This is a genomic window from Tsuneonella sp. HG094 (assembly GCF_053819285.1).
This window is the reverse complement of sequence record NZ_JBSORA010000001.1, coordinates 2,464,721-2,521,056: the sequence shown is the minus strand read 5'-3', so window position 1 is coordinate 2,521,056 and position 56,336 is coordinate 2,464,721. Positions and strand designations below refer to the sequence as shown.

57 protein-coding genes (1 of these 57 cut by a window edge) are annotated in these 56,336 nt (G+C 64.8%); 21 read left to right on the top strand and 36 right to left on the bottom strand.

What is annotated here, in order from left to right:
- Positions 1-529, bottom strand: partial view of an aminodeoxychorismate synthase component I gene (gene pabB, locus ACWPMX_RS12525; protein ID WP_455700328.1) — the 5' end (the start) only. It extends 1,262 nt beyond the left edge of the window; 529 of the gene's 1,791 nt are visible here — the first part of the coding sequence; the start codon lies at positions 527-529; its stop codon lies beyond the left edge, outside the window.
- A 102-nt stretch (positions 530-631) separates the two neighbouring features.
- Here pabB and ACWPMX_RS12520 point away from each other — a divergent pair, with 102 nt between their 5' ends.
- The 6 genes from ACWPMX_RS12520 (at position 632) to ACWPMX_RS12495 (ending at position 8,533) form a co-directional block, all read left to right on the top strand.
- Positions 632-2,206 (top strand): helicase HerA-like domain-containing protein, encoded by a 1,575-nt coding sequence (locus ACWPMX_RS12520; protein ID WP_455700327.1) that lies wholly within the window; start codon positions 632-634, stop codon positions 2,204-2,206.
- A gap of 2 nt (positions 2,207-2,208) precedes the next feature.
- A complete protein-coding gene (locus ACWPMX_RS12515; protein ID WP_455700326.1) occupies positions 2,209-2,805 on the top strand; it encodes a pyridoxamine 5'-phosphate oxidase family protein in 597 nt (198 codons plus the stop codon).
- 19 nt (positions 2,806-2,824) lie between these two features.
- Positions 2,825-3,520 carry an endonuclease/exonuclease/phosphatase family protein gene (locus ACWPMX_RS12510; protein WP_455700325.1) on the top strand — a complete coding sequence of 232 codons (696 nt, stop codon included), beginning with the start codon at positions 2,825-2,827 and terminating at the stop codon, positions 3,518-3,520.
- Between the two features lie 167 nt (positions 3,521-3,687).
- Positions 3,688-4,026, top strand: a complete 339-nt coding sequence (locus ACWPMX_RS12505; protein WP_455700324.1) for a P-II family nitrogen regulator — start codon at positions 3,688-3,690, stop codon at positions 4,024-4,026.
- A 62-nt stretch (positions 4,027-4,088) separates the two neighbouring features.
- Positions 4,089-5,549 (top strand): ammonium transporter, encoded by a 1,461-nt coding sequence (locus ACWPMX_RS12500; RefSeq protein WP_455700785.1) that lies wholly within the window; start codon positions 4,089-4,091, stop codon positions 5,547-5,549.
- 239 nt (positions 5,550-5,788) lie between these two features.
- Entirely contained in the window at positions 5,789-8,533 is a 2,745-nt protein-coding gene (locus tag ACWPMX_RS12495) for a TonB-dependent receptor plug domain-containing protein (protein WP_455700323.1), read from the top strand.
- Between the two features lie 7 nt (positions 8,534-8,540).
- Here ACWPMX_RS12495 and ACWPMX_RS12490 read toward each other — a convergent pair whose 3' ends face one another.
- The 4 genes from ACWPMX_RS12490 to ACWPMX_RS12475 are packed head-to-tail and all read right to left on the bottom strand — an operon-like array spanning position 8,541 to position 11,849.
- Entirely contained in the window at positions 8,541-8,903 is a 363-nt protein-coding gene (locus ACWPMX_RS12490) for a YkvA family protein (RefSeq protein ID WP_455700322.1), read from the bottom strand.
- The gene (locus tag ACWPMX_RS12485; RefSeq protein WP_455700321.1) at positions 8,893-10,479 is read right to left on the bottom strand and encodes a GMC family oxidoreductase; all 1,587 of its coding nucleotides are present in this window, start codon (positions 10,477-10,479) and stop codon (positions 8,893-8,895) included. The genes ACWPMX_RS12490 and ACWPMX_RS12485 overlap by 11 nt, the downstream gene beginning before the upstream one ends.
- A 24-nt stretch (positions 10,480-10,503) precedes the next feature.
- The gene (locus ACWPMX_RS12480; RefSeq protein WP_455700320.1) at positions 10,504-11,442 is read right to left on the bottom strand and encodes a sterol desaturase family protein; all 939 of its coding nucleotides are present in this window, start codon (positions 11,440-11,442) and stop codon (positions 10,504-10,506) included.
- Between the two features lie 11 nt (positions 11,443-11,453).
- Positions 11,454-11,849, bottom strand: a complete 396-nt coding sequence (locus ACWPMX_RS12475) for a hypothetical protein (protein ID WP_455700319.1) — start codon at positions 11,847-11,849, stop codon at positions 11,454-11,456.
- Between the two features lie 66 nt (positions 11,850-11,915).
- Between ACWPMX_RS12475 and ACWPMX_RS12470 the strand changes: the two genes are divergently transcribed.
- Positions 11,916-13,337, top strand: coding sequence for an amidohydrolase (locus tag ACWPMX_RS12470; protein ID WP_455700318.1), 1,422 nt, complete (start codon positions 11,916-11,918; stop codon positions 13,335-13,337).
- Here ACWPMX_RS12470 and ACWPMX_RS12465 read toward each other — a convergent pair.
- Together ACWPMX_RS12465 and ACWPMX_RS12460 are read right to left on the bottom strand one after the other, a co-directional pair.
- On the bottom strand, positions 13,334-13,774 hold the full coding sequence (locus ACWPMX_RS12465; RefSeq protein ID WP_455700317.1) for a TIGR01244 family sulfur transferase: 441 nt from the start codon (positions 13,772-13,774) through the stop codon (positions 13,334-13,336). The genes ACWPMX_RS12470 and ACWPMX_RS12465 overlap by 4 nt on opposite strands.
- Complete coding sequence (locus ACWPMX_RS12460; RefSeq protein WP_455700316.1) at positions 13,771-14,577, bottom strand: TerC family protein; 807 nt, start codon at positions 14,575-14,577, stop codon at positions 13,771-13,773. The genes ACWPMX_RS12465 and ACWPMX_RS12460 overlap by 4 nt, the downstream gene beginning before the upstream one ends.
- 250 nt (positions 14,578-14,827) lie before the next feature.
- Here ACWPMX_RS12460 and ACWPMX_RS12455 point away from each other — a divergent pair, with 250 nt between their 5' ends.
- The 7 genes from ACWPMX_RS12455 to ACWPMX_RS12425 all read left to right on the top strand — a co-directional run bounded on the left by ACWPMX_RS12455 (position 14,828) and on the right by ACWPMX_RS12425 (position 21,627).
- Complete coding sequence (locus ACWPMX_RS12455) at positions 14,828-15,625, top strand: cold-shock protein (protein ID WP_455700315.1); 798 nt, start codon at positions 14,828-14,830, stop codon at positions 15,623-15,625.
- A 124-nt stretch (positions 15,626-15,749) separates the two neighbouring features.
- Entirely contained in the window at positions 15,750-16,940 is a 1,191-nt protein-coding gene (locus ACWPMX_RS12450; protein ID WP_455700314.1) for an acetylornithine transaminase, read from the top strand.
- Positions 16,940-17,869 (top strand): ornithine carbamoyltransferase, encoded by a 930-nt coding sequence (argF, locus tag ACWPMX_RS12445; RefSeq protein WP_455700313.1) that lies wholly within the window; start codon positions 16,940-16,942, stop codon positions 17,867-17,869. Before ACWPMX_RS12450 ends, argF begins: the two co-directional genes overlap by 1 nt.
- A gap of 47 nt (positions 17,870-17,916) precedes the next feature.
- Positions 17,917-18,813: an Hsp33 family molecular chaperone HslO gene (gene hslO, locus ACWPMX_RS12440; protein WP_455700312.1), complete on the top strand. Its 897-nt coding sequence runs from the start codon at positions 17,917-17,919 to the stop codon at positions 18,811-18,813.
- A 99-nt stretch (positions 18,814-18,912) separates the two neighbouring features.
- Complete coding sequence (locus ACWPMX_RS12435; protein ID WP_455700311.1) at positions 18,913-19,326, top strand: DUF3617 domain-containing protein; 414 nt, start codon at positions 18,913-18,915, stop codon at positions 19,324-19,326.
- A gap of 41 nt (positions 19,327-19,367) precedes the next feature.
- Positions 19,368-20,054 carry a 7-cyano-7-deazaguanine synthase QueC gene (gene queC / locus ACWPMX_RS12430; RefSeq protein ID WP_455700310.1) on the top strand — a complete coding sequence of 229 codons (687 nt, stop codon included), beginning with the start codon at positions 19,368-19,370 and terminating at the stop codon, positions 20,052-20,054.
- A 19-nt stretch (positions 20,055-20,073) separates the two neighbouring features.
- Entirely contained in the window at positions 20,074-21,627 is a 1,554-nt protein-coding gene (locus tag ACWPMX_RS12425; protein ID WP_455700309.1) for a spinster family MFS transporter, read from the top strand.
- A 22-nt stretch (positions 21,628-21,649) separates the two neighbouring features.
- On the opposite strand, the gene ACWPMX_RS12420 is transcribed toward ACWPMX_RS12425, so the two are convergent.
- From ACWPMX_RS12420 to ACWPMX_RS12400, 5 genes are all read right to left on the bottom strand, one after another.
- A complete protein-coding gene (locus ACWPMX_RS12420) occupies positions 21,650-22,189 on the bottom strand; it encodes a superoxide dismutase family protein (protein ID WP_455700308.1) in 540 nt (179 codons plus the stop codon).
- Positions 22,190-22,276: 87 nt separating this feature from the next.
- Positions 22,277-23,419 carry an OmpA family protein gene (locus tag ACWPMX_RS12415; protein ID WP_455700307.1) on the bottom strand — a complete coding sequence of 381 codons (1,143 nt, stop codon included), beginning with the start codon at positions 23,417-23,419 and terminating at the stop codon, positions 22,277-22,279.
- Positions 23,420-23,613: 194 nt separating this feature from the next.
- Complete coding sequence (locus tag ACWPMX_RS12410) at positions 23,614-23,928, bottom strand: DUF2793 domain-containing protein (protein ID WP_455700784.1); 315 nt, start codon at positions 23,926-23,928, stop codon at positions 23,614-23,616.
- The gene (locus tag ACWPMX_RS12405) at positions 23,903-24,502 is read right to left on the bottom strand and encodes a terminase large subunit domain-containing protein (RefSeq protein WP_455700306.1); all 600 of its coding nucleotides are present in this window, start codon (positions 24,500-24,502) and stop codon (positions 23,903-23,905) included. Before ACWPMX_RS12405 ends, ACWPMX_RS12410 begins: the two co-directional genes overlap by 26 nt.
- Complete coding sequence (locus tag ACWPMX_RS12400; RefSeq protein WP_455700305.1) at positions 24,495-25,163, bottom strand: hypothetical protein; 669 nt, start codon at positions 25,161-25,163, stop codon at positions 24,495-24,497. The genes ACWPMX_RS12405 and ACWPMX_RS12400 overlap by 8 nt, the downstream gene beginning before the upstream one ends.
- Positions 25,164-25,399: 236 nt before the next feature.
- Between ACWPMX_RS12400 and ACWPMX_RS12395 the strand changes: the two genes are divergently transcribed.
- Together ACWPMX_RS12395 and ACWPMX_RS12390 are read left to right on the top strand one after the other, a co-directional pair.
- The gene (locus ACWPMX_RS12395) at positions 25,400-26,038 is read left to right on the top strand and encodes a YqaA family protein (RefSeq protein WP_455700304.1); all 639 of its coding nucleotides are present in this window, start codon (positions 25,400-25,402) and stop codon (positions 26,036-26,038) included.
- 318 nt (positions 26,039-26,356) lie between these two features.
- Positions 26,357-26,836: a PilZ domain-containing protein gene (locus ACWPMX_RS12390; RefSeq protein WP_455700303.1), complete on the top strand. Its 480-nt coding sequence runs from the start codon at positions 26,357-26,359 to the stop codon at positions 26,834-26,836.
- Here the strand turns inward: ACWPMX_RS12390 and ACWPMX_RS12385 are convergent.
- From ACWPMX_RS12385 to ACWPMX_RS12325, 13 genes are all read right to left on the bottom strand, one after another.
- Positions 26,818-27,477, bottom strand: a complete 660-nt coding sequence (locus ACWPMX_RS12385) for a response regulator transcription factor (protein ID WP_455700302.1) — start codon at positions 27,475-27,477, stop codon at positions 26,818-26,820. The two genes, ACWPMX_RS12390 and ACWPMX_RS12385, sit on opposite strands and share 19 nt — an antisense overlap.
- 122 nt (positions 27,478-27,599) lie before the next feature.
- On the bottom strand, positions 27,600-27,899 hold the full coding sequence (locus ACWPMX_RS12380; protein WP_455700301.1) for a hypothetical protein: 300 nt from the start codon (positions 27,897-27,899) through the stop codon (positions 27,600-27,602).
- Positions 27,881-30,079 (bottom strand): hypothetical protein, encoded by a 2,199-nt coding sequence (locus ACWPMX_RS12375; protein ID WP_455700300.1) that lies wholly within the window; start codon positions 30,077-30,079, stop codon positions 27,881-27,883. The genes ACWPMX_RS12380 and ACWPMX_RS12375 overlap by 19 nt, the downstream gene beginning before the upstream one ends.
- Complete coding sequence (locus ACWPMX_RS12370; RefSeq protein WP_455700299.1) at positions 30,076-30,510, bottom strand: hypothetical protein; 435 nt, start codon at positions 30,508-30,510, stop codon at positions 30,076-30,078. Before ACWPMX_RS12370 ends, ACWPMX_RS12375 begins: the two co-directional genes overlap by 4 nt.
- Positions 30,511-30,588: 78 nt before the next feature.
- Positions 30,589-31,248, bottom strand: coding sequence for an HAD family hydrolase (locus tag ACWPMX_RS12365; RefSeq protein WP_455700298.1), 660 nt, complete (start codon positions 31,246-31,248; stop codon positions 30,589-30,591).
- Position 31,249: 1 nt separating this feature from the next.
- The gene (locus ACWPMX_RS12360) at positions 31,250-31,924 is read right to left on the bottom strand and encodes an acylneuraminate cytidylyltransferase family protein (RefSeq protein ID WP_455700297.1); all 675 of its coding nucleotides are present in this window, start codon (positions 31,922-31,924) and stop codon (positions 31,250-31,252) included.
- Entirely contained in the window at positions 31,921-32,664 is a 744-nt protein-coding gene (locus ACWPMX_RS12355; protein WP_455700296.1) for an HpcH/HpaI aldolase family protein, read from the bottom strand. The genes ACWPMX_RS12360 and ACWPMX_RS12355 overlap by 4 nt, the downstream gene beginning before the upstream one ends.
- A gap of 14 nt (positions 32,665-32,678) precedes the next feature.
- Entirely contained in the window at positions 32,679-34,292 is a 1,614-nt protein-coding gene (locus ACWPMX_RS12350; protein ID WP_455700295.1) for an aldolase catalytic domain-containing protein, read from the bottom strand.
- Between the two features lie 104 nt (positions 34,293-34,396).
- On the bottom strand, positions 34,397-34,960 hold the full coding sequence (locus tag ACWPMX_RS12345) for a VOC family protein (RefSeq protein WP_455700294.1): 564 nt from the start codon (positions 34,958-34,960) through the stop codon (positions 34,397-34,399).
- The gene (gene hppD / locus ACWPMX_RS12340) at positions 34,957-36,057 is read right to left on the bottom strand and encodes a 4-hydroxyphenylpyruvate dioxygenase (RefSeq protein WP_455700293.1); all 1,101 of its coding nucleotides are present in this window, start codon (positions 36,055-36,057) and stop codon (positions 34,957-34,959) included. The genes ACWPMX_RS12345 and hppD overlap by 4 nt, the downstream gene beginning before the upstream one ends.
- Before the next feature lie 85 nt (positions 36,058-36,142).
- Positions 36,143-36,814 (bottom strand): acyltransferase family protein, encoded by a 672-nt coding sequence (locus tag ACWPMX_RS12335; protein WP_455700292.1) that lies wholly within the window; start codon positions 36,812-36,814, stop codon positions 36,143-36,145.
- 25 nt (positions 36,815-36,839) lie between these two features.
- Entirely contained in the window at positions 36,840-37,049 is a 210-nt protein-coding gene (locus ACWPMX_RS12330) for an acyltransferase family protein (protein ID WP_455700291.1), read from the bottom strand.
- Between the two features lie 45 nt (positions 37,050-37,094).
- Positions 37,095-38,363 carry an acetyl-CoA C-acetyltransferase gene (locus tag ACWPMX_RS12325; protein ID WP_455700290.1) on the bottom strand — a complete coding sequence of 423 codons (1,269 nt, stop codon included), beginning with the start codon at positions 38,361-38,363 and terminating at the stop codon, positions 37,095-37,097.
- Between the two features lie 86 nt (positions 38,364-38,449).
- Between ACWPMX_RS12325 and ACWPMX_RS12320 the strand changes: the two genes are divergently transcribed.
- Positions 38,450-39,598 carry a CaiB/BaiF CoA transferase family protein gene (locus ACWPMX_RS12320; protein ID WP_455700289.1) on the top strand — a complete coding sequence of 383 codons (1,149 nt, stop codon included), beginning with the start codon at positions 38,450-38,452 and terminating at the stop codon, positions 39,596-39,598.
- Positions 39,599-39,610: 12 nt separating this feature from the next.
- Here ACWPMX_RS12320 and ACWPMX_RS12315 read toward each other — a convergent pair whose 3' ends face one another.
- Positions 39,611-40,543, bottom strand: a complete 933-nt coding sequence (locus ACWPMX_RS12315) for a homocysteine S-methyltransferase family protein (RefSeq protein ID WP_455700288.1) — start codon at positions 40,541-40,543, stop codon at positions 39,611-39,613.
- Positions 40,544-40,638: 95 nt separating this feature from the next.
- Positions 40,639-41,514, bottom strand: coding sequence for an alpha/beta fold hydrolase (locus ACWPMX_RS12310; RefSeq protein ID WP_455700287.1), 876 nt, complete (start codon positions 41,512-41,514; stop codon positions 40,639-40,641).
- 95 nt (positions 41,515-41,609) lie between these two features.
- On the opposite strand from ACWPMX_RS12310, the gene ACWPMX_RS12305 reads away from it, so the two are divergent.
- A complete protein-coding gene (locus ACWPMX_RS12305; RefSeq protein ID WP_455700286.1) occupies positions 41,610-42,773 on the top strand; it encodes an acyl-CoA dehydrogenase family protein in 1,164 nt (387 codons plus the stop codon).
- On the top strand, positions 42,773-43,561 hold the full coding sequence (locus tag ACWPMX_RS12300) for an SDR family oxidoreductase (protein ID WP_455700285.1): 789 nt from the start codon (positions 42,773-42,775) through the stop codon (positions 43,559-43,561). Before ACWPMX_RS12305 ends, ACWPMX_RS12300 begins: the two co-directional genes overlap by 1 nt.
- A gap of 199 nt (positions 43,562-43,760) precedes the next feature.
- On the opposite strand, the gene ACWPMX_RS12295 is transcribed toward ACWPMX_RS12300, so the two are convergent.
- Positions 43,761-44,336: a MarR family transcriptional regulator gene (locus ACWPMX_RS12295; RefSeq protein WP_455700284.1), complete on the bottom strand. Its 576-nt coding sequence runs from the start codon at positions 44,334-44,336 to the stop codon at positions 43,761-43,763.
- A gap of 135 nt (positions 44,337-44,471) precedes the next feature.
- Between ACWPMX_RS12295 and ACWPMX_RS12290 the strand changes: the two genes are divergently transcribed.
- On the top strand, positions 44,472-44,810 hold the full coding sequence (locus ACWPMX_RS12290; RefSeq protein WP_455700283.1) for a hypothetical protein: 339 nt from the start codon (positions 44,472-44,474) through the stop codon (positions 44,808-44,810).
- A gap of 277 nt (positions 44,811-45,087) precedes the next feature.
- On the opposite strand, the gene ACWPMX_RS12285 is transcribed toward ACWPMX_RS12290, so the two are convergent.
- Both ACWPMX_RS12285 and ACWPMX_RS12280 read right to left on the bottom strand, forming a co-directional pair.
- Entirely contained in the window at positions 45,088-45,750 is a 663-nt protein-coding gene (locus tag ACWPMX_RS12285; protein ID WP_455700282.1) for a DUF4145 domain-containing protein, read from the bottom strand.
- Entirely contained in the window at positions 45,747-46,811 is a 1,065-nt protein-coding gene (locus ACWPMX_RS12280) for a ribonucleotide-diphosphate reductase subunit beta (RefSeq protein WP_455700281.1), read from the bottom strand. The genes ACWPMX_RS12285 and ACWPMX_RS12280 overlap by 4 nt, the downstream gene beginning before the upstream one ends.
- A gap of 366 nt (positions 46,812-47,177) precedes the next feature.
- Here ACWPMX_RS12280 and ACWPMX_RS12275 point away from each other — a divergent pair, with 366 nt between their 5' ends.
- Positions 47,178-47,441, top strand: coding sequence for a DUF2171 domain-containing protein (locus ACWPMX_RS12275; RefSeq protein ID WP_455700280.1), 264 nt, complete (start codon positions 47,178-47,180; stop codon positions 47,439-47,441).
- 64 nt (positions 47,442-47,505) lie between these two features.
- On the opposite strand, the gene ACWPMX_RS12270 is transcribed toward ACWPMX_RS12275, so the two are convergent.
- The 6 genes from ACWPMX_RS12270 to nadB all read right to left on the bottom strand — a co-directional run bounded on the left by ACWPMX_RS12270 (position 47,506) and on the right by nadB (position 56,321).
- Entirely contained in the window at positions 47,506-49,527 is a 2,022-nt protein-coding gene (locus tag ACWPMX_RS12270) for a ribonucleoside-diphosphate reductase subunit alpha (RefSeq protein ID WP_455700279.1), read from the bottom strand.
- Between the two features lie 494 nt (positions 49,528-50,021).
- The gene (locus tag ACWPMX_RS12265) at positions 50,022-50,675 is read right to left on the bottom strand and encodes a hypothetical protein (protein ID WP_455700278.1); all 654 of its coding nucleotides are present in this window, start codon (positions 50,673-50,675) and stop codon (positions 50,022-50,024) included.
- A 135-nt stretch (positions 50,676-50,810) separates the two neighbouring features.
- Positions 50,811-51,305, bottom strand: a complete 495-nt coding sequence (locus ACWPMX_RS12260; protein ID WP_455700277.1) for a hypothetical protein — start codon at positions 51,303-51,305, stop codon at positions 50,811-50,813.
- 241 nt (positions 51,306-51,546) lie between these two features.
- Positions 51,547-52,938: a peptide MFS transporter gene (locus ACWPMX_RS12255; protein ID WP_455700276.1), complete on the bottom strand. Its 1,392-nt coding sequence runs from the start codon at positions 52,936-52,938 to the stop codon at positions 51,547-51,549.
- 73 nt (positions 52,939-53,011) lie between these two features.
- Positions 53,012-54,673, bottom strand: a complete 1,662-nt coding sequence (locus ACWPMX_RS12250) for a serine hydrolase domain-containing protein (protein ID WP_455700275.1) — start codon at positions 54,671-54,673, stop codon at positions 53,012-53,014.
- Between the two features lie 64 nt (positions 54,674-54,737).
- Positions 54,738-56,321, bottom strand: coding sequence for an L-aspartate oxidase (nadB, locus tag ACWPMX_RS12245; RefSeq protein ID WP_455700274.1), 1,584 nt, complete (start codon positions 56,319-56,321; stop codon positions 54,738-54,740).
- Between the last annotated feature and the right edge of the window lie 15 nt (positions 56,322-56,336).

Below are 56,336 nucleotides of genomic sequence, written 5' to 3'. Positions count from 1 at the left end.
AGCCGCTCGCCGCATCGCCGCGCAGCGCAGCGTAGAGTGCAAGCGGGTCGCCGCGGAAGCTGCCCGCGAGCGGAAAGGTGAGGTTGGCCTGGTAGATGTCGCCCGCGCGGATCGCTTCCTGCAGCGCGGCGAAGGCCTCGTCGTAGGCACCGGCCGAAACCTGCGGCGTCAGGGGGCCCAGGCTGGCGGAACCGCCTCCGCGCTCCGCGAGCCAGCCGGCGACCTCGTCCGGGGCGAGGACCGTTTCCTCATCGAACAGCCCGAGCCAGACGAGTGGGCCGCCCGCTCCGGTGCGGGCGGCGGCGAGCGGAGCCAGCTTCGGTTCTAGCGCCAGCCCGGCCTCGTAGGCGAGGTATCCGGCCAGCGTGCCGCCTTCGGCCCGCGCGGCATCGGCGGCGGCGAGCGTGGCGGCGACCTCTTCGGGCCGATGGGCGACGAAGATCGCCCGTGGCGCTTCGAACAGGTGCGCGGGCGCGGCGCCGTCGGTCCGGGCATCGTCGAGCAATACGAATGGGGTGCGCCCGGCCATCTCCGCTGCCTTAGCGCCTTCGCCTTTCCTGTCGAGGGCGCTTGACCGCATCGGCGTGCGTTGCGACACCGCCTGCCACAGGCAACGGGAGTATTGGGCGCAGTGGGCCAGATCTACATCGGCCTCGCCGACAACGGCGAGAAGCAATACCTCGAACTCGGCCGGGCCAACCGCCACGGCCTGATCGCCGGGGCGACCGGAACCGGCAAGACGGTGACGCTGCAGGGCCTCGCCGAAAGTTTCTCCGCCGAGGGCGTGCCGGTGTTCGTTGCCGACGTGAAGGGCGATCTGGCGGGCATTTCGATGCCCGGCTCGCCCGCTTTCAAGCACGCTGCCAGCCTCGAACAGCGGGCGAAGGACCTCGGGATCGAGGACTACGTCTATTCGGACAATCCGGCGGTATTCTGGGACCTCTACGGGGAAAAGGGGCACCCGATCCGCACGACGATCTCGGAAATGGGGCCGTTGCTGCTCGGCCGGTTGCTCGATCTCAACGACACCCAGCAGGGCGTGCTCGACATCGTCTTCCGCTTCGCCGACGAGCAGGGCCTGCTGCTGATCGACCTCGAAGACCTGCAGGCGATGCTCGCGCACACCAGCGAGAATGCGAGTTCGCTGTCTGCCCGCTACGGTAACGTCACCAAGCCATCGGTCGGTACGATCCAGCGGCAGGTGCTCAGCCTCGACAGCCAGGGCGGAGCGCAGTTCTTCGGCGAGCCGGCGCTCGAGATCGCCGATTTCATCCGCACCGATGAGAAGGGACGCGGAATCATCAACGTGCTGGCGGCGGACCAGTTGATGCGCAGCCCCAAGCTTTACGCGACATTCCTGCTCTGGCTGCTCGCCGAGCTGTTCGAGGTGCTGCCCGAGGTCGGCGATCCCGAGAAGCCGAAACTGGTGTTCTTCTTCGACGAAGCGCACCTGCTTTTCGACGATGCGCCGGGCGCACTGCAGGACAAGATCGAGCAGGTCGTGCGCCTGATCCGCTCCAAGGGCGTGGGCGTCTATTTCGTGACGCAGAACCCGATCGACATTCCCGAGGAGGTCGCCGGGCAGCTCGGCAACCGCGTCCAGCACGCACTGCGGGCATTCACTCCGCGCGACCAGAAGGCGATCAAGGCGGCAGCCGAGACCTTCCGCATCAATCCCAAGCTCGATGTCGAGGAGGCTATCACCGAGCTCAGGACCGGCGAGGCTCTGGTCTCGACGCTGATGGAGGACGGCGCGCCTTCGGTCGTGCAGCGCACCTTGATCAAGCCCCCGCGGAGCCGCCTCGGCCCGATCGACGCCAAGGAGCGCGCGATCATCCAGTCGATCAGCCCGTTCTCGGGCAAGTACGACGAGCGGATCGACCGCGAGAGCGCCGAGGAAGTGCTGGCCCAGAAGGCAGCCGACGCCGCCGCGACCGCGGTCGAGGTCGAGGACACCAGCGTCGAGGAAGTCGGCAAGCGCGAACGCAAGCACACCAGTATTTGGGGCAAGGCGGCGAAGCGGGCCGCCGGCGCGGCGCTGGGCTCGGGCGCGTCGATTGCGGCAGGGGCGATCCTCGGCAAGAAGTCGCGCGCCAGCCCGATCAAGACCGCGACCAGCTCGGCGGTGGGCTCGATCGCGACCGACTTGGCCGGGCCCTATGTCGGGCGGTTCGTGCGCAACCTCATCGGCGGACTGATGCGTTAGCGATGGCCGAATTCACCGACAGCCTGACCGACGACCATATCGCGATGATCGCGGCGCAGCCGGTCTATTTCGTCGCGACCGCGGCGGCGGACGGGCGGGTGAACCTGAGCCCGAAGGGCCTGGAGGATACGCTCAAGGTGCTTTCGCCCAGCCGGGTCGCCTACCTCGACCTCGGCGGATCGGGCAACGAGACGCACGCGCACCTCGTCGCCGAGCAGGCCGATCCGGGGCGGATCACGCTGATGCTGTGCAACTTCCGCCAGCCCGCGCTGATCCTGCGCATCTACGGTCGCGGGCGACCGGTTCTGCCGCAGGATGCCGGGTGGGACGAGCTCGCGACGCATTTCGCCTTGCTGCCCGGTACTCGCCAGATTTTCGACATCGCAGTCGAGAGCGTACAAACGAGCTGCGGCTGGGGCGTTCCGCTGATGGATTACGAAAAGGATCGCGCGACGCTGGTGAAATACCATGCACAGGCCGATCCGGCGGCGTGGGAAGAGAAGTTCGCCGGGCGCACCCGCAGCATCGACGGACTGCCGACCCGGCCGACCGACCGCTACATCGCGGGCGAGCCGGTCGCCGGGACCGTTCGCCACTGAGGCGCGTTCCGAACCCCGCGTGCAACTCACTTTCGCCAGCTACAACATCCACAAGGCCGTCGGCACCGACGGGCGGCGCGATCCCGACCGCGTGCTCACGGTGCTGCGCGAGATCGATGCCGACGTCATCGCGCTGCAGGAATGCGACCGGCGCTTCGGCACTCGCGATAGCGTGATCGACCGGGCGGCGCTCGACGACACGCCCTGGAAGGCACTGCCGGTGGCGCGCGGTGCGACGAGCCTCGGCTGGCACGGGAATGCCCTGCTCGTGCGGCGCAAGTTCGATCCACTCGAGGCCCACGCAGTGGCCCTTCCGCGGCTCGAGCCGCGCGGGGCGGTGCGGGGGGACTTTGCTGTCGAGGGAACGCGCGTGCGAGCGGTGGGGATGCATCTCGACCTTTCGGGCTTGCGTCGCCGCGACCAAATCCGCGCGATCCTGTCGCATGTCGGCGATTGCGAGCATCCTTGTCCGGCCGTGCTGATGGGCGACTTCAACCAGTGGGGGATGGTCACCGGCGCAATGCGCGAGTTCGGCGACGGCTGGCACGCGCTGGCGCCCGGCCGCACCTTTCCGAGCCGCCAGCCGGTGGCGCACCTCGACCGGATTGTTATCTCGCCCGAGTGGAAGGTGGTGGCCAGCGGGGTCCATCACAGCGCGACTGCCGTGGTCGCATCGGACCACTTGCCCGTCTGGGCGAAGCTTGAGCTGCCCTAGTTTCGACCACGTGATCAAGAATTAAGCACCCGCCATTGATCCCACTGCCGGGGAATGGGGCGCCCTCGATCGCAAATTACTGATTTTGTTTCCGCCATCGCGGCTGGCACGCCTCTTGCTGCATATGCGAAGCCGGGGATCGTCCGGCGGCTAACGAGGGGGCATCGATGAAATTCATCATCGCCGTGATCAAGCCATTCAAACTCGACGAGGTGCGCGAAGCACTCTCGGCCATCGGGATTGCCGGCATGACCGTGACCGAGGTCAAGGGGTTCGGCCGACAGAAGGGCCAGACCGAAATCTACCGCGGGGCGGAATACTCCACCAACATGCTGCCCAAGGTGAAGCTCGAAATTGCCGCGAGCGACGCCGTCGCGCCGCAGGTGGTCGAAACGATCCAGCAGGTCGCCCGCACCGAATCGATCGGCGACGGGAAGATCTTCGTCCTCGACCTCGCCTCCGCCACGCGCATCCGGACCGGTGAGTCCGGTGACACCGCGCTCTGAAACTGAGGGGTAATCAGATGATCCGCAAACTCGTTACCGGCGCGGTCGCCATCGGGGGCTCGATGCTCGCCGCGACCGCTGCCTTCGCCCAGGAGGCCGCCGCCACGGCGACCGCCGCCGCCACCGACGCCGCCGCCGTTGCGACCGAAGCTGCCGCGGCAGTAGTCGCGCCGGCTGCCGAGGCGGCTCCGGCCGCGTTCGTGCCGACCGCCGAAATGGTCAACAAGGGCGACGTCGCGTGGATGCTCGTCGCATCCGCGCTCGTCCTGCTCATGTCGATCCCGGCGCTGGCGCTCTTCTACGGCGGCCTCGTACGCGCCAAGAACATGCTGTCGGTCCTCATGCAGGTCCTCACCATCGTCTGCGTCGCGGCGCTGGTGTGGTTCAGCTGGGGCTACTCGATGGCCTTCACTTCGACCGGTACGCCGTGGCCGACCATCGTCGGCGGTCTCGACAAGGCGTTCCTTGCCGGGGTGAGCCCGTCTACCTTCGCGGCGACGTTCTCGAACGGGGTCTACCTGCCGGAATACGTCTTCGTGATCTTCCAGATGACCTTCGCGTGCATCACGCCCGCGCTCATCGTGGGTGCCTTCGCGGAACGCATCAAGTTCACGCCGTTGATCATCTTCACGGTGCTGTGGCTGACGCTCGCCTATTTCCCGATCGCGCACATGGTCTGGTACTGGGCCGGTCCTGACTTCCTCCACGCCGCGCCGACCGACATGGGTCTGCTGTGGGGCTGGGGCGCGCTCGACTTCGCGGGCGGCACGGTGGTCCACATCAACGCAGGCGTCGCCGGTCTCGTCGGCTGTCTCGTGATCGGACCGCGCATCGGCTACAAGAGCGAGCCCATGCCACCGCACAGCCTGGTGATGACGATGATCGGCGCATCGCTGCTGTGGATCGGTTGGTTCGGGTTCAACGCAGGTTCCGGCCTCGAAGCCAACGCTTTCGGCGCCCTCGCCTTCATCAACACCTTCACCGCCACCGCCGCGGCGGGTGCGACCTGGGCTATCATCGAGCAGATCATCCACAAGAAGCCGTCGCTCCTCGGCGCGGCTTCGGGCGTGGTTGCCGGTCTGGTCGCGATCACTCCGGCGGCGGGCTTTGCCCACCCCGGCACCGCGATCCTGCTCGGCGCGGTCGCCTCGATCGTTTGCTTCTTCTTCGTCACCACGGTGAAGAACAAGATGAAGTACGACGACAGCCTGGACGTCTTCGGCATCCACGCGGTCGGCGGTATCGTCGGCGCGATCGGCACCGGCTTCGTTGCCAACCCCGCTTGGGGCGGCCAGGGCTGGATCGACTACACCGCGCCGGTTGCCACTGCGGGCGAGTTCGACCTTGCCGGCCAGGTGATGACCCAGATCTGGGCCGTCGGCACCACGGTGCTGTGGACCGGCGTCGTTTCGGCGATCCTGTTCCTCGGCCTCAAGTATACCATCGGGCTGCGCCCCTCCGCCGACGTCGAAACCGAAGGTCTCGACATCCGCGAACACGGGGAGCGTGCCTACAACATGTAATCTCTTTCCGAGTTTGGCGGGATCGGGGCACTCCTCTCCTATTCCTCGGTCCCGCCATCCGATGTTCCTCCTGCGAACACCGCCTATCGAGGGCCGGAAGCCAGCCGCTTCCGGCCCCTTTTTCGTTGTTGCAGGACAGTCACACGGGCTCATCGAAAATTGCCAAACATCAACATGAGAATTGCGCGAGGAGGCCGACGGGAGGAACTTTCGATCCGGGTCAAAGGGAGGTTTCGGTCATGAATCGTTCGCTTGCGACTGCACGCAGTCTTCGCCTCATACTGCTTTCGAGCGTGGCCATCGCCGGGACTTGTGTTCCCGCGGCCGCGCAGGACGCCGCCACCGCTGACGAGGATGCACCGCCCATCATCGTGACCGGCACCCGCCAGGCCGACCGCTCGGCCGCGGACACGGTCGCCCCGGTCGATGTCGTCAGCGGCGCCGAGCTCACCAGCCAGGCGCCGAACGACATCGGCGACGCCATTCGCATCTCGGTTCCGTCGTACAACGTCAGCACCCAGCCGATCTCCGACGCGGCGACGCTCGTCCGCCCCGCCAACCTGCGCGGGCTCTCGCCCGACAACACGCTCGTCCTCGTCAACGGCAAGCGCATGCATCGCGCCGCGGTGATCGCATTCCTCGGCGGCGGTATCTCGGACGGTTCGCAAGGGCCCGACGTCTCGGTCATTCCCTCGATCGCGATCAAGCAGCTCGAAGTCCTGCGCGACGGTGCCTCTTCGCAATACGGCTCCGACGCGATCGCGGGAGTTCTCAACTTCATCCTCAAGGATAGCCCCGACGGAATCGAACTGACTGCGAAATACGGCCAGACCTACAAGGGCGACGGCGAGAACTACCAGCTAGGCGCGAACATCGGCCTTCCGCTGGGGGATCGCGGCTTCGTCAACCTGAGTGCCGAATACGGCGAATCGAACGCCACCGACCGCTCGATCCAGCGCGACGATGCAGCTGCACTGATCGCCGCAGGCAATACCGCCGTTGCCGATCCGGCGCAGGTCTGGGGCCAGCCGAACGTCAACGACGACCTGAAGCTCTACGCCAACGCGGGATTGGACCTGACCGACGACATCAAGCTCTATGCGTTCGGCAACTACGCCAGCCGAAACGTCGATGGCGGCTTCTTCTTTCGCAACCCGACCAACCGCGGCGGGGTCTACGCAGGCCCGCTCGTCGATCCGGTCACCGGCTTCGCATCGAGCGCGCCCAACGCCGTGCCATCGATCCTCGTGGGCGACCTGACGAACACCACCGCCGGCGATTGCCCGGCGGGCATCCCGCTGACGCAGGGTGGCGGCCTGCTGCCCAATCCGACGGTACTCGCTGCCGTCACGGCCAGCGCGAACTGCTTCTCGTTTTACGAGCAATTTCCCGGTGGCTTCACTCCTCGCTTCGGCGGCGACGTGACCGATTATTCGGGCGCTGTGGGCCTGCGCGGCAAGCTGTTCGAAGCGCTCGATTTCGACGTCAGCTTCCGCCACGGGCGCAACAAGGCGGATTTCCTGATCCGTAATACCGTCAACGCCTCGCTCGGGCCGAATTCGCCGACCGAGTTCTATCCCGGCGGCTATCGCCAGACCGAAAACGTCGCCAACCTCGGCCTCGGTTACGAGCTGCCGGTCGGTTCGGGCAGCGTCTACATCGCCGCCGGCGGCGAATATCGCGACGAGGAGTTCACCATCGTCGCGGGACAGGCCGAATCGTTCGCGCTGGGTCCGCTCGCGCAGCCGACCACCGCCTATCCGTTCGGTCAGGGTTTCTCGACCAGCTCGAACGGTTTCCCCGGCTTCGCTACCAACTCGGCCGGCTCATGGAAGGAAGACAACAAGGCGGCTTACCTCGATATCGAAGCCGACCTGATCGATGCGCTGACCCTGCAGGCCGCGGTCCGCTACGAAGATACCAAGAGCTTCGGCAACACGACCACCTGGAAGGTCGGCGGCCTCTACAAGCTGAGCGATGCGCTACGGGTGCGCAGCACCTACTCGACCGGCTTCCACGTGCCGACCGCCGGGCAGGCCAATGTCATCAACGTGACCACGCAGTTTTCGAACGGCGCGCTGCAGGATGAAGGCACGTTTCCGCTGTTCAGCCCGGCCGGCATCATCGCCGCAGACTACATCGCGGCGCCCGTGACGAGCGGCGGCCTCGGCGGGACCCGCCCGACCCTCGGGCCCGAGAAATCGAAAAGCTTCACCGCCGGTCTCGCGGGCGATTTGGGCAACTTCACGGTCACGATCGACTACTTCAATATCAAGCTCAAGGACCGCATCTCGCGGTCTTCGTCGATCAACTTCCCGCTGGCGCTGTGCTACCTTGCGCGGCGCGAGGGGGTGGCGAACAATTGCACGTCCACGTTCACCCCGCCGACCGCGCAGCTCCTGACCCAGCTCGCCAACGCGGGCGAGATCGACCGGGCAGACTTCACCGGCTTCGAAGACTTGACGGCATTCTCGTTCTTCAACAACGACTTCGACACCCGCACGCAGGGTGTCGACTTCGTGGCGAACACCAGGTTTGAGATGATCGACGGCGGTTCGACGCGAGCGACGCTGGCGGTCAACTACACCAAAACCAAGGTCACCGATGCGGGGGCGACGCTGGCCAGCACGCGTATCCGGCAGCTCGAGGAAGGCCTGCCACGTTGGAAGGGCTTCTTCACCCTGACCCATGAGCAGGGCCGGTTGCGCGGGCTGTTGCGCGCGAATTACTTCGGCAAGTACTTCGAGGCTCACCTCGAGGACGATACGTTGCCGATCTTCGCGAAGTCGAAGGTCACCGTGGATGCCGAACTTGGCTACGAAGTCATCGACGGTATCGAACTGGCGGTCGGCGCGCAGAACCTGTTTGACACTTACCCGACGGTCAATCCGTGGGGCGGGATCGTCGGCGCGCAGTACGGCGAACGCTCGCCCTTCGGCTTTAACGGCGGCAGCTGGTACGTCCGGGCCAACGCCAAGTTCTGACCTTTGGTCAGACGAACAACCACCATGCGCTCGCGGCTACGGCCGCGAGCCATAGGCCTGCGATGACCGCTGCCGCCGGTCGCGAAACCGGGCGTTCGGCGAGCGCGGCTCCGGTGGCACGGTATTCGGCGAGGAGCGGGGCGGGCATCAGCCGCAGGACCGCCCAGATCCCCAGCGGCACGATCACGAGGTCGTCGAGCAGGCCCAGTACCGGAATGAAATCGGGGATGAGGTCGACCGGGCTGAACGCATAGGCGGCGACGGCCCCCGCCAGCAGCTTTGCCACGAGCGGGGTACGGGGGTCGCGCGCGGCGACCCACAGGGTCAGCGCCTCGCGCTTGAGCGCCTTCGCGCGGTCCCTAAGCTGCAAGCGCGCTCTTCACGAATTCCGCGCACCGATCACCGATCATGATGCTGGGCGCGTTGGTATTGCCCGAGACGAGCCGCGGCATGATCGATGCATCGGCGACCCACAGCCCGTCGACACCGCGCACGCGAAGCTGCGTGTCGACCACGCTGTCATCGTCCCCGCCCATGCGGCAAGTGCCGACCGGGTGGTAGATGGTGTCGCTGACCTCGCGGATGCGCGCTTCTAGTGCGGCGTCGTCCTCGTAGTCGATCGGGTTGCGATCCTTCGCGCCGAGCTTGCGGAAACTCGGTGCATCGGCGATCCGCGCCATCAGCCGCGAGCCCTTCATCAGCAGCTCCATGTCGCGCCGGTCGGACAGGAAGTTGGGATTGATCGCGGGCGCGGCGGTGGGATCGGCGCTGTTCAGTCGTACCCAACCGCGACTGTGCGGGCGTAGCACGCAGGCGTGGAGCGAGAAGCCGTGCTCGCGCAGCCGGTCGCGGCCATGGTTCTGGATGATCGCGCGGATGAAGTGGTACTGGATGTCGGGACAAGGCGCATCGGGCTCGATCGTCACGAACCCGCCGCTCTCGGCGAAGTTCGTGGTGAGCATTCCGGTCCGGTGGCGGCGATGCTCGACGAACGCCTTCGCGAGCGCCCAGACTCCCTTGATCGAGCTGCCGAACAGGCTGGTATCGTCGAGGACGTAACTCGTCAGGAAGTCGCAATGGTCCTGCAGATCCGCGCCAACCGCCTGCCGGTCGAGCGTGACGGCAATGCCGTGGCGACCGAGCTCCTCGCCCGGTCCGATGCCCGAGAGCATCAGGATCTGCGGCGATCCGAATGCGCCCGCGCTCAGGATCACGCCGCCCCGCGCGCGGATCGTTTCGGTCGAGCGGCCCTTGCGTACGACGACTCCGCTCGCGCGCCCGTCGGCGACCTCGATCCGCTCGATTACGACACCGGTCCGCACGTCAAGATTGGGTTTGTCCGCAACTGGATCGATAAACGCGCGGGCGGACGACCAGCGCTCGCCATTCGACTGGGTCACCTGGTACAGGCCGAAGCCTTCCTGCCTATGCCCGTTGAAGTCGTCGTTGCGCGGAAGCTGCATCTCCGCCGCGGCATCGACGAAGGCTTGGGCGACATGGCTGGGGCTGATCTGCTCGTTGACATGAAGCGGGCCGCCTGCGCCGTGCCAGGCATCCGCGCCGCGAGCGTTGTCTTCCTGCCGCTTGAACACGGGCAGCACATCGTCCCACGTCCAGCCGGTGCAACCGAGTTCAGCCCAGTTGTCGTAATCCCACGGATTGCCGCGGATATAGACCATGCCGTTGACCGCGCTCGACCCGCCGAGGCCGCGCCCGCGCGGCTGGTAACCGATCCGCCCGCCGAGGCCCTCCATCGGCTCGGTATCGTAACGAAACATGCTGCGGTCGGGCATCATCGCGAGCAGGCCGGGCGTGCGGGTGAAGGCGTGTTCGTTGCGCCCGCCCGCCTCGAGCAGGCAGACGCTGCGGCCCGCCTCCGCTAGCCGCCCGGCGGCCGCGCTGCCTGCGCTGCCCGCGCCGATCACGATAACGTCGAATTCGTCCACTAGCCCTCTCCCGAAGCGGGAAGGTTAGGCAGCCTCGCGCGGTCCGGCAATCGGGTTTTCGGGCGCAACCTTTTGCCGCTCGCGCCAGCGCGCGCGGATCATGTCGCTCGTCTCGCGGCTGCCGTCGTGGGTCCAGCCGGGCTCGCGCAGCAGGTACGACAGCTTGTGCCGCCACGGCGCGCGCCACATGTCCTGCGCGATGCCGATCCATTCGTGGAATACGGAATAGAGCAGGTTGAACGTGCCGAGCTGCTTCACGATGCCATACCGGATGCGCTCTTCGTCGGGGCGCTCTTCCTCGAAGGTGCCGAACATCCGGTCCCAGACGATGAACACGCCTGCATAATTGCGGTCGAGGTAGCGCGGGTTGGTGGCGTGATGAACGCGGTGATGGCTCGGCGTGTTCATAACCGCCTCGAACCAGCGGGGCATCTTGCCGATCGACTCGGTGTGGATCCAGAACTGGTAGATCAGGTTGAACCCACCGCAGATCGCGATCATCACCGGGTGGAAGCCGAGCAGCACCAGCGGCAGCTTGAACGCGAAGCCCAGCGTCAAGAACCCAGTCCACGTCTGCCGCAGCGCGGTCGACAGGTTGTAATGCTGGCTTGAGTGGTGGTTGACGTGGCTCGCCCAGAACCACCGCGTCCGGTGCCCGAAGCGGTGGATCCAGTAGTACGCGAGGTCGTCGAGCACGAAGCACAGCGGCCACGCCCACCAAACCGTCCACCATTCCGGGCCGAAGTCGAACAAGCGGAATTGCCAGGTCCACAGGAACAGCGCGAGGAACAGCCCGCCGGTCAGCAGGCCCGCCACGGTGCTGCCTAGTCCGAAGGCCAGGCTGGTTAGCGTATCACGCGGCTCGTAGGCGTCCTTGCGCAGCCGCCACGCCCAGATCATCTCGATCAGGACGAGGAGGACGAAGCCGGGCACGGCATAATCGACGGGCGAGAAATCGGGCATCGCAGCGCCTCTTATAGTCGCCTGAGGCTCGCGGCCCAAGGGGCTGCGGTGTCGCCCAAGTCGAGGGTGACCTCGCCGAAACGCCGGTCGCTCGTGCCGACGACCAGGAAGTTGCGGTCCAGACGCACGTGGGCGTGACCATCGAGGATGCGCGAGGCGAAGTGCGCTCCGTGCCGGCGCAGCAGCATGATCCGGCCGTCCGCATCGCGCGCGATTGCGGCGAGACCTGCCCGGTCGATCGCCACTTCGACGGGGTCGAACCCGTGCAGCGCCTCGTCGGCAAGCTCGCGCAAGTGCGCTTCGTCGCGGATGCGCGGATCACCGCCGAGGCCCAACCGCAGCGCGATCCACGCCAGCGCGATGATCGCTGCGAGCGAGGCGGCCATCTGAATGAGCTTGCCCGTCATGGGCAGAGCGTTGCCACAGCCGCACGGAGCGCGCTAGGCTGTGCGGCAAGAGGGAGATTTCAAGCCATGACCATCCGCCTTGCCGCGCTCGCGAGCGTTGCCTTTTGCCTGGCCACGCCCGCATTCGCGGAGGCGCCCGATCCGGTCGCACTGGTCGACGCGCGGAACGCCGACACGGCTCGCGTCGCACGGCAGATCTGGGAGTGGGCCGAGGTCGGCTACAAAGAGGAGAAGTCGAGCGCCCTGCTTGCGTCAGAGCTGCAGAAGGCCGGCTTCAAGGTGACCAAGGGGGTAGCGGGCATTCCGACCGCTTTCACCGCCGAATGGGGATCGAGCGGTCCGGTGATCGGCGTGCTCGGTGAATACGATGCGCTTCCCGGCATCAGCCAAGATGCGGTCGCGGCGCGCGATCCGATCGAAGGGAAGGCGGCGGCGCACGCATGCGGGCACAACCTGTTCGGCGCGGGATCGGTCACCGCCGCGATCGCCATCAAGCAATGGTTGCAGGCGACCGGAACGCCGGGGCGCATCCGCTTCTACGGCACCCCGGCCGAGGAAGGCGGATCGGGCAAGGTCTACATGGTGCGCGAAGGGCTGTTCAGCGACGTCGATTTCGCGATCCACTGGCACCCCGGGGACGAGAACAGCGCGGCGGCGGAGACCACGCTCGCCAATCGTTCGGCCAAGTTCCGGTTCAAGGGCAAGGCGGCGCATGCCGCGGGTGCGCCCGAGCAGGGCCGCAGCGCGCTCGACGGGGTCGAGGCGATGAACATGATGGTCAACATGATGCGCGAACACACGACAATGGATTCGCGCATCCACTACGTCATCACCGAAGGCGGCAGCGCGCCCAACGTCGTCCCCGATGCGGCAGAGGTGTTCTACTACGTCCGCCATTCGCGCACCGACGAAGTCGACGCGATGTGGTCCCGGCTCGAATCCGCGGCGAAGGGCGCGGCGATGGGAACGGGCACCGAAGTGACGTGGGAAGTGATCCACGGCAACAACCCGCTGCTGGTCAACGAAACGATGGCCAAGGCGATGGACGGCAAGCTGCGCCAGCTCGGCGGGCTGTCGCTGACGGCCGAGGAGACTGCGTTCGCGACCGAGATCGGCAAGACCCTCGCCAAGGCCAAGCCGGTCGAATCGGCGGGCACGATCGCGCCGTATGGCAAGACGCTCGGCTACGGCTCGACCGACGTGGGCGACGTTTCCTGGGCCACCCCGACTGTCGGGCTAGGCACCGCGACCTGGGCGCCGGGTACGCCCGCGCATTCATGGCAGTCGGCGGCCGCGAGCGGCACGTCGCTCGGCTTCAAGGGCGCGCAACTGGCGGCCAAGGCGATGACATTGATGGCGATCCGGCTCTACACAGATCCCGCGCTGCGCACCGCCGCGCGGGCCGAATTCGATGCTTCGCGAGGCGCCGGCTACACCTACAAGTCGCTGCTCGGCGACCGCAAGCCGCCGCTCGACTACCGCAACTAGGCCTTCGCCTGCGCCGCGAGCGAGTCCATTGCCGGGCGAACTGGCGACAGGTCATAGCCAGCGCTCGCGGCCGCCTCGCTCAGCGCATCGGGGCTATCCCCCGTGCTCGCCTTGGCCAGTGCCCAGAGCAAGGTCGAGCGGGTGCCCGAGCGGCAGTAGCCCAGTACCGGGCCCTCGGTCGCCGCGAGGGCATCGGCGAGCGCCGTGACCTGCGGGTGACTGAAACCGGCGTGCGTGATGGGAATTGCGAGGTATTCGATCCCCGCGGCCTGGGCGGCCTCCGCGATGGCATCGCCCGGCGTCTGGTCGTCGCTCTCGCCTTCAGGTCGGTTGTTGACGATCAGCGTCACCCCCATCTCCTTGGCCGTCGCGACATCGTCGACTGTGATCTGCGGGCTCGCGTACATCGTGCCCGACAGCTTGCGAAAATCGCTCAATGCACCGTCTCCGTCTTTTTCTTCGCCCGGCGGCGACGCTGGAAGATGTTGAGGAGTTCGACGCCGACCGAGAAGCCCATCGCGGCGTAGATGTAGCCCTTGGGCACGTGGAAGCCGAACCCGTCGGCGATCAGCACGAGGCCGATCATCACGAGGAAGGCGAGGGCCAGCATCACGAGCGTCGGGTTGTGCTCGATGAAGCGGGCGAGCGGATCGGCGGCGACCATCATGATCGCGACGGTGATGACAACGGCGGCGACCATGATCGGCACGTCATCGGTCATGCCCACCGCGGTCAGGATCGAATCGACCGAGAAGACGAGGTCGATCGCGATGATCTGCGCGATGACAGCACCGAAGGTCGCGGTCGCAGCGGCGGCCACGCCGGGGGTCTTGTCGAGCAGGTCGCCCGAATCGTCGCCCGGCTCCATCGAATGGTGGATTTCCTTGGTGGCCTTCCACAGCAGGAACAGGCCGCCCGCCAGCAGGATCAGGTCGCGTCCCGAGAACGCCGTCTCGAACGTCGGCTCGCCGTACTGATTCGCCGCACCCACGATGCCGAGGTCGAACAGTGGCTGGGTAAGGGTGACCAGCCAGCCGATCAGCATCAGCAGGCCGATGCGCATGATCAGCGCCAATGCCAGGCCGATCCGGCGCGCGCGGGACTGCTGCTCGGGCGGCAATTTGTTCGACAGGATCGCGATGAAGATGAGATTGTCGACGCCGAGCACGACCTCGAGCGCGATGAGCGTCAGCAGGGCGAGCCAGGCGGCGGGATCGGAAAGGAGGGCCAGGATGTCCATAGCCTGCGCCATGCCGTGCGTCGTCCAGGCTGGCAAGTCGCTCCGTATCTGGCGGAAATGTCACATTCGTGCGTCCAGGAGCGCGCGCGCGTTAAATCGTTCGCAACAGGGCGACTCTTAGGCTATGAACCGCCACTGACTCACGGGGGCGGGCAATCCAGCAGGCTGTCCGACCCGTCCCGGCGTGCTCCGTCCGCACGCTTCGGGAATGAAGAATGGACGGCGAGATTACGAAGGTACGTTTCAGGTTATGGGTTACGACAGAGGACAGCGCCGGGGTCGGGGTAAGGACAAGCGCGACGGTTTCGGCGAAGAAGGCGGCGGCTTCGATCCGTTCGGCGGCGGTAGCAGCGGCGGCTTTGGCGGCGATCGTGGCGGATTCGGCGGTGGTGACCGCGGCGGATTCGGCGGTGGTGGCGGCGGCTACGGCGGCTTTGGCGGCGGTCGTCCGGGCGGCGGCGGCGGTGGTGGCGGCGGCTTCGGCGGCGGCAACCGTATGCCTCCGCAGGTCGTCGGCGCAGGCAAGGGTACCGTCAAGTTTTTCAACGGCCAGAAGGGCTTCGGCTTCATTGCGCAGGATGGCGGCGGTGAGGACGTGTTCGTCCACATCAGCGCGGTCGAGCGCGCGGGCCTGGACGGTCTGGGCGAAGGCCAGGAGCTCGAGTTCAACCTCGTCGATCGCGGCGGGAAGATTTCGGCGCAGGACCTGCAGATCGTCGGTGATGTCGTTCCGGTGACCGATCGCGGTCCGCCGCGCGAGGATCGCGGCGGCGACCGTGGTGGTTTCGGCGGTGGTGCGGGCGCAGGTGCCCCGCGGCGCGAGCTGACCGGCGAGAAGGCGACCGGCACGGTCAAGTTCTTCAACTCGATGAAGGGTTTCGGCTTCCTCGTTCGCGACGATGGCCAGCCGGACGCGTTCGTGCACATCAGCGCGGTCGAGCGGTCGGGCCTGTCGGGTCTCAACGAAGGCGAAAAGTACGAGTTCGACCTCGAGGTCGATCGACGAGGCAAGCACTCGGCGGTCAACCTGGTGCCCGTCCAGGGCTGACTCGTCGGCGCCAGCCCGGTCGGTTGACCGGGCCATGCGCCTCACCTTACACGGTGCAGATGGCGGCCTTTAGGGGTCGCCATTTGTCGTTTCCAGTTCCCAATTCTCTCGAAGGATTCCCGCAATGTCGATCAGCCCGCTCATGCCCGTCTATCCCCGGTGCGGCGTGCGTCCGGTGCGCGGTGAGCACTGCCATCTCATCGACGAGGACGGCACGCGTTACCTCGATTTTGCCAGCGGCATCGCGGTGAACCTGCTTGGTCACAGCCACGAAGGGCTGATCGGCGCCATCCAGCGGCAGGCCGCGACGCTGATGCACGTCTCCAACCTCTATGGCAGTCCGCAGGGCGAGGGACTGGCGCAGCGGCTCGTCGACCTGACATTCGCCGACACGGTGTTTTTCACCAATTCGGGCGCCGAAGCGGTCGAATGCGCCATCAAGGCAGCGCGCGCCTATCACCAGCACGTCGGGAACGACGACAAGTACGAGCTGATCACGTTCAAGAACGCATTCCACGGGCGCACGATGGCGACGATCAGCGCGTCGAACCAGGACAAGATGCACAAAGGCTTCCTGCCGCTGCTGCCCGGGTTCAAGTACGCCGAGTTCGACGACCTCGACAGTGCGAAGGCGCAGATGGGCTCGCACACCGCAGGCTTTCTCGTTGAACCGATCCAGGGCGAAGGGGGCATCCGCCCGGCGTCCGACGAGTTCATGCAGGGCCTGCGGGCGCTGTGCGACGAGCATGACCTGATGCTCGTGCTCGACGAGGTCCAGTGCGGCGTCGCGCGCACAGGCAGGATGTATGCCTATGAGCATTACGGGATCGAGCCCGACATCCTCGCGACCGCGAAGGGAATAGGCGGCGGCTTCCCGCTCGGCGCGTGCCTTGCGACGGAGAAGGCCGCGCGTGGTATGGTGATCGGCGCCCACGGATCGACTTACGGCGGAAATCCGCTGGCAATGGCGGCGGGCGATGCTGTGCTCGATGCCGTCGCAAACGACGCATTCCTCGCCGAAGTCACTGAGAAGGGCGAACGTCTGCGCGGCCGGCTCGAGCAGTTCATCGGCAACTACCCCGAACTGTTCGACGGCGTGCGCGGCAAGGGCCTGATGCTCGGACTGCGGATGAAGGGCGAGAGCCGCCCGTTCTATGCCCACTTGCGCGACAACCACCAGTTGCTGACCGTCGCGGCCGGCGACAACACGCTGCGCGTCCTGCCGCCGCTGGTGGCGGGTGATGCCGAGTTCGACGAGTTCTTCGACAAGCTTTCCGCCGGTGCGGCGAGCTATCAGCCGTCCGCGGCCGCATGATGGCGCGGCACTTCCTCGACCTGTCGGATGCAGGCCCGGACGCGATCAAGGCGATGCTGGCCGATGCCCACGCGCGCAAGGCGGCGCGATCGGCTTGGCCCAAAGGGCGCGCGGATGCCGATGCTCCGCTCGCGGGGCACGTTCTGGCGATGATCTTCGAGAAGAACTCCACCCGCACCCGCGTCAGCTTCGACATGGCGATGCGCCAGCTCGGCGGAACCGCGCTGGGCATGGATGCGGGCAGCACCCAGCTCGGCCGCGGCGAATCGCTCGCCGACACCGCGCGCGTGCTGAGCCGGATGGTCGATGCGATCATGATCCGCACCGACGATCACGCGAAGATCGAGGAACTGGCGCGGCACGCCGCGGTGCCGGTGATCAACGGTCTGACCGACCGCTCGCACCCGTGCCAGATCGTTGCCGATCTGCTGACGATCGAGGAACAGGGCAAATCGCTCGCCGGGCTCGAGCTCGCATGGCTCGGTGACGGCAACAACGTGCTGCACTCGATCCTCGAGGCTGCGGCGCTGCTGGGCTTCAACGTACGGGTTGGTGTTCCGCAGGGCTACGAGCCGGAGGCCGAATTTGTTGATCTCGCGCGGCAGGCCGGTTCAACCGTCACGCTCACCCGCGATGCGGCGGCGGCGGCCGCTGGTGCGGACATCGTCGTGACCGATACCTGGGTCTCGATGGGCCAGGACCATGCGCACAACAAGCTCGCTGCGATGGCCCCTTTCCAAGTGAATGGACAACTGATGGCGCAGGCCAAGCCCGATGCGCGCTTCCTCCATTGCCTCCCCGCCCACGTCGGCGAAGAGGTGAGCGAGGACGTATTCGAAAGCGACCAGTCGGTCGTGTTCGACGAGGCGGAAAACCGCATCCACGCACAGAAGTCGGTCCTGCTCTGGAGCTTCGGCCTGCTCGGCTGAGCGCGAACCCTAGCGGCTTCACCACTGCGCCCCCATATGGGCGCGCAATGACCGACGAAGTACAGGAAACCTACGCCGGGCAACTGCTCGGTTTCTCGATTCCAGCGCTGCACGCACGCGGGCGCGTGGTGCGGCTCGATAGCGTGCTTGAGGAGATTCTCTCCGCGCACGCCTATCCGCCTGCTATCACGCATTTGCTGGGCGAGGCGCTTGTTCTCGCGACACTGATCGGTGGCCTGCTGAAGAACGACGGCGCCCAACTGACTATGCAGGCGCAGACCGAAGGCGGCGTAGTGCGCCTCTTGGTGTGTGACTGGCGGGCAGGCGAACTGCGCGGCTACGTCGATTTCGACGATAACCGACTCACTGCACTCGGCGCCAATCCCTCGCTCTACGCGTTATTCGGCAAAGGCTATCTCGCGATCACCTTCGATCTTCCCGAAGGCGAGGGGCGTTACCAGGGCATCGTGCCCCTCGAAGGCGAATCTCTCAGCGACGCTTGCGAGGCGTATTTCAGCCAGTCGGAACAGGTGCCGACGCTCATCCGGGTCGCGGTGCGATCGGGTGCGGGCGGTGCCGTCGCGGCCGGGCTGCTCGTGCAGCACCTCGCCGATGGCGAAGAGGGCCGCGAACGGTTGCACGTGCGGATGGACCACCCGGAGTGGGAGCACGTCTCTGTCTTGGCGGGCAGCGTCCGGCACGAGGAACTGCTCGACCCCGAATTGTCACTGGAAGCGATAATCTGGCGTCTATTCCACGAAGAAGAGCAGGTGCGGGTCGAGCGGGGGGCCGCAGTCACCCGCGGGTGTCGATGCTCGCTCGAACATTATGCCAAGGTGATCGCGCGATTTCCCGAAGAGGAACGCGCGGAGATGCGCAACGCCGACGGCCTCATCGTCGTCGACTGTGCGTTTTGCTCGCGCGAGTTCCAGATCAGGGACTGATCGGTTCGTCGCTCACAAGGAACACTTTATCGCCACCATTGGTTTGTGATAATGAGGCGCCCAATTTTAATTCGCGGGCGCAGAGCGGAGTTTTCTGAAATGCGAAAGAGTGCTGGCGGCAAGCGATTCATCATGATCGCGGCCGGCTTCTATGCTGCCGGGTTGCTCAGCCCTGCCGCTGCGCAGGGACCGTCGCTGGCCATGCTGAGCGGGCTCACCGACGGTCAATGGGAGATCCGCTTTCGCGACGGCCGCGAGAGCCGCCGCGTGTGCATCCAGTCCGGACTCGAATTGATCCAGCTTCAGCATGGCGGGGCAGGCTGCAGTCGCTTCGTCGTCGAAGATGGCGCGAATGCGGTGACGGTGCAGTACACGTGTCGCGGCAATGGCTACGGGCGCACCAGCATCCGGCGCGAAAGCGCGGCGCTCGTGCAGATTGACAGCCAGGGGATCGCATCCGGTGCACCGTTCGAATTTTCGGCCGAGGGGCGCCGGGTCGGAGCCTGCCGCTAGCTGCCATTGCCGCTGGCGCGACGAACGCCTAGCGGAGGCCAATGGATCGTGAACGGAAGATCGCCGTCGTGCTGCTGTCGGGCGGCCTAGACTCGATGGTCGCTGCGGGCATCGCGCGCGAGATGGGCTTCGGTCTGCATGCACTGACGATCGATTATGGCCAGCGCCATGTCCGGGAAATCGAGTCCGCGAGGGCAATCGCCAAACGACTGGGCGCGGATCGGCACGTTATCCTGCCGCTGAACCTGCGTACCTTCGGCGGGTCTGCCCTGACCAGCGACATCGCTGTGCCGAAGGATGGGGTGGGCGATGATATCCCGGTCACCTATGTGCCCGCGCGCAATCTTGTCTTCCTCGCGCTGACGACGGCCTTTGCGGAGAGCTCCGGCGCTCGCGACATCTTCATCGGGGTCAATGCCCTGGATTATTCCGGCTACCCGGACTGCCGCGCCGAATTCATCGCGAGCTTCGCCGAGACTGCGCGGCTGGGCACCAAGGCCGGAGTGGAAGGCGCGCCGTTCACGATCCATGCGCCGCTCCAGCACATGACCAAAGCTGACATCGCGAATGAAGCGGCGCGGCTCGACCTCGATCCGGCGATGAGCTGGTCGTGCTACGACCCGACCCCGGAAGGTCTGGCATGCGGATTGTGCGACAGTTGCCGCTTGCGGCGAAAAGGCTTTGCCGCGGCGGGCGTTGCCGATAGCACGCGGTACGCAAACGATTGATAACGGGCGAGGTCGGAAATTGGCGGATGATCGGATAGCGGCTGTCGAGACCGCCAACGATGCGGAGCGCGTTCCCGCCTACAGCTGGTATGTCCTGTTCACGCTCGTCGTCGTCTACATCCTCAATTTCATCGACCGGCAGATCCTCAGCATCCTTGCGGTCGACATCAAGGCAGACCTTGGGCTGACCGACGGACAGCTGGGGTTTCTCGGGGGTGCGGCCTTTGCAGTCTTCTATGCGCTGTTCGGGGTGCCGCTCGGCAGGCTGGCGGACCGCTGGCACCGGGTGCGCTTGCTTACCATCGGCCTGGCGCTGTGGTCGGCGATGACCGCTGCCTCGGGTCTTGCCAAGAATTACCTCTCGCTCTCGCTCGCCCGGATGGGCGTCGGCGTGGGTGAGGCCAGCGCGAGCCCGACGGCCTACTCGCTCATTTCCGATTACTTTCCGGCCAGGAAGCGCGGAACGGCGCTCGCGATCTATTCCTCGGGTCTCTACCTTGGCGGCGGCGTGTCATTGCTGATCGGCGCCAAGATTTCTCAGGTATGGAACGACGCGTATCCCGGCGGCGGCTGGGGAGGTCTGGTTGGTTGGCAGGCGGCGTTTCTGGCGGTCGGACTTCCCGGCTTGTTGATGGCGGTGTGGGTCGCCACGCTGAGGGAGCCGCCCCGTGCACCTGTCAATCCGGGCGGTCGGCATCCGTTGCGCGATTTCCTGTCCGATCTGTCGATGCTCCTGCCGCCGTTCACCGTATGGCATGCGGCGAAGCGCGGCCCACTCGCCGTTGTCTCGAACCTGGTCTTCGCGGGCGCGATGGTCGTCCTTGCGCTGGCGATGATCGGTCTGACTGGCAATATTCCGCAATGGTCCGCGATGGCGTTCGGCTATTATGCGGTGTTCTCGTGGGCAGCCACGCTTCGCCGGTCCGACCCGGCAACATTCCGATTGATCTGGGGGACGCCCGCTTTCATCTGCACCGCGCTTGGTTACGGGCTGGTTTCGCTCGGCGCCTACGCGCTGGCGTTCTGGGCGGCACCCTACGCCGAAACGGTGCTCAAACTGCCCAAGGAGGAACTGGCATTTATCCTCGGCGCGAATGGGGCGATTTCAGGGTTCCTCGGGGTCATCCTCGGCGGGCGCATGTCGGATGCGCTTCGGGCGCGCAATCCGTCCGGGCGCATTCTTGTTATCATGTTCGGCATCCTGGCGCCGATCGTTCCGATCTGGGTCGGGTTCACGACCGACAGCAGCTTCGTGTTCTATGCGATGAACTTCGCCGCTGGCCTTTTTGCCGCAACTGCGTTGGGAGCGGCGGCCGCAACCACCCAGGACCTTGTCTTGCCCAGCATGCGCGGGACGGCAACCGCCGCATTCTTCCTCGCTACGACGCTCGTCGGGTTGGCGATCGGTCCGTACATGGTCGGCCAGATATCGGACCTGACCGGCAGCATGCGGACGGGCGTGCTTTCGCTTATTGCGGTCGCGCCGATTTCGATGGGCTTGCTGATCTACGCTTACCGTGCGCTACCTGCCGCCGAAGCTACGGTCGAGGAGCGGGCGCGGACCGCAAGCTGATCGGCGGAACCGGAAAGCTCGATCAGCGCGTCTTGCTGAGGACGCCGCAGGCGATCCGACCGCCCGAGTTGCCCGAAGGATCGGTGCGGTAATCATCTGCATCGGCGTGCAGCACGATTGCGGTGCCGTCAGAATCGAACAGCCAGCCATCGATCTGTGACCGCGTACCCGCGAGCTCGACAGCCAGCGACCCGCTACCACCCGACTGAATCGTGATGTTCGGTAGGTCGCCAATGTGGCTGCCCAAAGGATTAGCCGATCCGTGGGCCTTGCCGAGCGGATTGAGATGGCCTCCTGCACCCGAGAAGTCGGATGGCGCGCATTTTCCGACCGCGTGCAGATGGATACCGTGCGCACCCGCCGGAACACCCGTCAATGCGACTGCAAGCGTCACCTCGTCGCCTTGCGCAAGGATTTGGGCCGTTCCCATCGGGATGCCCGTCGGTGATGACAATGTGGCGGACGCGATACGGTCGGTGGGAGCGTCTGCCAACGTGCTGCACCCAGCCAGGGCGACTAGCGCGAAAGCAGAGATCGTGGCGGTCTTGACGGGAAATTTCATGGCGGCCTCCAAAGCGTTCTTCACCCCAACGAAAAAGGGGCCGGATTTCTCCGGCCCCTGATCCATTTTTCGAGACTGGCTCGAAACTTACATGCCCGAACCCGGACCGTACGAGATTTCCACCCGACGGTTCTGGAGTTCGCGGACACCGTCCGCAGTCGGGACGCGCGGCTGGCTTTCGCCGAACGCTTCCGACGAGATCCGGGTGTCCGGAACGCCACGGGCGCTCAGGTACGAACGGACCGCATCGGCGCGACGCTGCGACAGACCGACGTTGTACGAGGTCGAACCCGAACGGTCGGCGTGACCGGCCAGCATGACCGCGGCGCTGCCGCAGTTGGCGTAGGCCGAAACCGCGTTGTTGAGGATCGTCGCGGCTTCCGGAGTGATGTCCGACTTGTCCCACTCGAAGAACACGATGTACGGGCCCTTGTTGCAGACCGGAGCAACGACCGGCGGCGGCGGCGGAGGAGGAGGCGGCGGCGGCACCGGACGAGCGGGGCAGGTCGCGTCCATCGGCAGCTGCGTGCCGTCCCAGCAGGTCTGCATCGGGGCAGGAGCGCCACCGAAGTTGAACCCGATGGTGCCGAGCAGCGAGTGCGAGCGCCACTTGCCTTCAACGTCGCGACCGCTCGTGTCGACGAGGTCGAGACCCGCTGTGTTGAAGAAGCGATACTTCAGCCCAACGTCGATGCTGTCGGTCAGTGGTGCGCGAACGCCTGCCAAGGCCTGCCAAGCGAAGCCGCTGTCCGAATCGTCGAGCCAGCCCGGGCTCGAAACATCCACAGTAGCGCCATTGACCTTAGTGCGGGCAACGCCGACGCCACCACCGACGAAGCCTTGAAGGCCGTCGTCCGGGCCGAAGTCGACAAGACCGTTCAACATGAAGCTCAGCACACTCATGTCACCGCCAGCCGCATACGTCCCGGCCGGAGCTGCAGTCGGGAACAGTGGACGGGTCGAACTCAGAGTGTCGAGGTCCGCGGCGCGGTATCCCGCTTCCGCTTCAAGACGAATGAAGCCGAAGTCGTAACCGACGATGCCACCGAAGTCGTAACCGTAGTGGGTGTCGGTCGTGACAGAATCTGCAACGCCTGCGACATCGAAGTCGATGTCTTCGACGATCATGGGACCGCCGTCGAGTTCGACGTACCAGGCGCCATCGCGCGCGAGTGCCGGCGAAGCTATGGCAGTCGATGCCATCGCCAAGCCAATGACGAGTTTCCGCATTATGTAATTCCCCTTTTTAGCGAACTTTGAGCCATCGAGCGGTTCGATTTCTAACTTTTCCCAACATGGGAGGCAAGCAGGCAATCAAACCAGACTGTTGCAGTTACGCATCGTTTCCAGTGCGCCTCTGAAAAATTCCGGTCTGAAGACCCTCCTTGTGCGGCCTAAACGTCGATTCCCAAGGCGGGTTCCCATCAAATTTCACCTATTATTCCGCAGTGTGACATTGCTGCAATGATCTGGTTGATTGCGGTTCTTGCCTCTGCATCGACGGTCTGGCCTCCGCTCGGCGGATCGAGCGGACCGGCGCGCCGCCAATTTCCTGCGAAAAGGACCTGCTGGCCGGTCGAGCGATCGAATAAAATCATGCCATCGCTAGGTGAAAAGAACTGCCATGCACCCCACTGCCGCACGGCGAACATTCCGGAACGTCCGGCGAATGCGCCGCTGGCGTTCTGGGCCACCAGCCAGCCCTGGCCTTCCTCAGGCGCGACCGGTTCGGTAGCGATTTCTCCCTCGATGACCGGATGGAGCAGGGCATCGCACCGCGAAAATGCAGCGTTGACGAAAAATTCCTTCTGGCTCTGACCGGCACGCGTGGCTGTGCTGCGAGCCGCGCAGCGCCTCGGGCTCGCCCGCCGAATAGAGCCAGGCGATCGCGCCGTTCTCCCACGTGAGCCTGCGCAAGCTCGGTTCGAATACCGGGGCCAGCGCCCCCGGCGAAGCGGCGAGCACCCCGCTGTCCCCTTCGACCATCACGTTGCGGACCTCGCCCAGCGACGCGCCGACCAGGGCAATCCGCGCGTTGCCGTCACGCCGGGCTACGTCGCGGACCCACTCGGCCCCGGCGCGGGTCTTGCCGAAGCCGCGTCCGGCGCAAATCAGCCAGGTGCGCCACGCATCGCGCGGCGGAAGCTGCGCGTCGCGCGCCCAGCCTTCCCAGTAATAGCTGCCGAGCGCGGCAAGCTCGTGCGGCGCGAGGAGCCGGGCGAGCTCTTCGCGGTCGGCTCGGCCATGCTCGTCCGCGCGCCGCAGCCAGGTGCCGCGCGACACTGCGCGGTGCCGCAATCTAGCCTTAGGCATCAGTGGTCCCCTTCGATCCGTTGGCCTTGCGCGCACGCCGGATCGCGGCTTCGCCTTCCCGGGCCTGCGCGCGCATCGCATCGATCCGCTCGTTGATCGCCGAGATCGTGGCGACCTCGTCGGCAAGGGTCCGCCGACCTTTCTCGCGCGCCACGCTTTCGCGATGCGCCGTCAGGCAGCGCAGTGCGGTGGCAACGTCGAACTTCGGCTTCGGCGCGTCTGCGGCGGGTTCGCCTCCGTTGCGCAGGTGCTGCAACAGCTCCATTTCGAGGTTGTCGTACCCTTCGGACAGCGCGACGTACCAGCGACGGGCGAAATCCGGGTCGGTGCGGCGCAGGCGATAGACCTTGCTCACCGGCAGGTCGGCCACCGCGGCGGCCGCGGCGACGTTGGACGTTTCGGCGAGCTCATCGAGGAAGCGTTCGATCTTGGCTGCGTCGCGGCGCGGGGCGGGGCCGACGCGGCGTGTCTTGCGGCCATCGAGCGGTGCAATTGCGTCCCAGTCGGCGCGGAACTGCGGGTTCGCGACGCGCCGATGGTACGGCGTCGAGGTGGTGACGCCGGCCGCCCGGCAAGCGGCGCGAACGCTGTCGCCGACGCGAAGTGCGTCGAGAAAGCGCTCCACCCATATCGGCGCGCGCTCCCTGTCGTTGTCTGCCATCGATCTCTGTTCCGTCCCTGCAGGCGATAGCGGACGCAGGAACGGGCAAAACCCGATGGTCCGCCCGTTCAGGCCGCCTCAGCGGCGAATCACACTATCGCGATGTTCCGCTTCTCTAACCAAAGAGCGTGACGATGTCAATCAAAAAGTGCCAGATAGGTTATTAACCGCGCATGATTGTGCCGTTGGGCGCCTTGGCGTAGAGGCGCGCGACTTTCTTCGAGGGACACAGGTCCATGCTCCGCAAGCTCTACGACTGGACGATGGAAAAGGCCGCGCACCGGCACGCGGTGTGGTGGCTGGCGATGTTCAGCTTCGTCGAGGCGAGCTTCTTCCCGATTCCGCCGCACCCGCTGCTCGGCCTGATGTGCCTTGCCGAACCGAAGAAGGCGATCCGCTTCGCCGCGGTGGCGACGATCGCCTCGGTTCTCGGCGGGATGCTCGGCTACGCGATCGGCTGGGGGCTCTACGATACCGTCGGCACCCAGCTCCTCGCCGCGCTCGGCCTGACCGAAAGCTTTCCGCAGGCGGTCTGCTATCTGAACGAGTACGGTTTCTGGCTGTTCGTCGCCAAGGGCGCGACACCGGTTCCGTTCAAGCTGCTGACGATCACCGCCGGGTTCATGGGCATGAACATCGTCCTGTTCCTGCTCGGCTCGATCGTCTCCCGCGCGATCAGTTTCATGATCGTGGGCGTGCTGTTCCGGTTCTTCGGGGCACCGATCAAGCGGTTCATCGACAAGTACCTGGGCCTCGTCACCGCGGGCTTCATCGCGCTGGTGATCGGCGGCTTCCTCGCCGTGACGATGCTGGGCGGGGGAGAAAAGACGGCCGACAAGTGCTCCGGCGTGACCACGGTGGAACGCTCCGCCTGACCGGGAAACTTTCGGTCGAGCGCAAACGCGGCATCGGCTAGCTTTCGCCGGATGAGCGAGCAAGCCTTCCTGGACGCGCCGCAAACTGGGTGGGCCGAAGACCGGGAATTCGCGCTGGCGGCGGCGTGCGCGATTGCGTCCAATGAGGAGCTTGGCGTTGCCGCGTCCCGGCGGACGGGCGGAGCGTTCGTCTGGATGGATTGCCCCCCCTTGGACCGTGAGTGCATTATCTGGGCAGACCCCCATTCATTCACTCGACATTTTTGTCACGACGGGCCAGTGGATGCTGCCCTCCCGGCTCCACTTGGCTGAGAACCAATGTCCGACAACCCATTCTTTGTAATGCGATCGGGTGAAATATGGGCTTGCTGGCTGAATGGGAAGCCGGCGATCAATCTTGGAGCGGAAAAGAGCTTTTGGACATCCGCAGAACAACTCTACACTCAACTCTATAGTTCGAAAGAAACGGCGAAGCTGACACCTACAGCCGAAGCACAGGTGGAGCGCGTGGCGATCGACAGGGCGGAAGAGCGGCACCCTGTCACCATCCTTGGTCGGTTGTTTACGACGCGAGGTAGCTTCAGCGTAACAATTTTTGATCTCTCAGAAAGCGGGTGCCGGGTAAGCGAGTCGGGCACTGCCAAAGCAGGTGAGCACGTCAGTATAAAGATTGGAGTGATTGGTCCAATACAAGCTGTTATTCGATGGCAGAAGGCTGACGGCTCTGGTTTAAAGTTTGATGTACCATTACACAGTTCAGTTTTAGTTCACGTCATCAATCAGTTCACACTGCGATGAGCAAAAGCCTCGTTAGAAATTTTGGACAATACATAAATTGCGACAGCTTCGTACGTGTTTTTGGCGCTAAACTTAGTCATAACCGATTGTCGATGAATTTCAACAGTTCTGAAGCTTATTCGAAGAGCTCTCGCTGCCTCTTTGCTTGACTCACCTACAACTAACAATTCCATCACTTCTAGTTCGCGCGGCGATAGGAGTCTAACTTTCTCAGACGCTAATGCAGCTTTGTCGGCATTCTTGTAAGTGAGCATTGACTTGCTTATCGCTTCTCGGATTCGAGAAGGCATTGTAAGCTCGTCGCTTGGAAGAGAAAAATAGTCAAAGACCCCAAGGCAGTAAGCTTCAAACACCTTGCGTGAATTGAGACTTGACGTAGTATACGCCGCTGCCGGTAAGTCGTGGCCTTGGTTGCGAATTTTTTTCAACGTGTTTGAGATATGGTCTCCATCATCGGGAATTAAGATCAAGCCTTCATGTCGGCCGCTCCCGCTGACTGGTCTTGAGTGTCGAGATATTTGGTCCAAAAGCTTTTGAGCACTGCTGACGGCCTTGGTACAAAGGCCTTGGCATCGGAGTAATCTCGCAAGGGAGTCGCCTCGCGCGGATCGCGGATCAACGACCAAGATGTTGAATGTCATAGCATAATCCATCCTGCGATCGATAGATTAAGTGCAAGGTGCATAGACCCGAGGGCAGCCGATGTAAACTGAGCGAGGCCGGCCGGCTGCTAAAGTTTCAATTCTAAAACGATATGAGAAATTCAAAATTCACCAATAAAAACTAATCTCAAAATAATGATAGCTGATAGTAAAACAGCGGCACCAAAGAATACAAAAAGCAACTGAAACTCAGGAGAAAAAAGAGTTTCTCTAGAAAATCTTTCTCCCAACATCCTAGAAAAAAGTCTTAATAGCTTTTCCATCAAATTCTTTTCAAAAAACGAGGTCGACACCTGTGCCCACTGTGAGGTCGGCTGGTCTATAGACCGCAAAAGCGTCGCCCGCCAAGCCTTTGCCGCATCTAGCCGAGCTGGTGCAACTTTTACCCCGGATCGATCCACCAGCGCGCCGTGAAGTTCGCCGCCGCCGGATCGGCGGGATTGGCGCCGTCAACATTGCGGACCCAGATGTCGATCGCGTCGGTCCGGGGGCGTACGCGCGCAATCGCGAAGCCGGCGGGCATCGTTCCGCTCTGGCTGATCCCGGCATCGGCGCGGTGCCATGCGCGGCAGCCGCTTGCCGGAACCGTGTAGGGACCGCTCTCGGCCCCCAGGGCGGTCGATGCGATGTCGATGCTGGCGGTGGCCTTTTGCGGGAGCACGGGATTGACGAGATCCCACTGCCCGGTCAGCCGGTTGCAGCGGAAACGGGCCTGGTTCTTGAAACCCACCAGCGCGCGCTCGACCCCGCTGTCGCGAACGGCCATCAGCTTTCCGGCAGAGTTTTCGAGGTTGTAGACGACGATTTCGCTGCCGTGGTTGTAGCTCGACGGGCTGGGCAGGTTCACGTTGTTGTAGGTCGTCGATCCCGAAAAGACCGCTGCCCGCATGAAGCCGCTCCCCATCTCGGGCGAACTCGTGGTGGTCGGATCGAACGAGGTGCCGAAGCCGTTGCCGCCCATCACGATGCCTTCGTCGATGACCGATACGGTACGATCGGTGATGCCGGTCAGTCCGCCGATCCCGTTCGCGTGCCCGCGCAGGTAGGCGACGTTGTTGTCGCCCAGCGAATAGGCCTGGTTGAGCAGCGCTCCGAACGCATGGCCCGCCGCGACGGCCTCCTTGCTCCGCTTGGCCTGCAGCCGGATCGAATTGTTCGCCACATGCTTGCTGCCGGCGGCTGCCAGTCCGGCGAACCGTAACGCCCAACTCACGCTCTTCGCGTGGACCGTCGTCGTGACGTCTACCGCGGTGTTGCGCACCTCGCTGATGCTGCCGAACTGGTTGAACGCCTGAAGGGTCAGCGACGTATCGACCAGCGTCAGCCGTCCCTGGACGAAACTGCCGAGCATGAAGTCGCCGCAATTTTCGCAAGTGATGTCGATCTCGCAGACAGGCAGCGACCCGTCGGCGCGCAGCGGTGTGGCAAAGCCGTCGCCGCCCGCGACGCCCGCGCTGCGACAGTTGCGGAACCTGGCGTTGACGATGCGGGTGTTGTTGCCGGCGAGGCCTTCCCACCCGGCGATGCAGTTTTCGGCGAAGAAGCCGTCGACCTCGAACCGCACGGGACCGCCGGGATTAAGCGCCTGGCCATTGGTTTCGCGCACGACGCAGTTACGGATGACGACTTCGCTGCCCACCGTGCGATCGGGCGAGTTGCCGGCGCCGGGCAGATACATCGCCTCGCCAAGCCATCCGCTGAACTCGCAGTTCTCGAAGTGGAAGTTGCCGACCTGCCGGTCTTGCTGGGAGTAGATGCACTTGTTGGAGATGTCCCAGCAGTTCAAGCGTGCGGGCGTATAGGACGGGTGGGTCGCGGCGAGCGCAGGCCAGTCGCTGTTGATCGCGGCCTTCATGCCGGTGCGGATGGCAAGATCGCGCACGTCGATGTGGGCAAGCTGCGCATCGGGCAGGCGCGCGGTCCATGGCGTAGCGGTGCCGCACAGCTTGATCGCCGCGCCGCGCCAGATGCAGTCACCGCCATAACTCGACACCGGCACGACCTGATAGTCGTCGAGAAGGTCGCCGCCGCTCGGGCCCTTGCAGTGGAGGATCGTGCGGCCGGCGTTCATTCCGCGCAACGCGATCGCCCCGCCCGGTGCGATCACCATGAAATTGCCGGAATGGTTCAGCGGGTCGTATCCTTGCCCCGCCGCATAGCCGGTGCGCTGCGGGCACCACAACTCGTATCGCGGCTGGGTAAAGCGAACACCCTTGAGGCCGATCGCGATGCAATAGTCGATCGCGGCCTGGATGTGCGGCTGCTGGTTGACGCCGGGCGCGGCTGCAGGGCAGCCGAACATCTCGGGCGTGACGAAGCCGTCCTCTGCTCCGGCCAGCCGGAACGTCCGTCCGTCGGCGACGCGGAAGCAGGCAGCGGGGTGGGCGGCCGCAAAGGCGGGGTCCGCGCGCCCGTCGCAGACGTAGCTCGCGATGCCGAAGCCCGGGGCAGCGTGCCCGGCACTCTCGATGCGGGAGACGTCGGCCGGGACGGGGGCGTCGGCAAGCGCCGCGAACAGGCGCGGCTCGCTGGCGCGGGCGGCGGCGGCAAGTCCGCGCGCGGCGAAGTCCAGCGCGCTCATTGCGAGATCCGATACTGGACGGTGCCGCTCTGGAGCGCGATGTCGAGCCACAGGGTCGCGCCATCCTCGCTCTCGTCCCAGACGACTTCGTTGGCGTTGCCGGTGAAGCGGGCCCACGGCTGCCCCGCGACGGTTAGGGGAAAGCGCGACGCGCCGCCATCGGTCGAGCGCTGCAGCGTGACCGATCCGGTCCAGCTTCCGCTCAGTTGCAGGTGGATCGGCAGCCGAATGCCGGGGACGAAGGGCCCGACGACGGTGCTGCTCGCGGCCTGTCCGGCCAGGGGCGCCGTCGGCGTCGCGCTGTCGCTATCGCCCGAACTCGTCGGCAGGGGAGTGGTTGCCGAAACGAGGGCGATGTTACCGCTTTGATCGGCAAATCCGATCGCGACCGGGGTCACGTATTTCGCAGGTTCTTGAATGGGGGTCGGCATGCGCGGTCCTTTGCTGGAGGAACAAACGCGGAACCAGATATACAGGCAGGGGCCTGTAGGAAAATAGTTTCTGTGCAGTCAGACGGCGAGCTGCGATAAAGAACCGATCGTTCGGAGGCTTTGCCTGGCCACGAAATCCTGCCAGTCGGCGACTTCGGTCCACCAGGTAGCGAAGACGAAATCGATCCCTGCGCCGCTTGCTGCCTGCCAGTCGTAGACGCTGTCGCCGATGAACAAGGCGGGGCCCTCGATATTGCCCGATGCGCACTCACGGGCGAGGATTTCGTCCTTGGTGTCGGGACTGCCGAAGATCCCGCCTTCGAACATTCCGGCAAGTCCTCGCTCGGTAAAAACCGCGCGCAGTTCGTCCTGCGATCCCCCTGACACGATCAGCCAGCGGGCGCCCGCCGTCTTCACGCGCAGATCGGTGATGCCCGGCGCGATCGCGCAGCTGCGCAGTCCATCGGCAACCGCATCGGCATAGGCAGCGAGTAGCGTCTCAAGCCCCGGACCCTGCGCGCCCGGTACGATTGCATCGAGGAAATGGCGAAATTTCACGAACCGCGAAATTCCCCCGTGGGCGACGTGATAATCGACGAGTGCCTGGGCCGTTTCCGTTCCGTAGGGGAGCGCGGCGCTGCGGAATGCCTCGGTCTTCAGCCGGTTGGAATCGAGGATCACACCGTCGCAGTCGAACACGTAGGTGCGATAGGGGGCGGTGCGATACGGGGCGGTCACGTCAATCGAGCAGCCAGTCGCGCCCCAGCTCGCGGAACATCGCTTCGGCCACCGCGAAATCGGTCATGTCGTCGATATCGATCGCCTCGGTCTTGTCGAGCGTGATGAACTGCGGCCGCGCACCGACGACATTGCCGCGTGCAATCATCAGTTCGCGGGCAATCAGCGTTATCGCGAAATTGAGCGAGACGATATCGGGCAGGTCCTGGCTTTTGGGCGTCTTGTCGACGTCGTAGTTGAGCGGCGCACCGTCATGCCAGAGGAACTTCTTTTCCGGGGTAACCGAATTGAGGCTGTCGAACGTGTCCAGCGAATCGAGGTACCGGTCGATCGCGTCGACATGGGTCGACCGGCGTACGAAGGGGCTGGTGACCTGAGTCATGAAGACCACCTCGCCGGGCGTCGACTCGGCGATATGGCGCCAGTGGACGTCGTTGGTGACGGTCGAGCCGGCATGGTAATCGTCGCGCTGCTGCACCCGCACGCCGTGGGTGCGGGCAATCCCCATGCATTCTTCGCAGTCGGTACTGACGATGACGTCGTCCACCCGCGAGATCCCTTTGAGAACCTCGAGCTTGAGGTCGAGCAGGGTGGTGCCAGCAAACGCGCGAACGTTCTTCCGCGGCACCCGCTGCGAACCTTTGCGGACCGGCACGATGGCGACGACACGGCTCACGCCCGAGTCTCCACGATAGCTGCGACCGCATCGCGAAACAGGCCGACGTCCACCGAATAGGCGATGTAGGGGATGCCCGATTCCCGGTAGCGGGCGAGCGCTGCGGGCGTATCGCAGAAGATACCCAGCGCCTTGCCCGCCGCTGTCGCGCTGCGGACGATGTCGGCGATGGCCGCCTCGACCGGGGGTGCATCCACCTGGCCGGGAAGTCCGACCGATTGCGACAGGTCGTAAGGTCCGACGAACAGCACGTCGAAACCCGGCACATCGAGAATGGCGTCGAGATTGGCGATGCCGGCGACCCCCTCGACTTGCAGGACGAGCAGCGCCTCGTTCGCGCCGGCGAAATAGTCCGCTTTCTCCCGGCCGCCGTATTCCGCCGCCCTGACGAAGCGACAGACGCCGCGCGCGCCTTGCGGATGAAAGCGGGCCGCGGCGACAGCCGCTTGCGCTTCTTCGGCAGTCGATACGTTGGGCACCTGTACGCCCGCGGCCCCCGCATCGAGGGCCGAACCGATTGCATGGGCGTCGACGCCGCGAACCCGCACGATCGGCGCCATCCCGGTCAACCGGGCGGCCCGAACGTGATGGTGCAGCAGTTCGAGCGAGACGGGCCCGTGCTCCATGTCGAGGATAATGAAGTCGAGCCCGCCCAGGCCCGCCGCCTCGACGAACGCGCTATCCAGCGTCTTGCTGAAGATGCCGGTGGCGGAACGCCCGTCGGCCAGTCTGGTTCGCAAGCTCATGCTCCGCGTCACATTCCGTAAACCGACTGCACGGGCAGCGGGTAAGCGGTCGGGGTTATCGCGACCAGTGGCGGAACGTCGGCGCGAGCGAGGTAGCGTTCGACGATCGCTTCCATCTCGTCGTTACGCCGGTCGCCGCGCGGGAAACCATCGAACCCCGCGAGCAGGATCCGCGCCGCTCGCCCGCTCGCGAGTGCCGCCAGGGCATAGCTTGCGACCAGCGGACTGGAGATCGTGCACCCGGTGTCGGTGTAATGGAGGGTATCGGGCGCGATGGCGATGCCGAAGTCGCGCACATCCTTGCCGGCGAGCGCTTCCCGAACGGACTCGGGCAGCCCCGCAAAGGGTGTGATCAGCGGCTGGGGAAGGGCCGCATGCTCGGCAACGTCGGCGAGGAGGCGAACGGGATGGCAGGCGACCCGCAGATCGATCAGGCTCTCGGGAAGGCCGCCCCGCGTGTTGACCGCGATCACCACTGGCCGCGCCCGCTCGATGTACGCGCACAGCGCGGAGGCGTGCCGATCGACTCCCGGCCCCGCGCCGAGGAGCAGCACCTCCCGGCCGGCAAACGCCTCGCTTGGGCGCCAAGTGCCGGCATCGGGCGACTCGCTGCCGAAAAACGACCGCGCGGTGTTGAGCGATGCAGCCGTGTATTTCTTTCCGCCGTCGCGGCGCAGGTGATCGATCACCGCGATGATGTCTTCCTCGCTGTACCGCGAATCGCCCATCATCTCCTGGATGTAGCTCGGGTGGATGCCGTACTTGCCCGACAGGAAATAGAACGGGTTTGAGCCCCAGCCATATTTCGCCTTCATCGGCTGGAACCGGTTGGCGACCAGCGACAGAAGCGGAACGTGGTTCGGTTTCCGGCCATCCTCGCCTTCGAGGGCGATAACGAGCTCCTCGGTTCGCGCGTTCCCGGGCCCGCGCCCCATGCCGGTGACTGTGGCGTCGATCCACGTTGCGCCTTCGGCGATCGCCGCGAGCGAGTTCTGCAACGCCAGCCCCATGTTGTCATGGGTATGGATGCCGATCGGCCCCGGCCAACCTTCGCGCAACCAGCCGATGATCTGCCCCGTCTGACGCGGTGTCATCGAGCCCATCGAGTCGGCGAAATAGAGCACTTCGACCGGATGCCCGGCCGCCAGGCGTGCGACCGACACGACCTCGTCCCGCGTGCGATCGGCGATCTGCATGAGGTTGAAACCGACCCGATATCCACGCTCCGCCAACCAGTCGGCTGCAGCGAGCGCTTCGGCCATTTCGTGCAGGTGACAAGCGACCCGAACGATATCGACCGGCGAGGTCTGCGCGGTTTCGGGGAACAGCGTCGCAAGGGCGTCGTCGACCGCGGCATCGCGCAGCAGGTCGGCACCGTTCACCATCACCGCGACGTGGACGTCATCCGGGATCGGCAGGCTGCGCAGGAAATCGTCGGTGGTGAACGCGTGCGGACCCTTGAAGCCGCTGTTTCCGATGAAGCGCTGGCCGAGTTCGACCACGTCGACACCGGCCGCACTCATCGCCGCGAGATATTCGCTGACCAATGCCGGCTCGAAATTCCAGTCATTGTAGTATCCGCCGTCGCGCAGCGTGCAATCGAGGACGGACACCTGGTGCATGGGTTCAGCGGACTCTGGAAAATGGCGGGGCGCGAAGGCCTTACGTGTTATCCGCTAGAATGCTGCATTGCAACGCGCCCTTGCGGCTGATTCATCGAAAACAATCAGCCCTTTGCATTCTCCTCGCGCGCGATCGCGTGCAGCCAGTCGGCGTGGCGGGGAGCTTTCTTGGTCTGGCTCCACTCGTCGAGCATGATCGGCGCGACGCGCCTCAGCTCGGCGTACTGCTCGTCCGTGCCGATATCGGCCGCAAGTTCGACGCGGTGCCCGTTGGGGTCGAAGAAATAGATCGACTTGAAGATCCCGTGGTGCGTGGGCCCGAGCACGTCGATGCCCTGCGCCTCGATGTGCTCTTTGGCGGCGAGCAGGTCCGCCTCGCTGCCGACCTTGAAGGCGAGATGCTGGACCCAGGCGGGGGTGTTGGCGTCGCGGCCCATTTCCGGTTGGTTGGGCAGCTCGAAGAAGGCGAGCACGTTGCCGTTACCCGCATCGAGGAACACGTGCATGTAGGGGTCGTATTCGCCGGTCGAGGGGACGTGGTCCTCGGCGAACGCGGTGGTGTAATCCATGCCAAGGACGCGGCCATACCATTCGACCGTCTCCTTCGCGTCCTTGCAGCGATAGGCGGTGTGGTGGATGCCGCCCAGCTTGATCGGGTTCGCGCTCATTCCGCCGGCTCCTTCACCTCGAGCACGCCGCGCTCGATCTGGTCGCGCTCCATGCTCTCGAACAGCGCCTTGAAGTTGCCTTCGCCGAATCCTTCGTCGCCCTTGCGCTGGATGAATTCGAAGAACACCGGGCCGACCTGTGCCTGCGCGAAGATCTGGAGCAGGAGACGGGGTTGGCCACCCTCGGTCGTTCCATCGAGCAGTATTCCACGCGATTGCAGCGCTTCATTGTCTTCGCCGTGGCCGGGCAGCCGCTCGTCGAGCATCTGGTAGTAGGCGTTCGGCGGTGCGGTCATGAAGGGCACGCCGAGCGTCTTGAGCTTGTCCCATGCCGCCGGAAGATCGTCGCAAATGAGCGCAATATGCTGGATACCCTCACCGTTGAATTCGCGCAGGAATTCCTCGATCTGGCCGCCGCCCCCCTTGCCCTCTTCGTTGAGCGGGATGCGGATCTTTCCGTCGGGTGCGGTCAGCGCCTTGGAGGTGAGGCCGGTGTACTCGCCCTTGATGTCGAAATAGCGGATCTCGCGGAAGTTGAAGAGCGTCTCGTAGTAGTCCGCCCAGTACTTCATCCGCCCGCCGTAGACGTTGTGGGTCAGGTGATCGATGCGGTCGAACCCAGCGCCTTCGGGGTTGCGATCGACGCCCGGCAGGTAATCGAAGTCGATGTCGTAGATGCTGAGGCCGTCGCCGTTTTCGTCGGCATAGCGATCGACCAGATAAAGGATCGCGCCGCCGATGCCGCGGATCGCGGGGATGTGCAGTTCCATCGGCCCCGTCTCGACCGCGACCGGCTCCGCGCCCTTTTCCAAGAGGTGGGCATAGGCCTTGCGCGCGTCGCGCACGCGGAAGGCCATGCCGCAGGCAGAGGGGCCGTGTTCGCGGGCGAAGAACCACGCGGCGCTCCTGGGTTCGTAGTTGGCGATCAGGTTGATCCCGCCCTGGCGCCACAGGTGCACGTCCTTCGACCGGTGCTGCGCCACGCGGGTAAAGCCCATCGCCTCGAACACCGGCTCGAGGACGCCCTTCTCGGGCGCGCAGAACTCGACGAATTCGAATCCATCGAGTCCGGCGGGGTTCTCGAACAGGTCGGCCATGCAGGGTCTCCGAGTGGTAGTTTCGTTTGAAACTAAATAGCACTGAGTGCGCACGATGTCCAGCGTTCGACGGGCGGGACCTCACCTACTCGCCGGTGGCGGGCCGGATATTGCTGTCGCTCATCGCCAAGAGGCGCTTGCCGGCCTTGATCCCCGGCTTTTCGACGAGAAGGTAGAGCGTTCCCGCCGCACCCAATGACACGAAGAACCCCAGGATCCACATCGCCCACGCCGGCCAGCCAAGCTTCGTCAGCGCTATCGCGATCGCGACGAGGACAGGATAGTGAACGAGGTACAGACCGTATGACCAGCGGCCGAGAATGCTCAACGGCGCGGTCCAAAGGCGGTGCCCGACACGCGGGCTGCCGATGCGGTCGCCCGCGACCTGTGCAAGGGCCACTCCTGCAAGGAACAGGAGATTGAGCAGGCTCAACTGCATCTGCCAACCTTGGGGAGTTCCGGTCAGATGCGCCGCAAGGCAGAGCCCGCCCCACATACCGAGCGCACCGATCGCCAGCCAACGCCGAACGAAAGCCAGAGCGAAAACCGCATAGAACATCAGTTCGTGGACGAGCGTCCAGGCGACGATCGGGACGAAGGATGTCTGGTCATCGCGCGGCAGCAGCAGCGCGTTGGCGAGGACAAAATCGCTGACGCTTCCGCTCGTCGGCGTGCCGAGACCGGTGACGAAGGCTACGACAGTCAGCGGGACGAAGACGACGAGATAGGCAGGGAAGATTCGAAAGATCCTGCGCACCGCGTACCTGCGCAGACCCTGCCAGTCATCGCGCCGTGCGCGGGACGGAGACGGCCATCACGAACCCGCTGAGGACGAAGAACACTTCGACCCCGTGGTGTCCCCACTCCGCGATCGAACCCACCGATGGCCTGTCGAAGTATTTCTCGCTCATGGTCAGCAGGTTGGCGTGATACCCGAACACCCAGAGTGCGGCGATTCCCCGCAACCACTCTATCGGTTCGATACGTTTCACATCCCGAGGTCTGTCGCGCTTTCGGACCCCGGGCAAGCCGTTCCGTCAACTCTCGAACTGACCCTCGATGCGCTCGATGATCACCGCCGGGGCCATGCCGCCCGCGGCGCACATGGTGATCAGGCCGTAGCGGCCGCCCGAGCGCTCGAGTTCGTCGAGCGCGGTGCCGACGAGAATCGATCCGGTGGCGCCGATCGGGTGGCCCAGCGCCATCGCGCCGCCGTTGATGTTCACTTTCTCACGCGGAAGGTCGAGGTCGCGGATGAATTTCTCGGCAACGACGGCGAAGGCCTCGTTGATCTCCCAGACGTCGATGTCGTCCTTGGTGAGGCCCGCCTTGGCGAGCACCTTCTTTGCCGCCGGGACTGGGGCATTGAGCATCAGCGTCGGGTCGTCGCCCTGGTTGGCGTAGGCTACGATCCGGGCGCGGGGCTTAAGGCCATTCTCTTTCGCGTACTCGGGCGACGTAATCAGCAGCGCCGCAGCGCCATCGACCACTCCCGACGAGTTGCCGGCGTGGTGCACACCCTTCCATTCGAGGTCGGGGTAGCGCCGCTTCACCTGGTCGCCGAAGGTGCGGCCGTTGCCCGTGTCGAAGTTGGCCATCGCCTCGAAACTCGGCCGCAGTGCGGCGAGCCCTTCCGCGGTCGTTTCGGGGCGGGGAAATTCCTCGCGGTCGAGCGCAAGGCTGCCGTCGGGATTATGCACCGGCACGACCGACTTTGCGAAGCGACCCTCCTTAATCGCCCGATCGGCACGCTGCTGACTGACGAGCGCCAGCGCATCGAGCGCCTCGCGGTCGATCCCCTCGATCGCCGCGATCGCATCGCCCGCGACGCCTTGCTGGGTCTGGGGGTGGAGTTCGTCGAGCGCCTCGTGCCCGCTGCCCATCAGCCGCGGCGGCAGACCGGCATTGGCCTGCTCGGCGGCAAATGCAGCCGTGTAGCTCATCATCTCGGTCCCGCCCGCGATGACGCAGTCTTCCATGCCGCTCATTACCGAAGCGGCCGCGAAGTTCACGCTGCTGATCCCGCCGCCGCAGAAGCGGTCGAGCGTGGTGCCGCTCGCCTTCACGTCGTAGCCCGCCGACAGCGCCGCCATCCGCCCGAGGTCGCCGCCCTGCTTGCCGTTCTGGCTGCTGGTCGACCAGACGATGTCGTCGACCGTGGCGGTGTCAAGATGGTTGCGATCCTTGATCGCCTTGAGGACCGTCGCGGCCAGATGCTGTGGGTGGAGGTGCGACAATGCGCCCTTGCCCGGCTTGCCGATCCCCCGGGGGGTGCGCACCGCGTCGATGATGTAGGCCTCGCCCATGATTGGATCCTCTCGGCGTGTCACTGTTGACGGACACGTAAGTGCGGGCCAGCAAGGGCGCAAGTCGAGGAAAATGGAGAGAACGATTGGCCGGTCCCCTTTCAGGCATCCGTATCGTCGAATTCGCCGGCATTGGCCCCGGCCCGTTCTGCGGCATGATGCTCGCCGACCATGGCGCCGAAGTGATTCGCATCGACCGCAAGAGCGGTACGCGGGGCGGCTCGATGCCGATCACCAGACATGATGTGCTGGCCCGCAACCGGAAGTCGATCGCCATCGACCTCAAGAGCGCGGAAGGCGTCGCGCTCGCGCGGCGGCTGGCGGCGAGTGCCGACGGGATCATCGAGGGGTTTCGGCCCGGGGTGATGGAGCGACTCGGGCTGGGGCCGGACGAGTTGCTCGCCGACAACCCCAAGCTCGTCTACGGGCGTATGACAGGCTGGGGCCAAACCGGACCCTATGCTCCCTACGCCGGGCACGACATCAACTACATCGCGCTCGCCGGGGCGCTGGCGCACTTCGGCCGGGCGGGCGGCAAGCCCACGCCGCCGATCAACATGGTCGGCGATTTCGGCGGCGGCGGGATGATGCTCGCCTTCGGCATGGTCGCTGCGTTGCTCAACGTTGCACGAGGGGGCGAGGGCCAGGTGATCGACTGCGCGATGACCGACGGCACCGCGGTTCTCATGAGCATGATGCACGGGATGAAGGCGATGGGCGTGTGGTCGGAGGACCTCGGTGCCAACATGCTCGACACCGGCGCGCACTTCTACGACACCTACGAGACTGCCGACGGCAAGTTCGTCTCCATCGGCAGCATCGAACCCCAGTTCTACGCCGAGCTGCGGCGACTCGCGGGCCTCGCCGAGGACACCGACTTCGATGCCCAGCACGACCGTAAGCAATGGGGTCCGCTCAAGGCCAAGCTCACCGCACTGTTCAGGACGAAGACCCGCGCCGAGTGGGACGCGCTGATGGAACACACCGACGTCTGCTACGCACCGGTGCTGACCATGGGCGAGGCGGTGGAGCATCCCCATAACAAGGCGCGCGGGACGTTCGTGGACGTCGGCGGCGCGATGCAGCCTGCGCCCGCGCCGCGTTATTCGGGGACGGAGACCTCCACACCCGAACCGGCGCCGATGCCGGGGGATCAGACCGATGAAATCCTCGGTTCGCTCGACATGGATGCCCGTTCGATCGCGCAGTTGCGAGAGGCAGGCACGATCGTCTGAGTTTCGCGGTGCCTACGCGAGGCAGGCTTCGGCAATCCTCGTGACATGGCGGAGGTCGGTGCCGCAGCATCCGCCCATGACGCGGATGCCGGGAAATGCGCGGATGAGGTCGCGGTACTCTGCCGCCAGCTCGTCGGGATCACCCATGTCGAGTTCGGTCATCGCATCGAGTTCGGCATGGCTGCATCGCGAGGCATTCGCGCGGATGCCTCCTATGCGGCGGGTCCACGCCGCACCTTCGTCGAGCGAGTGCGCGAAGTGCGTCGGGTGCGCGCAATTGATCATGTAGTAGGCCGGATATGCGTCCGTCGCCGAGTCGACCGCAGTGATCGCCTCGGCGAGCGTGTCGCTGGTCGGAAGGCGCCCGTCGGTTTCGACCGTGAAGCTGATCGCCACCTCGGCGCCGAGCTCGCGGGCCGCAAGGGCGATTCCCGTTGCTTCGGGGATGTTGGTCATCGTGATGGCGGACAGCATGTCCGCGCCTGAGCCCGCGAGGACACTTGCCTGGCGGGAGTGGTACTGCGCCGCCTCGTCGACGCTCATGGCCTGCCCGGGGTCGTATCCGTCACCCCGAGGGCCGAGGCAGCCGCTGACGATCACGTCGGGCACACGGTCTGCATAGTCATCGCGCAGTCGGGCGAGCTTGGCGATCGCTTCGCGGTTCAGCGCGTCCAGTTCGTCGGGCGACAGGCCGAGCGGCTGCGCCCAGTCCGCGCTTGCGCGCCACGTGGCGCTTTCCAGGATCAACCCACTCCCCATGCGCGCGGCAAGGTCGAGGAAGCCACGGAAGTAGTCGGCAAGTGCCTCGCGCCCTTGCACGCTGGCGAGGAGGGTGATCGAGGCGAAATGCGGCAGGTCGATGCCGCGGTTGAACACGATGTCGGTTTCGAGCCCGGCGTCGGTCAGGAACGGGCGGGATAGTTGCGGCAATTGCGCTCGGGACATCGAGACCTCCTTCGCGACCGGCACCCCTGTGGCACGCCATGGCGCGACCATCAACGGTCGACCCGCCGGGCGATACGATCAGGCCGGTCCGTGAGCTAGCTGATGAAAGCGCCCACCTCGCTCAAAAAATCCTCGAACCTGTCGTGGTGCACCCAGTGGCCCGCGCGCTCGTATTCGCTCACCGTCACGTTGTCGCCGAACAGCGCCAGCCGGCCGTCCTTCTCCGGATTGCTCGCCCACGAATCCGCGCCGTAGATCATCAGCGTGGGGCAGGTGATCGCCGCCCAGAGTGCGTGCTGGCCCTTGGTCGGCACGTCGTCGGGCGGCCATGCGTGGAGGTGGGGGTCGAACTTCCAGCTGAAGGTACCGTCCTCGTTGCGCATCACCGCATGCAGGGTGAGGTGGCGGGCCTGTTCGGCCGAGAGGTAGCTGTTCGCCTCGCGCATGCGCTGGAGACAGTCCTCGAAGGTTGCGTACTTGCGCACCGAGCGCGACGAGGACTCGCGCTTCTTGGCGATCCAGCTCGTCCATAGCTCGCCGTAGGGCCGCGCGCGGCGTTCCTCGACCATCTTCGGGCTGGGGCCGAGACCTTCGATCGTGACCAGCTTGCGGACGTTGTCGGGATAGAGCCCGGTGTAGCGCGTGGCGATATTGCCGCCGAGCGAGTGCGCGACGATCGTCACGGGGGCGAGACCGAGTTGATGGATGAGCTGGGCAAGGTCGTAGACGTAGCCCATCGTGGTGTAGGTGCCGTTGTTGTTCCACTCGCTGTCGCCATGCCCGCGCAGGTCCGGGCAGATCACGTGCCAGTCCTTGCGGAACGCTTGCGCCGTCCAGTCCCAGTTGCGGCAATGGTCGCGCCCGCCGTGGAGCAGGATTAGCGGCGGCGCATCGGGATTGCCCCAGTCGGCGTAGTGCAACCGGGTGCGCTGGCTGATGTAGCTCTGCGAAGTGGGCCCACTCGTTTCCATGACTGCCCTTTACGTAAGCGGGAAATTGCGTTGCGGTTCGCTACCCGCCTGATACCTTTCGGCCAAGACAAGAATCAAATCGAGAGGATCATTGCGTGCCTGTGATCGATGTGCCCGAACCCGAGTTCATGGCTGAAGAGGAGATCGCCATCTTCCGCGATGCGGTCGGCAAGTTCTACGACCAGCACGCGCCGCAAAAGCGGGTCGAGAAGTGGCGCGAGGACGGCATGGTCGAGGCTGCGTTCTGGCGCGAGGCGGGCGAAGCCGGCCTGCTCGGCATGACGGTGCCGGTCGAATACGGCGGCCACGGCGGCGATTTCCGCCACGACCTCGTGGTGCTCGACCAGCAGGCGGCGAAGGGCGTCGACGGGTTTGCCGCATCTCTGCACAACGTCATCATCCTGCCCTACGTCGTCCGCCACGGGACCGAGGAGCAGAAGAAGAAGTGGCTGCCACGCCTCGTCACCGGCGAGCTGATCAGCGCGATCGCGATGACCGAGCCCGACGCGGGCAGCGACCTCCAGAACATCACCACCACCGCGATTCGGGACGGCAACGGCTATCGCCTGAACGGGGCGAAGACCTTCATCTCCAGCGGCCAGCTCGCCAACTTCATCATCGTCGTCGCCAAGACCGACCCGAAGGAAGGCGCCAAGGGTATCAGCCTGATGTGCCTCGAGACCGAGGGAGCCGAGGGGTTCCGCCGCGGCAAGAAGCTCGACAAGGTCGGGCAGGACGCCGCCGACACCAGCGAGCTGTTCTTCGACGACGTCTTCGTGCCGGCAGAAAACGTGCTCGGCGGGGTCGAGGGGCGCGGATTCTATCAGCTCATGGGCGAACTCCCGCAGGAGCGGCTGGTGATCGCCATCGGCGCGATGTCGGTGATCGAGCGCGCGCTCGACACCACGGTCGAATACGTCAAGCAGCGCAAAGCATTCGGCAAGACCATCTGGGACTTCCAGAACACCCAGTTCGTGCTCGCCGACCTCAAGGCGCGGGCGACCGCGGCCAAGGTTTTCGTCAACGACTGCACCGCCAAGGTCCTGCGCGGCGAGCTCGACGTGACGACCGCCTCGATCGCCAAGTACTGGCTGACCGAGCTGCAGGGCGAAGTGGTCGACAAGTGCCTCCAGTTCCACGGCGGCTGGGGGTACATCAACGACCTCGCCATCGCGCGGATGTTTCGCGACAGCCGCGTCACGCGCATTTTCGGCGGGTCGAACGAGATCATGAAGATGCTCATCGCGCGGTCGATGTGATGGAGGGCGCAACCTTTCGCGACGGCCTGCTCGAAGGCAAGGTCGCCTTCGTCGCCGGCGGCACGAGCGGGATCAACCTCGGCATCGCGAGGCGCTTCGCCGCACTCGGCGCAAAGGTCGCGGTGTGCGGACGCGATCCAGACAAGGCCGTTCGCGCGGCCGAGGCGATCGGCGGTGGCGCGCTCGGCCTGTCGTGCGACGTACGCGACTACGCAGCGATCCGCGGCGGACTGGAGCAGGCGGCGGAGCGGTTCGGCAAGCTCGACATCGTGATCGCGGGGGCGGCGGGCAATTTCCTCGCCCCCGCGCTCGGCATGTCGGCCAACGCGTTCAAGACGGTGATCGACATCGACCTCCTCGGCACCTTCAACACCTTCCGCGCCTGCCACGACCTGCTGGCCGACCGGGCGAGCCTGATCGCGATCACCGCGGGGCAGGCGGAGCAGGCGATGGCGCTGCAGATCCATGCCTGCGCGGCGAAGGCGGGGATCAACCAGGTCATCCGCACGCTGGCGATCGAGTGGGGCCCGGCGGTGCGCGTCAACGGCATCTCGCCCGGCCCGATCGCGGGGACCGAGGGCATGGACCGCCTCGCCCCCGTGCCGGGCATGCGCGAGGCCATGGAAAACCGCATTCCGCTGAAGCGCTGGGGCGAGATCGACGAGATCGCCGAGGCGGCGGTATTCCTCTGCTCGCCCGCCGCCAGCTACGTCACCGGCACGATCCTCGACGTCGACGGCGGCAGCAGCGTGGGCGACGCGGGGCGAATGGACATGCTCAAGGGCTGACCCTGCGGCGGCAAGGCGCGGGCCTTTTCGCCGAGGGCATGTCACACGTGTCACACTGTCCTGGGAGGAAACTCCGGGCCGGGGCGGGAGGGGCTTTTTTGCAGGCGTTTTGGAGCGGCAGCGGAGCGGGCTCATCCGCGAGGGTGGAGCACAATTCGGGGGTGTAGGAAAATGATCCGACCTGCGTCGTTCGTGGGTGTCAGCTTCGTATCATGAAGGGCAGACGGCCACGGTAGGCCGCGACCTCACCCGCCAGGAAGCGGCGCATCGCGTCGAACCCTGCGTCGGTAAGCTCGAGGAATTTGACCCTCGCATCTCCTTCGTGCTGCTCGCGCCTGATTAGGCCTTCGTCGGTGAGCAACGTGATATAGCGCAGGGCGGTGGTCGACGGACCCGCGGACGCCACGCACAAGCTGGTCACCGAGACGCGCTTGCCGTCGACCTTGGCGATGAACAGGTCGAGCAGCATGTCCCAGGCAAGTTCTCCGAACAGTTCGGGATCGAAATACTGTTCGCGCCGGCGGCGGTATTGATAGATGAAGCGGGCAAGCGATTTCAGGAACTCGTTGCTATTGTCCCGCTTGGGGGGCGAAGCGCGACCGGTGCGCGGTTTGTCCGACGGAACCGAGGGCGCCGGATCGTCCTGTGCGGCTATTTCGAGCAGGTGCATAGCGATGGCGCGCAAGTCGTCGGCGCGGTGAAAGTCGTTCTCGTGATCAGTCTTCCGATCGCGCTTTTCACTTCGGGACAGGCGAGCAGAGTCGCTTTCCGGCATCCCACATAACCCTTATCGTTCTTTTGCGATCGAGAGTGTGCTTTGGACCTTGCAAGCTAGCTTGGGAAGGGGTCTCGTCGGAATCAAACTTGATATCGGTTAATCACGTTCGCGCTTCAGCGACTCGATCGCTTGATGGATATGAAGCGCGGCCCGCGACTGGTGGGCGGCATCGCATCGTTCGAGCACGCTTTCGAGTACTGCGATGCAGTGCTCGAGATCGAACGATCCTCCTGGTTCTTCCCTGACGCTCATCGTTTCCCGCCTTCCGATACCGTTAGGATGGTTAGCTACGTAGTTGCCCTTATTCAATTCGGAAGAGCGCGTAGTGCCTTGAAAGATTTCACCATAGTGAGTTCGGCGCGCGCACATTGCTTCGCTAATGCCGAGGTGTTCGGGAACGTGGAGGGCGTCGTCACCGCGATCCGGCTGGCGGTGGAGCGGCTGCGGGCGTCAGCGCAGGCCCACCCCTAACCCCTCCCGCAAGCGGGAGGGGGACTGGCCGCGCTGCATCTGGGAAGTGGCACAAACTACTCCCCTCCGCCTGCGGGAGGGGCCGGGGGTGGGCGAGTCTCAGCGCAACGGATACGCGGGTGCGACCTTGCCGGCGCAGTTCTGGAAATTGCCAGGGCGGGTCGGCGAGGATGGTCCCGAATCGCCGCCCCCTCACGGTCAGGATCGAGTCTAAATGCGCTGGCAAGCGGGCTCTTGGGGTAGGAGCATAATGAGACCTTAGAGACTGATACCTTAGTCATACCTGCTCTGCTTGCCGGGCCTGGTCTTTCCAACGCTTAACTCGAGCAGGAAGGACGTAAAGGTATTCGCCAAGCGATTTTGCAAACGCCAGCACTTGTTCTGCATCTTCCGGCGTGGCTCCAGAAAAAGTCTCATCGGCGTGGCGCGGCTCGTTAGCACTCAAACGAATCTCATGAGCCCACGCGGCCATTTCCGCCGTCAAAAGCCCGTCAGAATTGGCCTTCTTTATGCGGTCGTACAGCGCGCCTTCCTGGTACCCTTTATCCTTCAGCATCGCGTCGATTGAAGATGCCGCTAACATCAACGCGCCATCAGGGGCGTGCTTAGACTCGATCGCTTGCTGGTAAAACTTCGCCGCCATAGAGGGGAGTTCGTCCGCCGCTCGCTCTAAACCTGGAAAACTGCGAGTAATTGTGAGTTCAATCTTGTCCAGCGCCTCTGACTTGCTCTCATCTTTACGATAACCGTAAAAAAGTACGTGATTACGGCATTTTGAGCACCGACAGGTAAAATACCAATACTCCGTCGCGTCGTAGCCTTTTTTAGCGTAATGTCGGTGGGCTTGACCGACCTTTTCCAAAAGCGGATTAGACACGCCGCATTGCGGGCATCTTTCGATCCCAAAAGCTATGCCGCCCGAGAGAAGCTGACGACTCACTCCGCCGCCACGCTCCCGCCCTCTCCGCCGAACATGTCCGGCTCTCTCGCCTCGTCCACATCGTTCGCCTGTTCGCCGGCCTTGGCCTTCTGGCGCGAGTCGAAGCTCGACCAGACGTCGTTCCAGTTGCCGCGGGTGGCCGCCTTCGAATACTCGGTCGCGCGGGTTTCGAAGAAGTTGGCGTGCTCCACGCCGTTGAGCAGCGGGGCGAGCCAGGGGAGGGGGTGGTCCTCGACCATGTAGATCGGCTGGAAGCCGAGCTGGCCCAGGCGCCAGTCGGCGATGTAGCGGATGTAGCGCTTGATCTCCTTCGCGCTCATGCCCGGCACCGGCCCCTGCTCGAACGCCAGGTCGATGAAGGCGTCTTCTAGCCGCACCGTCTTCTGGCAGGCGTCGATGATGTCTTCCTTCACCGCCTTGGTCAGGCATTGGCGCTCGTGCACGAAGGCGTGGAACAGGCGGGTGATGCCTTCGCAGTGGAGGCTTTCGTCGCGCACCGACCAGCTGACGATCTGGCCCATGCCCTTCATCTTGTTGAAGCGTGGGAAGTTCATCAGCATCGCGAAGCTGGCGAACAGCTGCAGCCCTTCGGTGAAGCCGCCGAACATGGCGAGCGTGCGGGCGATATCCTCGTCGGTGTCGACGCCGAATTCCTGCAGGTAGTCGTGCTTGGCCTTCATCTCCTCGTACTCGAGGAACATGCCGTATTCGCTTTCGGGCATGCCGATCGTGTCGAGCAGGTGGGAATAGGCCGCGATGTGCACCGTCTCCATGTTGGAGAACGCGGTCAGCATCATCTTGATCTCGGTCGGCTTGAACACGCGGCCGTACTTGTCGTGGTAGCAATCCTGCACCTCGACGTCGGCCTGGGTGAAGAAACGGAAGATCTGCGTAAGCAGGTTGCGCTCGTGATCGGAGAGCTTCTGCGCCCAGTCGCGGCAGTCCTCGCCCAGCGGCACTTCTTCCGGCAGCCAGTGCACCTGCTGCTGGCGCTTCCAGAATTCGTAGGCCCACGGGTATTCGAAGGGCTTGTAGGTCTTGCGAGCTTCGAGCAGCGACATCTTGTGTTCCCCGTGTGGACATGACCGCGTGATTCTGCGGATCGCGCGAACCTCCAACATAGGGAATCACGGCTGCGATTCGAAGGCAATAGTGTCGATTGATGCGGGGATAACCATGTGCGGAACCGGCGTGGTTCTCGCTCATTAACCGATCAACGGCCGGACCAAGGAATCGAGCTCCTCCGGCCGTAGTGAGGGAAACGCGGGGCGGTGTCTTCGTTTTTCCCCTTTTCGCGGGGCACCGTCCCGCAACCCTCACGCCCCTTCGGATTCGTCCGGAGGGGCGTACCACTTTGTGGGGGCGTGACAGGCGGAACCAACGCCTGCGCCGCTCGCTTCTCCGGCACACGCACAAGGAGACCAGCGATGAGCGAGCATGACATCCGCGAACACATGGAAGTGATCGGCGCAGACGGCGTCCACGTCGGCACTGTCGACCATGTCGATGGCGACCGGATCAAGCTGACCAAGGCCGATTCGGGCGCCGAGATTGAAGGTGCCGAAGGCGCGCACAGCGGCCACCACCACTACATCTCGCTGGGCCTCGTCGCCGGCGTCGAAGGCGACCAGGTCCGCCTCAGCGCAACCGGCGCAAACGCCGTGCAGTTTGAGGAAGAAGAAGCCGAGTAGAACGCGAAACGGCCCGCCGGTGGTTTCCGGCGGGCCGCTTTCATCTTGCGCATAACCGAACGCCTTACTGGCAGGCGAGGCACTCGTCGTAGTCGGTGGTCGGCAGTTCGTACTTCGCCGCTTCGGGCGTGTTGTCCGCCTCGACCCCGCCGGCGAAACCGGCGCGCTGCACGCTCTTCGACCGCAGGTAGTAGAGGCTCTTGATGCCCTTCTCCCAAGCCTGGAAGTGGAGCATCGCGAGGTCCCACTTGTCGACGTCGGCCGGGATGAAGAGGTTGAGGCTCTGCGCCTGATCGATGAACGGCGTGCGGTCGGCCGCGAATTCGAGCAGCCAGCGCTGGTCGATCTCGAACGAGGTCTTGTAGACCGCCTTTTCCTCCGGCGTGAGGAAGTCGAGGTGCTGGACCGAGCCGCCCTTCTCGAGGATCGAGTTCCACACGTTGGTGGAGTTCTTGCTCTTCTTTTCGAGCAGCTTTTCCAGGTACGGGTTCTTCACGATGAAGCTGCCCGACAGCGTCTTGTGGGTGTAGATGTTCGCCGGGATCGGCTCGATGCACGCCGAAGTGCCGCCGCAGATGATGCTGATCGAGGCGGTCGGCGCGATCGCCATCTTGCAGCTGAACCGCTCCATCGCGCCGGCGTCGGCGGCGTCGGGGCAGGGTCCGCGCTCCTGGCCGAGCACCAGGCTCGCCTCCTCGGCCTTGGCGGCGATGTGCTTGAACATCTTCAGGTTCCAGACCTTGGCCATCGGGCTTTCGAAGCCGATGCCCTTCATCTGGAGGAAGGAATGGAAGCCCATCACGCCCATGCCGACGCTGCGTTCGCGCGCGGCCGAGTACTTGGCGCGGGCCATCTCGTCCGGCGCGCGGTCGATGTAGTCCTGCAGCACGTTGTCGAGGAAGCGCATGACGTCCTCGATGAAGGCCTTGTCGCCTTCCCACTGGTCCCACGTCTCGAGGTTCAGCGACGACAGGCAGCAGACCGCGGTGCGATCGTTGCCGAGGTGGTCGATGCCGGTGGGCAGGGTGATTTCCGAGCACAGGTTCGAGGTCGAGACCTTGAGGCCGAGATCGCGGTGATGCTTGGGCATCGTGCGGTTCACCGTGTCGGAGAACACGATGTACGGCTCACCCGTGGCGAGGCGCGTCTCGACCAGCTTCTGGAACAGGCTGCGCGCATCGACCTTGCCGCGCGGGCTGCCGTCCTTGGGCGAGCGGAGGATCCACTCGTCGCCGCTACGCACCGCTTCCATGAATTCGTCGGTGACGAGCACGCCGTGGTGCAGGTTAAGCGCCTTGCGGTTGAAGTCGCCCGAGGGTTTGCGGATCTCGAGGAATTCCTCGATCTCGGGGTGCGAGACGTCGAGGTAGCACGCGGCCGATCCGCGCCGCAGCGAGCCCTGGCTGATCGCGAGGGTCAGCGAGTCCATCACGCGGACGAAGGGAATGATGCCGCTGGTCTTGCCGTTGAGGCCGACCGGCTCGCCGATCCCGCGCACGTTGCCCCAGTAGGTGCCGATGCCGCCGCCCTTGCTGGCCAGCCACACGTTCTCGTTCCAGGTGTTGACGATGCCGTCGAGGCTGTCGCTCACTGAGTTGAGATAGCACGAAATCGGCAGGCCACGGCTGGTACCGCCGTTCGACAGCACCGGGGTCGCAGGCATGAACCACAGCCTCGAGATGTAGTCGTAGAGCCGCTGCGCGTGATCCTGATCGTCGGCATAGGCATCGGCGACGCGCGCGAAGAGGTCCTGGTAGCTTTCGCCCGGCAGCAGGTAGCGATCGGTCAGCGTGTCCTTGCCGAAGTCGGTCAGCAGCGCATCGCGCGATGCATCGGTAGCGATGGTGAAGCGCCGGTCGGCGATCTTCTTGCTGTCGGCCTCGGGCGCCTTCGCGACCGCTTTCACAGCCTCCGCCATGGCGCCTGCGGCCATGTCGGCGACGAGCGCCTCGCTACCCTTGTCACTGCGTTCCATCGTCACCGCCGAATGCTTGGGAGCGGCCGTTTCGCCCGGAGTCGCCGTGTCGGCATCGACAGTCGTTTCCTCGAGCCCCATGGCCGCCTCGTTCCCAGTTCTGAAGTCCATCTGTGCCCCGTCCGTTGCCCTTCGGAACCGGTGGTATCGCGACCCCCTTGTTCCGCATTCGTTCGATTCGGAGCGAAGCGCCCCGACTACCATTTTCGCCGGGCCGATGGGTGAAAACTTATCCCCAGATCGGTCCCCGGCGATGGTGTCCAACGCTCCCGCAAGGCGCAGTTCTCGCTATCCGGCACATATGGTGTGCGCGGCGCACGAAAACTAGGTCTTGTGGGTCCCCCTTGGTCACCAACCACAACAGATAGTGAATCAAGCCGGACTCACACGCAATAGGGTCAATCGCGCATTAACCCCGTTCGGGCCCTCCAACGGCGGGTGTATTATGCGACTGCAACGCCGCGACGCGCCGGATTTCCACGGCCCGCGCGCTGCGCAAGTGGCAAAAGACTTTTTACGAATTTTTTTTTGTCCCCTGAGATCGATGAATCGATCGAATCCGGGGCGGCAATTTTCGAATCGGGAACGGCAATCCGGCGCAACCTTCATCTGGCGGTGCAATCCCCGGGAGAGTCCGCAGCACCTCGCGCCGAATCGTTCTGACCGGGCATCGGTGACACCACGCGGACGATGCAAGGCGTCCCTTCGAGCCGGACTGCGAGGAGGTAAGAGGTCTCGGGTGCTGGGTGCGGGTTCTCCGCGACGTTGTAGCGCACTACGAGTCCGTCGGGGGCGAAATCACCCGAGGCCGCGCCCCGCCACTCGGCGGTCGAGCCGAAGGAACTGAACGCGCCACCGCCGATCCGGTCGAGCGCAAGCTTCGTCACAGCCCCGCCGGGAGCGACGAGCGACATCCGCTGGCGGGCATCCGAATCGGAAATACGGATATTCCAGCCCGCAGACCCGGTGCATTCGGTCTCGACAAAGGGCATTTCCTCGCGTTCCTCGCGGATCACGCGGCAATCCTTGAGCGAAGTGTACTGGTGGCGTCTGCCCTGGGCCTGGGGGTCGGCGACCGGGGTCGACTGGGTGACCGGCACGACCGGGGCGGTCTCGCTGGCCGACGCTTCCGCACCGGTCGCAGCGCTGGCGCTCGCATCCGGGGGTGTCGCTTCCGAAGAACACGCTGACAGCAGTATTGGAAGCACGATCGCGAGGGCGACGGACCGGGGCGGGAAAGCCGGGGACGGGTAAACCATTCCCGATAAACCGACGAGACGCCCGAAAGCTCCACTTGTCGGCCCGGACCGTCGCCCAGTTCGAGCAGGCCTGAAGGATAGTACCACCGCCCCCCACTTTCCGCAGTCGGGGAGCGGCGGTACCGCCGTCCGACGTCAGTTCGGACGGTAGGCTGTGCTGCCGGATGCGACCGCGAGGACGGTCCGTTCGGCGGGGCCGGAAGCGATGCGCCGTTCTTCCCAGCCCGCGATCATCTCCTCCAGTCGTTCACGATGCGACGCACTGTCGGCGACGACGATGTTGGCGATGATCTCGGTCGATGCCGCATGGGTGGGCGGCAGCGCCGGCAGGTTCTGCAGCCGGTTCACCGTGTGCACGGCATAGGCCCGGAAAAACCCGTTTCCTTTCCTGTTGATCAGGCGAACGTCGGTTGGCCGACCGTCGACCCCGCGGCGGAATCGAATCTGCGCGGCGCCGTTGGGCGAAGCAGTGCCAATGCGCGCCGGGGCGCTAGCCAGTCGCCGGTCGAGCTGGTCGCCGACATCCGAGACCCAAGCTTGGACTGCGGTTTCGTCGCCTCGAACCACCATCTGGTCCTGGGCGGCCGATGAAACGGGAAATGCAAGGAACAGCGCCGCGGCGCCCGTCAAAAGTACCTTGTCCATGTGATCATCCTCTCTGTTCGAACGGATGATCGGCCAGAGCGGCCAAATCGCACGAGGTACGACCGAGTTTTCTTTTATAGAATAGCGAAGCGAGTTTGGGTCCAATGGTCGATCAGGATCGCGGGTGACTGCGGACCAAGCGCTTTCCGAGGTGGATTATGCGGCTGCGTGCGCAAAAGTCAATCGCTCAGAGCACAATTTTTGAAACATTATTTCAAACACTTGGTCATCCTCGCTCGCCGATAGATGCGGACTCGTCCTCCGCCAGCCGGTCCATTCGCCGCCGCAGGAACGGCCCGAGCGCAAACAGCAGGGCGGCCCCGCCAAACGCGATCGCGGCGTGCATGAGCCAGAATTTCACGGCTCCCATCGGCTCGTAGAACCGCCCGAGCCAGCCCGACACGACCCCGGTCACGAATGACGTGAGGTAGACCGATGCCATCATGATCGCGTTCACCGCCAACGGAGCGCGGCGGGAGGTGAACGACAGCAGCACCGGCCAGAAGAACATGAAGCCGGCGCCCGAAAAAAAGAACGCGAGGATCGGCCACAGGATCGATGCCTTGCCGCTCGTCTCCGCCTGTAGCGCGCCCGCCGCCATCGCCAGCACCGATCCCGCCATGACGACGCCGCCGAGCGCGAGCTTGGTGAAGTCGTGCGGTTCCTCGCCGCCCCGTGCCATCGCGCGCCAAAGCCAGATGAGGAACGGCACGATCACGATCGAGGCGAGCGCGTCCTCCGAGGTGAACCACGGCACCGGAACCGGCCCCGCCGAGGTCATCAGGTCGACCTGTTCGGACACCCAAATCAGCCCGACGTTGCTGGTCTGGTCATAGACGAGCCCGGTCGCCAGGTTGAGCGTCAGAACCAGGACCACCAACCCGACGATCGACCAGTCGTTCGCCGCCATCGGCGGGCCCGGCTCCGCGCGCTTGTGGCGAGGGGTATCGTCGGCGAAATGCTTCCACCCGGCAAGGTAGACCGCTGCAGCGATCAGCATGACGAGACCGGCTAGGCCGAAGCCGACGTGCCAGCCATAGACCTGTGCAAGCAACCCGCAAACGAACGGACCGAGCGTGGCGCCGATGTTGATGCCGGTCGAAAAGATCGTGTAGCCCTTGGCCCGGTTGGCCTCGTCGCGCAGCGGATAAAGGTGCCCGACCTGCGCCGCGACGTTGCCCTTGAGCAGGCCCGAACCGATCACCAGCAGGACCAGCGCGGCGAGGAAGCTGACGTCGAACGCCATCGCGATATGGCCGAAAGTCATGAACGCGATACCGAGCATCACCGTCCTGCGCGCGCCAAGCCAGCGGTCGGCGATCAGGCCACCGAACATCGGGGTGAAGTAGACGAACCCGGCGTAAAGCCCGAAGGTCTGGCTGGCGAAGGCCTGGGTGCTCAACTCGCCGAACACACTGGTGATCCAGGCGCGATAGGCGTCCATCCCGGCCACGTTCTCGATCCGCCCGGGCAGGAGGATTTCCTGCACCATGTAGAGCACCAGCAGGCCGCGCATGCCGTAAAAGCTGAACCGCTCCCACGCCTCGGTCATCGCAAGGTAGGCGACGCCGATCGGCTGGCCGAGAAACGTGCGGGCCTCGGCGGTCGTGGCGGTCATGCTGCGGAATCCCCGGTCCAGGCGGCGCCTTTCGCCGCGGCCGGGAGACTAGGGTGGACTAACCGCCTGTCAATCAGTCCTTCTTTGCGGGCAGTTCGCGGCCCCCCTGGTGCAGGACCAATCCGGTCGTCGCGCCGCTGTCGCGCACGAATACCACTTTCGCATCGACCCCTGCGATGGCGAATTCGGTCTCGCTCAGCGGCTGCAGGGGCAAGGCGGGCTGCGGCCCGAACGCCAGTGTGAGCGAGCCGTCAGTTTGCTGGGCGACCGCGACTGGCGCGAGCGCGCTCGTGTAGCTTCCGGCATAGGACGCGAGCGTCTCGCGCGCGACCTCGACCGTGGCTACTTCCGGAACCGGCCCGGTGCGAACCGCCCGCTCGGCCGCCTCGGCTCCGTTCTGGTGCATAAGCATGGCATAGCCGTCGCCCTCCTTCACGACCTCGAACCAGTTGAGACTTTCGGCACCGTAAAAGAACCGGTTGCCGCCTGCCGCGAACACGGGACTGTCGGATGCGCCGGTCCGGCGCGTGTGAAGCTTGCCGTCGACAAGATGGAACAGCCGCGTGCTTTCGCCGCCTTCGATCGCATAGACGCCCAGCATCGGCGCCACCGCGGCGGGGTCGGTCGCGACCTCGGCGAATACCGGGAACGGCTTGCCGATCGCCTCGGCGGCGATCCGCAGCATCGGCATTCCCGCCGACTGGATGCCCGAATCAGCGTTGGTAAACACCGTCACGGCCAGTCCACTGTCGGGCAGGTAGATGCTGTTCGTGCCGAAGCCAAAGATGCCGCCGCTATGGGTCAACGCGGGCAGGCCGCGCACATCGGACTGCGCGATCCCGTAGCCATAGGGTGCGCTGGTACCGTCGGCGAGCTTGGTCGGCGCGATCATCTCTGCGTACAGCGCGGGGCTCACCACCTTGCCGTGATGCAGCGCGTGGGCCCATCGGGCAAAGTCGCCCACCGTGCCGATCAGCGCCCCGGCAGCGTGCGGCACGCTCATGTCGATCTTGCGCGAGGGTTCGTATTTGCCCTCGCCGGCAGCGCTGTAGCCGGTAGCGAAGGCTGCGACGGTCTCCTCTTCACCACCATAGCGGATGCTGGTGAGACCCAGAGGCTTGACGATACGATCGTCGACCGCCTGCCACCACGGCTTGCCGGTGACCGCCTCGATCACTGCACCGACGAGGACGTAGCCCGAGTTGTTGTAGTTCCACTTCTCGCCCGGCTGAAATTCCACCGGCTGGTCGCGGAATTCCCCTATCAGAGCGGTGGTGGTGAAGGCGATTGCGGGCTTGTCGCCTGCCATCCAGCCGGGAATGCCGGTGTACGACTGGATGCCCGACGTGTGGTTGAGCAACTGCCGCACCGTCGCCTTACCGCCCGACCCCGGGTAGCCGGGAACGAACTTGGTCACGGGATCGTCCAGCGAGAGCTTGCCCTCGGCGACGAGTTGCAGGACCACGGCGGCGGAGAACTGCTTGGTCAGCGAGCCGATTCGGAACACCGTGTCGGCGGTGATCGGCTTGCCGCCGGCGATATCGGCCATGCCCGAGGCGCCGGAATAGACGACCTTGCCATGCTCGGTGACGACGACTGCGGCTCCGGGCCCGGTCGCAGGGTAGGCCGCTTCGACGATTGCCTCGGCCTTCGCCGCGAAATCGGCCTCGACGGACAACGCGGGAGCGGCAACCATGGCCATCGCGGCGCTGGCGAGAATTGCGAATTTCGGCATGATTTGAACGAGCTCCCCTTGGTGTCTTGCGTAGATAAGACACCAAGGGGAGGTGGTCAATCCGTCATGGCACCAGCACTGTGTCGCGCGCGATCGCGTCGGTCTGGGGGTAGTCGAGGGTGAAGTGCAGTCCCCGGCTCTCGTGCCGCTTCAGTGCGCTGCGGACGATAAGGTCGGCGCACTGGTGAAGGTTTCTGAGTTCGATGAGGTCGGTGGTGACCCGGAACGCGCCGTAATAGTCCTCGATCTCGCGGGCGAGCAGGTCGATCCGGTGCGCCGCCCGCTCGAGCCGCTTGGTCGTGCGGACGATGCCGACGTAGTTCCACATCATTCGGCGGATCTCCGTCCAGTTCTGCTGGATGACGACTTCCTCGTCGGAATCGGTCACGCGGCTGGCATCCCAGTCGCGGATCGCAGGCGGCTCGTCCATTTCGTCCCACGCGAGCAGGATGTCCTTGGCCGCTGCCTCGCCGAAGACGAAGCATTCGAGGAGGGAGTTGGAGGCCAGGCGGTTTGCCCCGTGGAGCCCGCTCTCGCTGCATTCCCCCGCCGCCCACAAGCCGGGAAGGTCGGTCCGCGCATCGAGGCCGATCAGGATGCCGCCACAGGTATAGTGCTGCGCGGGCACGACCGGGATCGGCTCCCTGGTCATGTCGATGCCGAGGCTGGTCAGCTTTTCGTCGATGTTCGGGAAGTGCTCCTTCACGAACTCGGCGGGCTGGTGGCTGATGTCGAGATGGACGAAGTCGAGTCCGTGACGCTTGATCTGGTCGTCGTTCGCGCGCGCCACAATGTCGCGCGGGGCGAGCTCGGCGCGCTCGTCGTAGGACGGCATGTAGCGTTCGCCGGTCTTTGGGTTCTTGAGAACTCCGCCTTCGCCGCGCACCGCCTCGGTGATCAGGAAATTCTTGATGTCGAGGTTGTAGAGGCAGGTCGGGTGGAACTGCATCATCTCCATGTTGGAGACGCGCGCGCCCGCCCGCCACGCCATCGCGATCCCGTCGCCCGTCGCGCCGCGCGGCGCGGTCGAGAACTGGTAGACGCGGCCTGCCCCGCCGGTGGCAAGGATGGTCGCCCGCGCAACGTGCGCTTCGACCGCGCCGGTCGCTTCGTCGAGCGCATAGACGCCCCAGACCCGGCCCGAACCCGAATACTTTTCGCCGTGACGCCCGGTGATGAGGTCGATGCAGGTGCGGCCGGGCAGCAGCGTGACGTTGGGATTGGCCTCGGCCGCCTTCAGCAAAGCCTCCTGCACAGCCCAGCCGGTCGCATCGTCGACGTGCACGATGCGGCGATGGCTGTGCCCCCCCTCGCGGGTGAGGTGGAGGGTATCGCGGTCCTTGTTGAACGGAACGCCAAGCTCGATCAGCCGGTCGATCGCGGCGGGCGCGTTCTCGATCACGAACTCGACCGTTTCCAGCCGATTGAGACCCGCCCCGGCAACCATCGTGTCGCGGATATGGTCCTCGAAGGTATCGCCTGCATCGAGCACGGCGGCGATGCCGCCCTGCGCCCAGGCGGTCGACCCGCCAGTGAGTGAGCCCTTTGCGAGCACCAGCACCTTGCGGGTCTCGGCGAGAGCCAGCGCGGCAGTCAGCCCGGCCGCGCCCGAGCCGATGATGATGACGTCATGTTGCGAAACGCTCATGGTTCGTGCTTCAAC

Coding starts and splice junctions, on each gene's coding strand:
- ACWPMX_RS12515 (WP_455700326.1), top strand. CDS start 2,209: ATGGCCGAATTCACCGACAGCCTGACCGACGACCATATCGCGATGATC.
- ACWPMX_RS12505 (WP_455700324.1), top strand. CDS start 3,688: ATGAAATTCATCATCGCCGTGATCAAGCCATTCAAACTCGACGAGGTG.
- ACWPMX_RS12500 (WP_455700785.1), top strand. CDS start 4,089: ATGCTCGCCGCGACCGCTGCCTTCGCCCAGGAGGCCGCCGCCACGGCG.
- ACWPMX_RS12495 (WP_455700323.1), top strand. CDS start 5,789: ATGAATCGTTCGCTTGCGACTGCACGCAGTCTTCGCCTCATACTGCTT.
- ACWPMX_RS12480 (WP_455700320.1), bottom strand. CDS start 11,442: ATGCCCGATTTCTCGCCCGTCGATTATGCCGTGCCCGGCTTCGTCCTC.
- ACWPMX_RS12475 (WP_455700319.1), bottom strand. CDS start 11,849: ATGACGGGCAAGCTCATTCAGATGGCCGCCTCGCTCGCAGCGATCATC.
- ACWPMX_RS12470 (WP_455700318.1), top strand. CDS start 11,916: ATGACCATCCGCCTTGCCGCGCTCGCGAGCGTTGCCTTTTGCCTGGCC.
- ACWPMX_RS12460 (WP_455700316.1), bottom strand. CDS start 14,577: ATGGACATCCTGGCCCTCCTTTCCGATCCCGCCGCCTGGCTCGCCCTG.
- ACWPMX_RS12455 (WP_455700315.1), top strand. CDS start 14,828: ATGGGTTACGACAGAGGACAGCGCCGGGGTCGGGGTAAGGACAAGCGC.
- ACWPMX_RS12450 (WP_455700314.1), top strand. CDS start 15,750: ATGTCGATCAGCCCGCTCATGCCCGTCTATCCCCGGTGCGGCGTGCGT.
- argF (WP_455700313.1), top strand. CDS start 16,940: ATGGCGCGGCACTTCCTCGACCTGTCGGATGCAGGCCCGGACGCGATC.
- hslO (WP_455700312.1), top strand. CDS start 17,917: ATGACCGACGAAGTACAGGAAACCTACGCCGGGCAACTGCTCGGTTTC.
- ACWPMX_RS12435 (WP_455700311.1), top strand. CDS start 18,913: ATGCGAAAGAGTGCTGGCGGCAAGCGATTCATCATGATCGCGGCCGGC.
- queC (WP_455700310.1), top strand. CDS start 19,368: ATGGATCGTGAACGGAAGATCGCCGTCGTGCTGCTGTCGGGCGGCCTA.
- ACWPMX_RS12420 (WP_455700308.1), bottom strand. CDS start 22,189: ATGAAATTTCCCGTCAAGACCGCCACGATCTCTGCTTTCGCGCTAGTC.
- ACWPMX_RS12415 (WP_455700307.1), bottom strand. CDS start 23,419: ATGCGGAAACTCGTCATTGGCTTGGCGATGGCATCGACTGCCATAGCT.
- ACWPMX_RS12405 (WP_455700306.1), bottom strand. CDS start 24,502: ATGCCTAAGGCTAGATTGCGGCACCGCGCAGTGTCGCGCGGCACCTGG.
- ACWPMX_RS12400 (WP_455700305.1), bottom strand. CDS start 25,163: ATGGCAGACAACGACAGGGAGCGCGCGCCGATATGGGTGGAGCGCTTT.
- ACWPMX_RS12395 (WP_455700304.1), top strand. CDS start 25,400: ATGCTCCGCAAGCTCTACGACTGGACGATGGAAAAGGCCGCGCACCGG.
- ACWPMX_RS12390 (WP_455700303.1), top strand. CDS start 26,357: ATGTCCGACAACCCATTCTTTGTAATGCGATCGGGTGAAATATGGGCT.
- ACWPMX_RS12385 (WP_455700302.1), bottom strand. CDS start 27,477: ATGACATTCAACATCTTGGTCGTTGATCCGCGATCCGCGCGAGGCGAC.
- ACWPMX_RS12375 (WP_455700300.1), bottom strand. CDS start 30,079: ATGAGCGCGCTGGACTTCGCCGCGCGCGGACTTGCCGCCGCCGCCCGC.
- ACWPMX_RS12370 (WP_455700299.1), bottom strand. CDS start 30,510: ATGCCGACCCCCATTCAAGAACCTGCGAAATACGTGACCCCGGTCGCG.
- ACWPMX_RS12350 (WP_455700295.1), bottom strand. CDS start 34,292: ATGCACCAGGTGTCCGTCCTCGATTGCACGCTGCGCGACGGCGGATAC.
- ACWPMX_RS12345 (WP_455700294.1), bottom strand. CDS start 34,960: ATGAGCGCGAACCCGATCAAGCTGGGCGGCATCCACCACACCGCCTAT.
- hppD (WP_455700293.1), bottom strand. CDS start 36,057: ATGGCCGACCTGTTCGAGAACCCCGCCGGACTCGATGGATTCGAATTC.
- ACWPMX_RS12325 (WP_455700290.1), bottom strand. CDS start 38,363: ATGGGCGAGGCCTACATCATCGACGCGGTGCGCACCCCCCGGGGGATC.
- ACWPMX_RS12315 (WP_455700288.1), bottom strand. CDS start 40,543: ATGTCCCGAGCGCAATTGCCGCAACTATCCCGCCCGTTCCTGACCGAC.
- ACWPMX_RS12310 (WP_455700287.1), bottom strand. CDS start 41,514: ATGGAAACGAGTGGGCCCACTTCGCAGAGCTACATCAGCCAGCGCACC.
- ACWPMX_RS12300 (WP_455700285.1), top strand. CDS start 42,773: ATGGAGGGCGCAACCTTTCGCGACGGCCTGCTCGAAGGCAAGGTCGCC.
- ACWPMX_RS12295 (WP_455700284.1), bottom strand. CDS start 44,336: ATGCCGGAAAGCGACTCTGCTCGCCTGTCCCGAAGTGAAAAGCGCGAT.
- ACWPMX_RS12290 (WP_455700283.1), top strand. CDS start 44,472: ATGGATATGAAGCGCGGCCCGCGACTGGTGGGCGGCATCGCATCGTTC.
- ACWPMX_RS12280 (WP_455700281.1), bottom strand. CDS start 46,811: ATGTCGCTGCTCGAAGCTCGCAAGACCTACAAGCCCTTCGAATACCCG.
- ACWPMX_RS12275 (WP_455700280.1), top strand. CDS start 47,178: ATGAGCGAGCATGACATCCGCGAACACATGGAAGTGATCGGCGCAGAC.
- ACWPMX_RS12270 (WP_455700279.1), bottom strand. CDS start 49,527: ATGGACTTCAGAACTGGGAACGAGGCGGCCATGGGGCTCGAGGAAACG.
- ACWPMX_RS12265 (WP_455700278.1), bottom strand. CDS start 50,675: ATGGTTTACCCGTCCCCGGCTTTCCCGCCCCGGTCCGTCGCCCTCGCG.
- ACWPMX_RS12255 (WP_455700276.1), bottom strand. CDS start 52,938: ATGACCGCCACGACCGCCGAGGCCCGCACGTTTCTCGGCCAGCCGATC.
- ACWPMX_RS12250 (WP_455700275.1), bottom strand. CDS start 54,673: ATGCCGAAATTCGCAATTCTCGCCAGCGCCGCGATGGCCATGGTTGCC.
- nadB (WP_455700274.1), bottom strand. CDS start 56,321: ATGAGCGTTTCGCAACATGACGTCATCATCATCGGCTCGGGCGCGGCC.